Origin of the sequence: Nocardioides sp., from assembly GCF_030019515.1 — a bacterium.
Lineage (GTDB): Bacteria > Actinomycetota > Actinomycetes > Propionibacteriales > Nocardioidaceae > Nocardioides.
The window spans coordinates 1-56,438 of sequence record NZ_JASEEQ010000001.1 but is presented as its reverse complement, the minus strand read 5'-3'; the positions used below and the strand labels follow the sequence as shown (position 1 = coordinate 56,438).

At 69.8% G+C, this 56,438-nt stretch carries 52 protein-coding genes and 3 pseudogenes (1 of these 55 running past the window's edge); 22 read left to right on the top strand and 33 right to left on the bottom strand.

What is annotated here, in order from left to right:
* From uvrC to uvrA, 3 genes are all read right to left on the bottom strand, one after another.
* A protein-coding gene (gene uvrC, locus QMC84_RS00270; protein ID WP_300370293.1) for an excinuclease ABC subunit UvrC crosses the window boundary here: on the bottom strand, window positions 1-995 show its beginning. The gene continues 1,006 nt to the left of window position 1, outside the view; the window shows 995 of its 2,001 coding nt (coding positions 1-995); its start codon is at window positions 993-995; its stop codon lies beyond the left edge, outside the window.
* A gap of 44 nt (window positions 996-1,039) precedes the next feature.
* Window positions 1,040-1,456, bottom strand: coding sequence for a Rieske (2Fe-2S) protein (locus QMC84_RS00265; protein WP_300370290.1), 417 nt, complete (start codon window positions 1,454-1,456; stop codon window positions 1,040-1,042).
* 94 nt (window positions 1,457-1,550) lie between these two features.
* Window positions 1,551-4,610, bottom strand: a complete 3,060-nt coding sequence (uvrA, locus tag QMC84_RS00260; protein ID WP_300370287.1) for an excinuclease ABC subunit UvrA — start codon at window positions 4,608-4,610, stop codon at window positions 1,551-1,553.
* Window positions 4,611-4,752: 142 nt separating this feature from the next.
* On the opposite strand from uvrA, the gene QMC84_RS00255 reads away from it, so the two are divergent.
* Window positions 4,753-5,481 carry a maleylpyruvate isomerase family mycothiol-dependent enzyme gene (locus QMC84_RS00255; RefSeq protein WP_300370284.1) on the top strand — a complete coding sequence of 243 codons (729 nt, stop codon included), beginning with the start codon at window positions 4,753-4,755 and terminating at the stop codon, window positions 5,479-5,481.
* Window positions 5,481-6,167: an MBL fold metallo-hydrolase gene (locus tag QMC84_RS00250; protein ID WP_300370282.1), complete on the top strand. Its 687-nt coding sequence runs from the start codon at window positions 5,481-5,483 to the stop codon at window positions 6,165-6,167. The genes QMC84_RS00255 and QMC84_RS00250 overlap by 1 nt, the downstream gene beginning before the upstream one ends.
* Window positions 6,168-6,197: 30 nt before the next feature.
* On the opposite strand, the gene QMC84_RS00245 is transcribed toward QMC84_RS00250, so the two are convergent.
* The 4 genes from QMC84_RS00245 to QMC84_RS00230 form a co-directional block, all read right to left on the bottom strand.
* Window positions 6,198-6,803 (bottom strand): hypothetical protein, encoded by a 606-nt coding sequence (locus QMC84_RS00245; RefSeq protein ID WP_300370279.1) that lies wholly within the window; start codon window positions 6,801-6,803, stop codon window positions 6,198-6,200.
* Window positions 6,804-6,969: 166 nt separating this feature from the next.
* Window positions 6,970-8,073 (bottom strand): 2Fe-2S iron-sulfur cluster-binding protein, encoded by a 1,104-nt coding sequence (locus QMC84_RS00240; RefSeq protein ID WP_300370276.1) that lies wholly within the window; start codon window positions 8,071-8,073, stop codon window positions 6,970-6,972.
* A gap of 4 nt (window positions 8,074-8,077) precedes the next feature.
* Window positions 8,078-8,380, bottom strand: a complete 303-nt coding sequence (locus QMC84_RS00235; protein ID WP_300370273.1) for a hypothetical protein — start codon at window positions 8,378-8,380, stop codon at window positions 8,078-8,080.
* Window positions 8,380-9,561, bottom strand: coding sequence for a Rieske 2Fe-2S domain-containing protein (locus tag QMC84_RS00230; protein WP_300370270.1), 1,182 nt, complete (start codon window positions 9,559-9,561; stop codon window positions 8,380-8,382). The genes QMC84_RS00235 and QMC84_RS00230 overlap by 1 nt, the downstream gene beginning before the upstream one ends.
* 112 nt (window positions 9,562-9,673) lie before the next feature.
* Between QMC84_RS00230 and QMC84_RS00225 the strand changes: the two genes are divergently transcribed.
* A complete protein-coding gene (locus tag QMC84_RS00225; RefSeq protein WP_300370267.1) occupies window positions 9,674-10,861 on the top strand; it encodes an acyl-CoA dehydrogenase family protein in 1,188 nt (395 codons plus the stop codon).
* Between the two features lie 3 nt (window positions 10,862-10,864).
* Window positions 10,865-11,977 carry an acyl-CoA dehydrogenase family protein gene (locus tag QMC84_RS00220; protein ID WP_300370264.1) on the top strand — a complete coding sequence of 371 codons (1,113 nt, stop codon included), beginning with the start codon at window positions 10,865-10,867 and terminating at the stop codon, window positions 11,975-11,977.
* 138 nt (window positions 11,978-12,115) lie between these two features.
* Here the strand turns inward: QMC84_RS00220 and QMC84_RS00215 are convergent, their stop codons facing one another.
* Window positions 12,116-12,904 (bottom strand): fused MFS/spermidine synthase, encoded by a 789-nt coding sequence (locus QMC84_RS00215; RefSeq protein ID WP_300370261.1) that lies wholly within the window; start codon window positions 12,902-12,904, stop codon window positions 12,116-12,118.
* A gap of 22 nt (window positions 12,905-12,926) precedes the next feature.
* On the opposite strand from QMC84_RS00215, the gene QMC84_RS00210 reads away from it, so the two are divergent.
* From QMC84_RS00210 to QMC84_RS00200, 3 genes are read left to right on the top strand one after another with little or no spacing between them, the layout of a single operon-like run.
* Window positions 12,927-13,487, top strand: coding sequence for an AAA family ATPase (locus tag QMC84_RS00210; protein WP_300370258.1), 561 nt, complete (start codon window positions 12,927-12,929; stop codon window positions 13,485-13,487).
* Between the two features lie 5 nt (window positions 13,488-13,492).
* Window positions 13,493-14,512, top strand: a complete 1,020-nt coding sequence (gene cobT / locus QMC84_RS00205; protein WP_300370255.1) for a nicotinate-nucleotide--dimethylbenzimidazole phosphoribosyltransferase — start codon at window positions 13,493-13,495, stop codon at window positions 14,510-14,512.
* Window positions 14,505-15,194: an adenosylcobinamide-GDP ribazoletransferase gene (locus tag QMC84_RS00200; RefSeq protein WP_300370252.1), complete on the top strand. Its 690-nt coding sequence runs from the start codon at window positions 14,505-14,507 to the stop codon at window positions 15,192-15,194. Before cobT ends, QMC84_RS00200 begins: the two co-directional genes overlap by 8 nt.
* 2 nt (window positions 15,195-15,196) lie before the next feature.
* Here the strand turns inward: QMC84_RS00200 and QMC84_RS00195 are convergent, their stop codons facing one another.
* The 5 genes from QMC84_RS00195 to QMC84_RS00175 form a co-directional block, all read right to left on the bottom strand.
* The gene (locus tag QMC84_RS00195; protein WP_300370249.1) at window positions 15,197-15,718 is read right to left on the bottom strand and encodes a bifunctional adenosylcobinamide kinase/adenosylcobinamide-phosphate guanylyltransferase; all 522 of its coding nucleotides are present in this window, start codon (window positions 15,716-15,718) and stop codon (window positions 15,197-15,199) included.
* Complete coding sequence (locus QMC84_RS00190; RefSeq protein WP_300370246.1) at window positions 15,715-17,202, bottom strand: cobyric acid synthase; 1,488 nt, start codon at window positions 17,200-17,202, stop codon at window positions 15,715-15,717. Before QMC84_RS00190 ends, QMC84_RS00195 begins: the two co-directional genes overlap by 4 nt.
* Window positions 17,203-17,268: 66 nt before the next feature.
* Complete coding sequence (locus tag QMC84_RS00185) at window positions 17,269-18,021, bottom strand: glucose 1-dehydrogenase (protein ID WP_300370243.1); 753 nt, start codon at window positions 18,019-18,021, stop codon at window positions 17,269-17,271.
* Between the two features lie 187 nt (window positions 18,022-18,208).
* On the bottom strand, window positions 18,209-18,928 hold the full coding sequence (locus QMC84_RS00180; protein ID WP_300370240.1) for a sulfite exporter TauE/SafE family protein: 720 nt from the start codon (window positions 18,926-18,928) through the stop codon (window positions 18,209-18,211).
* A gap of 70 nt (window positions 18,929-18,998) precedes the next feature.
* Window positions 18,999-19,397 carry a hypothetical protein gene (locus tag QMC84_RS00175; RefSeq protein ID WP_300370237.1) on the bottom strand — a complete coding sequence of 133 codons (399 nt, stop codon included), beginning with the start codon at window positions 19,395-19,397 and terminating at the stop codon, window positions 18,999-19,001.
* A 126-nt stretch (window positions 19,398-19,523) separates the two neighbouring features.
* Between QMC84_RS00175 and QMC84_RS00170 the strand changes: the two genes are divergently transcribed.
* The 3 genes from QMC84_RS00170 to istB all read left to right on the top strand — a co-directional run bounded on the left by QMC84_RS00170 (window position 19,524) and on the right by istB (window position 23,232).
* Window positions 19,524-20,255, top strand: coding sequence for an AIM24 family protein (locus tag QMC84_RS00170; protein WP_300370234.1), 732 nt, complete (start codon window positions 19,524-19,526; stop codon window positions 20,253-20,255).
* Between the two features lie 953 nt (window positions 20,256-21,208).
* A complete protein-coding gene (istA, locus tag QMC84_RS00165) occupies window positions 21,209-22,426 on the top strand; it encodes an IS21 family transposase (RefSeq protein WP_300370231.1) in 1,218 nt (405 codons plus the stop codon).
* Window positions 22,423-23,232, top strand: a complete 810-nt coding sequence (gene istB, locus QMC84_RS00160; protein ID WP_300370228.1) for an IS21-like element helper ATPase IstB — start codon at window positions 22,423-22,425, stop codon at window positions 23,230-23,232. Before istA ends, istB begins: the two co-directional genes overlap by 4 nt.
* A gap of 612 nt (window positions 23,233-23,844) precedes the next feature.
* Here the strand turns inward: istB and QMC84_RS00155 are convergent.
* The 16 genes from QMC84_RS00155 to QMC84_RS00080 form a co-directional block, all read right to left on the bottom strand.
* Window positions 23,845-24,606, bottom strand: a complete 762-nt coding sequence (locus QMC84_RS00155) for an IclR family transcriptional regulator (protein ID WP_300370225.1) — start codon at window positions 24,604-24,606, stop codon at window positions 23,845-23,847.
* Window positions 24,607-24,651: 45 nt separating this feature from the next.
* A complete protein-coding gene (locus tag QMC84_RS00150; RefSeq protein WP_300371402.1) occupies window positions 24,652-25,626 on the bottom strand; it encodes an ABC transporter ATP-binding protein in 975 nt (324 codons plus the stop codon).
* On the bottom strand, window positions 25,595-26,569 hold the full coding sequence (locus tag QMC84_RS00145) for an ABC transporter ATP-binding protein (protein WP_300370222.1): 975 nt from the start codon (window positions 26,567-26,569) through the stop codon (window positions 25,595-25,597). The genes QMC84_RS00150 and QMC84_RS00145 overlap by 32 nt, the downstream gene beginning before the upstream one ends.
* On the bottom strand, window positions 26,566-27,372 hold the full coding sequence (locus QMC84_RS00140) for an ABC transporter permease (RefSeq protein ID WP_300370219.1): 807 nt from the start codon (window positions 27,370-27,372) through the stop codon (window positions 26,566-26,568). Before QMC84_RS00140 ends, QMC84_RS00145 begins: the two co-directional genes overlap by 4 nt.
* A gap of 56 nt (window positions 27,373-27,428) precedes the next feature.
* A complete protein-coding gene (locus QMC84_RS00135) occupies window positions 27,429-28,454 on the bottom strand; it encodes an ABC transporter permease (RefSeq protein WP_300370216.1) in 1,026 nt (341 codons plus the stop codon).
* 83 nt (window positions 28,455-28,537) lie between these two features.
* On the bottom strand, window positions 28,538-30,130 hold the full coding sequence (locus QMC84_RS00130; protein ID WP_300370213.1) for an ABC transporter substrate-binding protein: 1,593 nt from the start codon (window positions 30,128-30,130) through the stop codon (window positions 28,538-28,540).
* Between the two features lie 132 nt (window positions 30,131-30,262).
* Complete coding sequence (locus QMC84_RS00125; RefSeq protein ID WP_300370211.1) at window positions 30,263-31,060, bottom strand: SDR family oxidoreductase; 798 nt, start codon at window positions 31,058-31,060, stop codon at window positions 30,263-30,265.
* Between the two features lie 68 nt (window positions 31,061-31,128).
* The gene (locus QMC84_RS00120) at window positions 31,129-31,764 is read right to left on the bottom strand and encodes a bifunctional 4-hydroxy-2-oxoglutarate aldolase/2-dehydro-3-deoxy-phosphogluconate aldolase (protein ID WP_300370208.1); all 636 of its coding nucleotides are present in this window, start codon (window positions 31,762-31,764) and stop codon (window positions 31,129-31,131) included.
* Window positions 31,761-32,921 carry an aminotransferase class I/II-fold pyridoxal phosphate-dependent enzyme gene (locus QMC84_RS00115; protein ID WP_300370205.1) on the bottom strand — a complete coding sequence of 387 codons (1,161 nt, stop codon included), beginning with the start codon at window positions 32,919-32,921 and terminating at the stop codon, window positions 31,761-31,763. Before QMC84_RS00115 ends, QMC84_RS00120 begins: the two co-directional genes overlap by 4 nt.
* Window positions 32,905-33,969: an LLM class flavin-dependent oxidoreductase gene (locus QMC84_RS00110; protein WP_300370202.1), complete on the bottom strand. Its 1,065-nt coding sequence runs from the start codon at window positions 33,967-33,969 to the stop codon at window positions 32,905-32,907. Before QMC84_RS00110 ends, QMC84_RS00115 begins: the two co-directional genes overlap by 17 nt.
* Entirely contained in the window at window positions 33,966-34,340 is a 375-nt protein-coding gene (locus QMC84_RS00105) for a nuclear transport factor 2 family protein (protein WP_366145728.1), read from the bottom strand. Before QMC84_RS00105 ends, QMC84_RS00110 begins: the two co-directional genes overlap by 4 nt.
* Before the next feature lie 40 nt (window positions 34,341-34,380).
* Window positions 34,381-35,355: a sugar kinase gene (locus QMC84_RS00100; RefSeq protein ID WP_300370196.1), complete on the bottom strand. Its 975-nt coding sequence runs from the start codon at window positions 35,353-35,355 to the stop codon at window positions 34,381-34,383.
* Entirely contained in the window at window positions 35,348-36,934 is a 1,587-nt protein-coding gene (locus tag QMC84_RS00095) for a hydantoinase/oxoprolinase family protein (protein ID WP_300370193.1), read from the bottom strand. The genes QMC84_RS00100 and QMC84_RS00095 overlap by 8 nt, the downstream gene beginning before the upstream one ends.
* Window positions 36,931-38,043, bottom strand: coding sequence for a DUF917 domain-containing protein (locus QMC84_RS00090; protein WP_300370190.1), 1,113 nt, complete (start codon window positions 38,041-38,043; stop codon window positions 36,931-36,933). Before QMC84_RS00090 ends, QMC84_RS00095 begins: the two co-directional genes overlap by 4 nt.
* On the bottom strand, window positions 38,040-40,322 hold the full coding sequence (locus QMC84_RS00085) for a xanthine dehydrogenase family protein molybdopterin-binding subunit (RefSeq protein WP_300370187.1): 2,283 nt from the start codon (window positions 40,320-40,322) through the stop codon (window positions 38,040-38,042). The genes QMC84_RS00090 and QMC84_RS00085 overlap by 4 nt, the downstream gene beginning before the upstream one ends.
* Window positions 40,315-40,800 carry a 2Fe-2S iron-sulfur cluster-binding protein gene (locus tag QMC84_RS00080; RefSeq protein ID WP_300370184.1) on the bottom strand — a complete coding sequence of 162 codons (486 nt, stop codon included), beginning with the start codon at window positions 40,798-40,800 and terminating at the stop codon, window positions 40,315-40,317. The genes QMC84_RS00085 and QMC84_RS00080 overlap by 8 nt, the downstream gene beginning before the upstream one ends.
* Before the next feature lie 206 nt (window positions 40,801-41,006).
* Between QMC84_RS00080 and QMC84_RS00075 the strand changes: the two genes are divergently transcribed.
* The 7 genes from QMC84_RS00075 to eno all read left to right on the top strand — a co-directional run bounded on the left by QMC84_RS00075 (window position 41,007) and on the right by eno (window position 47,224).
* Window positions 41,007-41,399, top strand: coding sequence for a nuclear transport factor 2 family protein (locus QMC84_RS00075; protein WP_300370181.1), 393 nt, complete (start codon window positions 41,007-41,009; stop codon window positions 41,397-41,399).
* The gene (locus QMC84_RS00070; protein WP_300370178.1) at window positions 41,396-42,163 is read left to right on the top strand and encodes an SDR family oxidoreductase; all 768 of its coding nucleotides are present in this window, start codon (window positions 41,396-41,398) and stop codon (window positions 42,161-42,163) included. Before QMC84_RS00075 ends, QMC84_RS00070 begins: the two co-directional genes overlap by 4 nt.
* Before the next feature lie 51 nt (window positions 42,164-42,214).
* Window positions 42,215-43,102: an FAD binding domain-containing protein gene (locus tag QMC84_RS00065; protein ID WP_300370175.1), complete on the top strand. Its 888-nt coding sequence runs from the start codon at window positions 42,215-42,217 to the stop codon at window positions 43,100-43,102.
* A 247-nt stretch (window positions 43,103-43,349) separates the two neighbouring features.
* Window positions 43,350-44,144: a fumarylacetoacetate hydrolase family protein gene (locus tag QMC84_RS00060; protein ID WP_300370172.1), complete on the top strand. Its 795-nt coding sequence runs from the start codon at window positions 43,350-43,352 to the stop codon at window positions 44,142-44,144.
* On the top strand, window positions 44,141-44,896 hold the full coding sequence (locus tag QMC84_RS00055) for an SDR family NAD(P)-dependent oxidoreductase (protein ID WP_300370170.1): 756 nt from the start codon (window positions 44,141-44,143) through the stop codon (window positions 44,894-44,896). The genes QMC84_RS00060 and QMC84_RS00055 overlap by 4 nt, the downstream gene beginning before the upstream one ends.
* Before the next feature lie 10 nt (window positions 44,897-44,906).
* Window positions 44,907-45,914 carry a phosphotransferase gene (locus QMC84_RS00050; RefSeq protein WP_300370167.1) on the top strand — a complete coding sequence of 336 codons (1,008 nt, stop codon included), beginning with the start codon at window positions 44,907-44,909 and terminating at the stop codon, window positions 45,912-45,914.
* The gene (gene eno, locus QMC84_RS00045; protein WP_300370164.1) at window positions 45,911-47,224 is read left to right on the top strand and encodes a phosphopyruvate hydratase; all 1,314 of its coding nucleotides are present in this window, start codon (window positions 45,911-45,913) and stop codon (window positions 47,222-47,224) included. The genes QMC84_RS00050 and eno overlap by 4 nt, the downstream gene beginning before the upstream one ends.
* On the opposite strand, the gene QMC84_RS00040 is transcribed toward eno, so the two are convergent.
* Entirely contained in the window at window positions 47,221-47,550 is a 330-nt protein-coding gene (locus QMC84_RS00040; protein ID WP_300371401.1) for a 2-oxo acid dehydrogenase subunit E2, read from the bottom strand. The two genes, eno and QMC84_RS00040, sit on opposite strands and share 4 nt — an antisense overlap.
* Window positions 47,545-47,688: pseudogene (locus tag QMC84_RS00035) on the bottom strand (alpha-ketoacid dehydrogenase subunit beta); the annotation flags it as partial. The gene QMC84_RS00040 and the pseudogene QMC84_RS00035, both read right to left, overlap by 6 nt.
* A gap of 270 nt (window positions 47,689-47,958) precedes the next feature.
* On the opposite strand from QMC84_RS00035, the gene QMC84_RS00030 reads away from it, so the two are divergent.
* The 5 genes and pseudogenes from QMC84_RS00030 to QMC84_RS00010 all read left to right on the top strand — a co-directional run.
* Window positions 47,959-48,468, top strand: a complete 510-nt coding sequence (locus QMC84_RS00030) for a MarR family transcriptional regulator (RefSeq protein ID WP_300370161.1) — start codon at window positions 47,959-47,961, stop codon at window positions 48,466-48,468.
* A gap of 74 nt (window positions 48,469-48,542) precedes the next feature.
* The gene (gene icmF, locus QMC84_RS00025) at window positions 48,543-51,767 is read left to right on the top strand and encodes a fused isobutyryl-CoA mutase/GTPase IcmF (protein WP_300370158.1); all 3,225 of its coding nucleotides are present in this window, start codon (window positions 48,543-48,545) and stop codon (window positions 51,765-51,767) included.
* Complete coding sequence (locus tag QMC84_RS00020) at window positions 51,764-52,528, top strand: helical backbone metal receptor (protein WP_300370155.1); 765 nt, start codon at window positions 51,764-51,766, stop codon at window positions 52,526-52,528. Before icmF ends, QMC84_RS00020 begins: the two co-directional genes overlap by 4 nt.
* Complete coding sequence (locus QMC84_RS00015; protein ID WP_300370152.1) at window positions 52,525-53,373, top strand: 3-hydroxybutyryl-CoA dehydrogenase; 849 nt, start codon at window positions 52,525-52,527, stop codon at window positions 53,371-53,373. Before QMC84_RS00020 ends, QMC84_RS00015 begins: the two co-directional genes overlap by 4 nt.
* A gap of 10 nt (window positions 53,374-53,383) precedes the next feature.
* A pseudogene (locus QMC84_RS00010) lies at window positions 53,384-54,010 on the top strand (acyl-CoA dehydrogenase family protein); the annotation flags it as partial.
* Between the two features lie 99 nt (window positions 54,011-54,109).
* On the opposite strand, the pseudogene QMC84_RS22400 reads toward QMC84_RS00010, so the two are convergent.
* A pseudogene (locus QMC84_RS22400) lies at window positions 54,110-54,415 on the bottom strand (hypothetical protein); the annotation flags it as partial.
* A 499-nt stretch (window positions 54,416-54,914) separates the two neighbouring features.
* A complete protein-coding gene (locus tag QMC84_RS00005) occupies window positions 54,915-56,315 on the bottom strand; it encodes an IS1380 family transposase (RefSeq protein ID WP_300370149.1) in 1,401 nt (466 codons plus the stop codon).
* Window positions 56,316-56,438 lie beyond the last annotated feature (123 nt).

Sequence of the window (56,438 nt, the reverse complement as noted above, 5' to 3'; positions counted from 1 at the left end):
ACCAGGATCTCGCGCGGGATCTCGTCGCGGCCGGCGCCGGCGTACAGCTGGAGCAGGAAGTCGTCGACCAGCTCGGCGGTGCCGCCCTCGTCCACTCGATCGGCCACCCAGCCGCGCTGGCCGCGGATCCGCCCGCCCCGCACGTAGAAGATCTGCACGGCGACCTCGAGCGGGTCCTCCGCGAGCGCGATGACGTCCGCGTCGGTGCCCTCGCCGAGGACCACGGCCTGCTTCTCCAGCGCCTTGTTGAGGGCCCCGAGGTCATCGCGCAGCCGCGCCGCCTTCTCGAAGTCGAGCGCGTCCGAGGCGGCGTACATCTCCCGCTCGACCCGCTTCACGAATGCCGTCGTGTGGCCCGCCATGAAGTCACAGAAGTCGTCGACGATCGCCCGGTGCTCCTCGGCGGTCACGTTGCCGACGCACGGCGCGGCGCACTTGTCGATGTAGCCCAGCAGGCACGGCCGGCCGATCTGGGCCGACCGCTTGAAGACGCCGTTGCTGCACGAGCGCATCGGGAACACCCGCAGCAGCAGGTCGACGGTCTCCCGGATCGCCCACGCGTGGCTGTACGGCCCGAAGTATCGGGTGCCCTTGCGCTTGGCGCCGCGGCCGACCATGACGCGCGGGAACTCCTCGCCCACGGTGACCGCGAGCCATGGATACGACTTGTCGTCGCGGTACTTCACGTTGAACCGCGGGTCGAACTCCTTGATCCAGGAGTACTCCAGCTGGAGGGCCTCGACCTCCGTCTTCACGACCGTCCACTCGACGCTGGCCGCGGTCGTCACCATCGTGGCGGTGCGCGGGTGCAGGTGGGCGACGTCCTGGAAGTACGACGAGAGCCGCGCGCGCAGGTTCTTCGCCTTGCCGACGTAGACCACCCGGCCGCCGGCGTCGCGGAACCGGTAGACCCCCGGCTGGGTCGGGATCGAGCCGGGCTCGGGCCGGTAGGACAGCGGGCCTCGGCTGGAGCGGGACGGTCGAGCAGGAGGCACACCGCAACCCTACGGGTCGGCACGGACGGCTCGGCCCGGATCGGTCAGGCCGTGGTGACCTGCCCGTGCTCCACCGTCACCGGCACGCTCGGCAACGGCTTGGTCGCCGGTCCATTGGACACCGAGCCGTCCTCGATCGAGAACCTGCTGCCGTGGCAGGTGCAGTTGATCGTGCCGGCGCGGACCGAGGTCACCGGGCAGCCCTGGTGGGTGCAGATCGAGGAGAACCCGCGGAACTCCCCCGCCGAGGGCTGGGTCACAACGACCTTCTGGTCGGCGTAGATCCTCCCGCCGCCGACCGGCACGTCCGAGGCGGGGCCGAGCTCCTCCCCGGAGCCCACGGTGGGACCGCCGCTCGGGCTCGCGCCCGTGCCCCCGCCGCAGGCGGCGAGCAGGGGTACGCCGACCCCCACCGCGGCTGCCCCGGTCAGTGTCTGACGTCGGCTGATGCCCCTGCTCACGTGGTCGTCCTCTCGACGGGCGGTAGTTGAATCCTCACGGTACAAACGCGGACCAACGCCGACCGGTTCACCGGCCGGCCCCCGTGTCCCGACCTCAGCCGGCCTTGCGGACCCCCGCACCCTTCGCGGTGGCCTTCTTGGCGCTCGCCTTCTTCGCGGTGGCCTTCTTCGCGCTCGCCTTCTTGGCTGTGGCCCTCTTCGCGGTGCTGCTCGCTGCCGCGGCCGGCTTCCGGGTGCCCTCGACCGGTGCCGGGCGACGCACCGGCTGCCGGGCGTGGCGACCTTCGAGCAGCGGCGCGAGGAACTGCCCGGTGAAGCTGGCCGGGTCGGCGGCGACCGCCTCGGGCGTGCCCTCCGCCACGACCATGCCGCCGCGGGAGCCTCCCTCGGGTCCCATGTCGACGATCCAGTCGGCGGTCTTGATCACGTCGAGGTTGTGCTCGATCACCAGCACGGTGTTGCCCTGGTCGGCCAGCCGGCCCAGCACCAGCAGGAGCTTGCGGATGTCCTCGAAGTGCAGGCCGGTCGTGGGCTCGTCGAGCACGTAGACGGTGCGCCCCGTGGAGCGCTTCTGCAGCTCCGAGGAGAGCTTGACCCGCTGCGCCTCGCCGCCCGACAGCGTGGTCGCCGGCTGACCGAGCCGCACATAACCGAGGCCCACCTCGACCAGGGTCTTCATGTGCCGCGCGATCGCAGGGACCGCGGCGAAGAACTCCGCAGCCTCCTCGATCGGCATGTCGAGGACCTCGGCGATCGTCTTGCCCTTGTAGTGGACCTCGAGCGTCTCGCGGTTGTAGCGGGCGCCGTGGCAGACCTCACAGGGGACGTAGACGTCGGGCAGGAAGTTCATCTCGATCTTGATGGTGCCGTCTCCGGCGCACGCCTCACAGCGCCCGCCCTTGACGTTGAACGAGAACCGACCCTGGAGGTAGCCGCGCATCTTCGCCTCGGGTGTCGAGGCGAACAGCTTGCGGATGTGATCGAAGACCCCGGTGTACGTCGCCGGGTTGGACCGCGGGGTGCGGCCGATCGGCGACTGGTCGACGTGGATCACCTTGTCGACGTGCTCGAGGCCCGAGATCCGCTGGTGTCGGCCCGGCACCGTCCGGGCGTTGTAGATCTGCTTGGCCAGCGAGGTGTAGAGGATGTCGTTGACCAGCGTGGACTTCCCGGAGCCGGAGACCCCGGTCACCGCCACGAACAGCCCGAGCGGGAACGAGACGTCGATGTCGCGCAGGTTGTGCTCGCGGGCCCCGTGCACCGTCAGCTCGCGGCCCTGGGTGCGCGGCCGGCGCACCTCCGGCACCGGGATCTCGCGCCGGCCGGAGAGGTACTGGCCGGTCATCGAGTCGGGGTGGCTCAGCAGCCCCTCGACGGAGCCGCTGTGGACGACCTGACCGCCGTGCTCACCGGCCCCCGGGCCGATGTCCACGACCCAGTCGGCGACCCGGATCGTGTCCTCGTCGTGTTCGACGACGATCAGTGTGTTGCCGAGCTCCTTGAGCCGCACCAGGGTCTCGATCAGCCGGTGGTTGTCGCGTTGGTGCAGCCCGATCGACGGCTCGTCGAGCACGTAGAGCACTCCGACCAGGCCCGCACCGATCTGGGTGGCGAGCCGGATCCGCTGGGCCTCGCCGCCCGACAGCGAGCCGGACGGCCGATCCAGGGAGAGGTAGTCGAGCCCGACGTCGAGCAGGAAGTTGAGCCGCTCCTGGATCTCCTTCAGCACCTGCTCGCCGATCTGGCGCTCGCGGGCGGAAAGGTCGAGGTGCCGCAAGTAGTCGGCGGCCTCGTTGATCGGCAGCGCGCACACCTCGGCGATGTTCTTGGCGCCGCTCTCGCGGCTGCCGCCCAGGGTCACCGCCATCGACACCGGCTTGAGGCGGCTGCCGAGGCAGGCCGGGCACGGCACCTCGCGCATGAAGCCCTCGAACCGCTCGCGGCTGGTGTCCGACTCGGCCTCGCGGTGGCGGCGCTCGATGTAGCTGCGCACGCCCTCGAACTCGGCGTAGTACGCGCGCTGCCGGCCGTAGCGGTTGCGGGTGACGACGTGGACCTTGGTGGCGTGCCCGTCCAGGATCGACCGCTGCGCCTTCGTCGAGAGGTCCTCCCAGGGCGTGTTCAGGTCGAACCCGAGCTCCTCGCCGAGGGCACCCATCAGGCGCAGGAAGTAGTCCGCCACGTGGGCCTGGCTCCAGGGCTGGATCGCGCCCTCGCCCAGCGTCGCCCGCGAGTCGGGGACCACCAGCTCCGGGTCGACCTCCATCCGGGTCCCGAGCCCGTGGCACTGCGGGCAGGCGCCGAACGGGGAGTTGAAGGAGAACGAGCGCGGCTCGAGCTCATCGGTGTCGATCGGGTGCTCGTTGGGGCACGACATCTTCTCGCTGAACCGCAGCTCGCGGTGCGGGTCCTTCGCGCCCCCCTCCAACAGCGGAGTGTCCACGAAGTCGAGGACCACCAGCCCGCCGGCCAGCTGCAGCGCGGTCTCGACCGAGTCCGTCAGCCGCCGCTTGGCGGACTCCTTCACGGCGAGCCGGTCGACGACCACCTCGATGGTGTGCTTCTTCTGCTTGTCCAGCTGGGGCGGGTCGTCGAGCGGGTGGTTCTCGCCGTTGACCCGGACCCGCGAGAAGCCCTGGGTCTGGAGCTGCTTGAAGAGCTCGACGTACTCGCCCTTGCGCCCACGGATCACCGGCGCGAGGACCTGGAAGCGTCGGCCCTCCTCGAGCGTCAGCACCCGGTCGACGATCTGCTGCGGGGTCTGCCGCTCGATCGCCGCACCGCAGGTCGGGCAGTGCGGCCGGCCGGCCCGCGCGTAGAGCAGGCGGAGGTAGTCGTAGACCTCGGTGATCGTGCCGACGGTGGAGCGGGGGTTCTTCGAGGTGGACTTCTGGTCGATCGAGACCGCCGGCGAGAGGCCCTCGATGAAGTCGACGTCGGGCTTGTCCATCTGGCCGAGGAACTGGCGGGCGTACGCCGAGAGCGACTCGACGTAGCGGCGCTGGCCCTCCGCGAAGATCGTGTCGAACGCCAGCGAGGACTTGCCGGACCCGGAGAGTCCCGTGAAGACGATGAGCGAGTCTCGGGGCAGGTCGATCGAGACGTCCTTGAGGTTGTGCTCCCGGGCTCCCCGGATGATGAGCTGGTCCGCCACTGCGTTGTCCCCTGGTCCCCTCGTCTTCGAACAGGTGTTCGTCATCGTAGTCCTGCCGGCCAGTCATAACGAACCCCGGCGCGCGGCTGTTCCCCACGATCTCACGGCCCACCGACAGCCGGGCCTCGGGCAGGATGGGCGCATGGCCGACGCCCGCACCAGCCCGGAACCAGCCACCTTCGCCGAGGTGCTGCTCCCCGAGGCGACCCGCAGCCTGATCCGCACCACCGACGGGCTCGAGGAGTCCGAGTACGCCGCCGCCAGCTCGCTGCCCGGCTGGACCCGCGCCCACGTGCTGGCCCACCTCGCGCTCAACGCCGAGGGCCTGGCCGGCGCGCTCGCGGGCATCGTGAAGGGCCGCCGGGTGCCGATGTACGCGTCGCCGGAGGCGCGCGACGCCGACATCGAGGAGCTCGCCGGCAAGGCGCCCGCGGCGATCCGGACCCGGCTGCTCGGCGCCTGCACCGACCTGGCCGACGCCATCACGGCCGTCCCGGACGACGCGTGGGACACCAGGATCGAGCGGACCCCCGGCGGGCCGAGCTTCCCCGCCTCGGCCGTGCCCGGGATGCGGCTGCGCGAGGTGGAGATCCACCACGTCGACCTGGCCGCGGGCTACGACCGGTCCGGCTGGTCCCCGGAGCTCACGATCCACGTCCTCGACACCGCCGAGACGCGCGGCCGGGGCGGCGCCGCCTTCGCCGTCCACGCCACCGACCTGGGCCGCTCGTGGGCCTTCGGCGACCCGGCGGGCGGCGGGCCGACGGCGTCCGGCGCCGCCGCGGACCTGGCCTGGTGGCTCACCGGCCGAGGGTCGGGCGAGGGCCTGGCGTGCGACGGCGGCGAGCTGCCGCGGATCGAGGAGTGGTGATGGCCGAGAACTCGCCGCAGTACACCGGGGCGGTGCGGCCCGGCGGCCCGGCGGCCGTGCGCGAGCTGACCCACCTGACGATCACGAAGGTCTCGGTCGACGAGCAGATGTCGAACAACTGCTACCTGCTGCGGTGCCGGGAGACCGGGGCGCAGCTGCTCGTCGACGCGGCCGCCGAGCCCGGCACCCTGCTCCCCCTCGTCGGGGACGCCGGGCTGACAGCCGTCGTGACGACCCACCAGCACTGGGACCACCATCGCGCGCTGGCCGACGTCGTCGCGGCCACCCACGCGGCGGTCATCGTCGGGGCGCCCGACGCCGCCGCCGTCACCGAGCAGACCGGTGTCCCGGTGACCCGGACCGTCGCCCAGGGCGACACCGTCGCCGTCGGCGCGTGCACCCTCGAGGTGATCGCCCTGGCGGGGCACACCCCCGGCTCCGTCGCGCTGCTGTACGACGACCCCGACGGCCACCCGCACCTGTTCACCGGCGACTCCCTGTTCCCGGGCGGGGTCGGCAACACCTTCGGTGACGAGGCGGCCTTCGCGCAGCTCGTCGACGACGTCGAGTCGAAGATCTTCCATCGGCTCCCCGACGAGACCTGGTTCTATCCCGGCCACGGCGACGACTCCACCATCGGCGCCGAGCGACCGCACCTCGGCGAGTGGCGCTCGCGCGGCTGGTGAGTCCGGGCGCCCGTCCTGAGCGCCGGCTGCTCAGAACGCGACGTGCGGCCAGTCCCCGAAGCCGCTCAGGTCGTCCGGCACCGTGCCGGTCCACTGTTCGCCCGGTCGGTCGGTCTGTCGGTCGACCGTCCGGTCCGTGGCCCAGTCGGCGAGCCCGGTCGGGAACGTGAGCTCGTCGAACGTGGGGATCGAGTCGAGGTCGACGAGCTCCGCGAGCGGCATGCCGGCCGGCAGGTCGTCGGTGCTGAGGCCCGCGAAGATCCGCAGCGACTCCCACCGCGGGAGCGTCCCGGCGTCGAGGTGGTCGAGCATCGTGTCCTCGGCGAGACCGGCGTCCATGACGAGCACGAGCCGGTCCGCGCCGTGGACGGTCGCCCAGCGCCACATCGTGCGGGCGCACACGTGCCGGGCCCGGGCCCGGCGCAGCACCCGCTCCACGGTGCGTGGGGCCTGACCGCCCTCGACCAGCAGGCGCTCGACGTCGAGCAGGTTCACGCGCCCGGGATGGCGACGCAGCTGGCGGCGCCGCCGGGCCAGGTCGCGCCGGCGGTCCCGGGGCGCCGCCGGGCGGGCGGTGGCGGCGGCGAGGAGCAACCCGAGGCAGGTCAGGCAGAACAGGCTCGGTCCGAGCGACATGGCGCATCCCTCATTTCCGGACTCCGGGCGGCGGAGATCGTGGTTGTGAGGGCAACTCACGGCCCCGGGCCGGCGTTACGGTGCGGCGCCACATGCGCACCCGCGGGCTAGACCACACCCGTCGGGCGCAGCCTCCGTCACGCTCGGACCACGCAGCCGGGGCAGGTCAGTGGTAGGTGACCTTGACGACGTCGGTCACCGGCACCGCCTGGCACCCGAGCCGGATGCCGTCGGCGATGTCGTCGGCGTCGAGGACGTCGTTGTGGAGCATCTTCACCTCGCCCTCGACGAGGCGTACGGCGCACGCCGAGCACTCCCCCTCGCGGCACGAGTACGGCGCCTTGATGCCCTTCGACTCCAGGTGCTCGAGCAGCTTGGTACCGGGCGCCCAGTCGTCGAACGCGTACTGCTCGCCGTCGAGCTCGACCTCGAGCCGCACCGGGCCCTGCGGCTGCCCCGTGTCGGCGCCGGCGGCACCGCCGAGGTCGTCGGGGTCGGTCTCGGCGTCCTCGATCTCCTGCTGCGCGGTCTCCTGGTCGAGCAGGTCGCCGAACGGGTTGCCGCCCAGCGAGATGAACTTCTCCTGGTGCCGGCGCTCGCGCGGGAACTCCAGCTCCTTGAGCGCGCCGACGACGAGCTTCATGAACGGGGCGGGACCGCACACGAAGGCGTCGTAGGAGAGGTATCCCCCGGCGAAGGCCTTCACCTGCTCCTGGCCGGGCAGGCCCTGCACGGACTCCAGCCAGTGCAGCACGACCAGCCGGTCGGGGTGCTCTGCGGAGAGCCGCGTGAGCTCCTCGGCGAAGATCACCGACCGCTCGTCGCGGTTGGCGTACAGGAGCACGATCCGTCCGGTCCCCTGCCCCAGCGCGGCTCGGGTGATCGACATGATCGGGGTGATCCCGCTGCCGGCGGCGAACAGCAGCAGGTCTGCGCTCAACGAGGCCGGCGTGAAGATGCCGCTGGGCGGCAGCGCCCGGACGGTGTCGCCCTCGCGCACGTTGTCGCAGATCCAGTTCGATGCGAAGCCGTCGGCGGTGCGCTTGACGGTGATCGTCAGCGGCCCGCCGCCGACCGGGCTGCTGGACAGCGAGTAGCACCGGGCCGCGACGCCGGTCTGATCGCTCGGGACGGCGAGGGTGAGGAACTGCCCGGGCTTGTACGCGAACCGCTCCTCGGCGCCGGCGGGCACCTCGAAGGAGATGGAGTGCGCGTCCGCGGTCTCCTCGACCACGTCCACGACCTTCAGCTCGAACGACTCTTCGGTCATCGGCTCAGTAACCGTCCTCGGCTCCGATGGGGATCCGGCCCTCGCGCGCGGCCGCATCGATGCTGGCCGCGAGCCGCGGGCAACCGGCGTGCACCGGCCGCCCGCCGGGCTGGGTCGCCATTCTCGCGAACTCCTGGCAGTGCCCGAGAGCCTGGTCCGACCACTGGATGGAGGTGTGGTGCTCGCTGTTCTTCTTCACCCCGACGGTCGCGAGGCAGTCCAGGCAGGCCACCTCGACCAGCCGGGCCCGGGTGTAGAGCCGCTGGTCCTCCAGCGTGGCCGGGCTGGAGGGGACGAAGGACGCCATCAGGTGCCCGTCATGATCGGCGGGGTGGCGTCGGCGTCCTGCGCCTCCGCGTCCTCGGCGCTCTTCCGGGCGAGGTTCTCCTCCACCTCGGCGCGCCAGTGCTCGTTGGCCTTGGTGGTGTCGACCTCGAACTCGAACCGCTCGGTCATCTCCGAGGTGACGTCCTCCCGGTCGACGTAGAACTGCTCGTACCACCGGCGCAGCTGGTAGACCGGACCGTCCTCCTCGCACAGCAGCGGGTTCTGCACCGGCGCCTTGCTGAGCCAGATCGCGACGTCCTGCTCGAAGCCCTCCTTGAACGTCTCGGAGTAGCGCTTGCCGATGTACTCGGCGGTGGCGTCGTCCACGCCCTCGGGCTTCTTGACGCACAGGCCGTACTGCAGCTTGAAGGAGTTCTGCGAGGTCGGCACGTGGCAGTTAATCAGGATGACCTCGGTCTCGAAGCCCTTGTAGTCGACGTTGATCCAGTTGATCATGTACGACGGCCCGTAGTACGAGGCCTCCGACTTCAGCATCAGCCCCTCGTCGCCGTACCCGGCACCGCCCACGTCCGGACGGCCGGTCGACTCCATGAACTGGGTCGCGACGTGTCCCTCGAACACGTTGCGGAAGCTGGTCGGGAACGCGAAGTGGATGTAGAAGAAGTGCGCCATGTCCACGACGTTGTCGATGATCTCGCGGCAGTGCGCGTTGGGGACGTCGAGGACCTCCCAGGTCCAGTCGGTGTACTCGTCGGTGCCGACGCCGGGCAGCTCCGGCGGGAGCACGTCCAGGTCGGGTTCGGAGCCCTCCACGTCGTGCCAGACCAGCACCTGGCCGTTGCGGACCACGACCGGGTAGCGCTCGGTGCGCGCCCGCAGCGGCACCCGGCGGGCGTACGGGATCGCCTTGCACTTGCCGTCCCCACCCCAGCGCCAGTCGTGGAAGGGGCACGCGACCTCGTCGCCCTTGATCGTGCCCTGGGTGAGGTCACCGCCCATGTGCCGGCAATAGCCGTCCAGGGCGTTGATCTCGCCCCGGGTGTCCTGCCACACCACCAGCTTGCCGCCGAACGCCTCCACGCCGTGCGGCTTGCCGTCGGCGAAGGCCGACGCGAGGCCCAGGCAGTGCCAGCCGCGAGCGAACCGCTCCGGCGGGGTGCCGCGGTCGAGAGCTCGGGCGCTGGACGGGGTGGGGCTCATGGCGTGCCTCCAGACAGGTGGACCAAAACGAGAACAGGTTATAGTTTTTAGGTCGCGGTTGCCAGCAGCACCCACCTTCCCACCGCCAGCTGTCCCTACGGGAGTCCCCGCCATGCACATCGCCCTCACACCCGAGCAGGAGCGGCTCCGCGAGGAGCTTCGCGAGTACTTCGCCGCCCTCGTCACCCCCGAGGTCAAGGCCGGCCTCGCGTCGGCGACCGGCGAGTTCGGGGAGGCGGGCGTCTACAAGGACGTCATCCGCACCCTCGGCGCCGACGGCTGGCTCGGCATCGGCTGGCCGACGGAGTACGGCGGGCAGGCGCGCTCGATGATCGAGCAGCTGATCTTCACCGACGCCGCCGCCGTCGCCGGGGTGCCGATCCCGTACCTGACGCTCAACACGGTCGGGCCGACGATCATGCGCTACGGCACCGCCGAGCAGAAGGAGTACTTCCTGCCCCGGATCCTGGCCGGCGACCTGCACTTCTCGATCGGCTACTCCGAGCCCGGCTCCGGCACCGACCTCGCCTCGCTCAAGACCAAGGCGGTCCGCGAGGGCGACGAGTGGGTGATCAACGGGCAGAAGATGTGGACCTCGCTGATCCAGTACGCCGACTGGATCTGGCTGGCCTGCCGCACCGACCCGGACCTGCCCCGGCACAAGGGCCTCTCGATGATCATGGTGCCCGCGGACGCGCCGGGGTTCTCCTACACCCCGGTCCACACCGTCGCGGGCGTGAGCACGAGCGCGACGTACTACGAGGACGTCCGCGTCCCCTACGCCAACCTGGTCGGCGAGCTGAACGGCGGCTGGTCGCTGATGACGAACCAGCTCAACCACGAGCGCGTCGCGCTCACCTCGTCCGCACCGCTCACCCAGTCGATCGACCTGGTCCGCAGGTGGGCGCAGGAGACGAAGAACCCCGACGGCCAGCGAGTCATCGACGTCGAGTGGGTGCAGATCGCTCTCGGCCGCGCGCACGCGCGCACCGAGGCCCTCTCCCTGATCAACTGGAAGCTCGCGGCCGACGCCGACGCGGGCATCGACCTCTCCCCCGCCGAGGCCTCGGCGACCAAGATCTACGGTTCGGAGCTGGCCACCGAGGTCTACCGGTCGTTGATGGAGATCGTCGGCCCGAACGCCGGGGTCACCGGCGACTCCGACGGCGCCGTGCTGGCGGGTCGGCTCGAGCGCTACTACCGCTCGGCGCTGGTGATGACCTTCGGCGGCGGCACCAACGAGATCCAGCGCGACATCATCGGCTACGTCGGGCTCGGACTGCCCGCAGCGAAGAGGTAGACCATGGACTTCACCTTCACCCCCGAGCAGGACGAGGCCGCGGAGCTCGCGGCCAGCATCCTGCGGGACCGCACGAACAATGACCGGCTCAAGGCCGTCGAGGCCGGCGGCGACCGTTTCGACCGCGACCTGTGGGCCGAGCTGGGTGCGGCCGGGCTGCTCGGCCTCGCGCTGCCCGAGCGGTACGACGGCGCGGGGCTCGGGCTGGTCGAGCTGTGCCGGGTGCTCGTCGAGGTCGGCCGCACCGTGGCGCCGCTGCCGCTCGCGGCCCACGGCCCGGCGGCGCGGCTGCTCGCCGAGGCCGGGCCGGCGGCCCTGCAGGAGCGCTGGCTGCCCGGCGCCGCCACCGGCGCGCACGTCCTGACCGCCGCGGTCGCCGAGGAGCGTGCCTTCGCCCCGAGCCGCCCCACGACCCGGGCCACGCCCGACGGGGACGGCCACCGGCTCACCGGCAGCAAGGCGATCGTGCCGGCGGGACCGTACGCCGACGCCTTCCTCGTGCCGGCGGAGACCCCGACCGGCACCGGCGTCTACCTGGTCGAGCCCGGCGATCCGGGCGTCACCGTCGTCGCCCAGCGGTTCTCCGACGGCGACGGCGTGGCGCGCCTCGACCTGGACGGCGTCGCCGTCGGGCCGGACCGCGCGGTCGGCGCGGCCGACGGGTCGACCGACCGCCGGCTGCGTCAGCTGCTGCTGCTCGCCGCGAGCGCCGAGCAGCTGGGCATCACCGAGGGCGCGCTTCGGCTCACCTCGACGTACGCGAAGACGCGCGAGCAGTTCGGGCGGCCGATCGGCACCTTCCAGGCGGTCTCCCAGCGCCTGGCCGACGGCTACATCGACGTGCTCGGCCAGCGGCTCACCCTGTGGCAGGCCGCCTGGCGTCTCGAGGAGGGGCTCCCGGCGGAGACCGAGGTCGCGATCGCGAAGCTCTGGGCGGCCGACGCCGGGCACCGGCTCGCGCACACCACCGTGCACTTGCACGGCGGCGTCGGCATCGACCTCGACGGCGAGGCGCACCGCTACTTCACCAGCGCCAAGCGCTTCGAGTTCCTCCACGGCGGCTCGACCGAGCAGGCGCTCACCGTCGGACGGGCCCTGGCCGCCGACCCCGCCTGACCGTCGAGTCGGCGCAAACTGCCCGCTCAGCAACGTCGAGTCGGCGCATCTTGTACGCGAAGCCGGGCAAGATGCGCCGACTCGACCCGCACAGCCGGGCAAGACGCGCCGACTCACCGGGAACGGCTCCCGCGATGCTCAGCCGTCCGGGGCCGGGGACGGCGCGGAGTCGGCATCGGTGAAGGCGGTGCCGCCGCCGAAGCCGTCGCTGACCTGCCGGCCGTCCAGCACCCGGTACGGCGCGGCCGCGCTCGCCGCCCGGGCCGCCAGCGCGTCGGCCGGGACGCTGCCGCGCGAGGCGACCACCACGAGGTTGCCGAGCCGGCGGGCCCGCAGGGTCGCGGGCTCGACTCCCAGGGCCACCGACCCGAACACCTGCCGCAGGCCGGCGACCACCCGCCGGGTCCACCCGAACGGCGCCCGGTCGGTCAGGTTGAGCACCAGGAGCCCGCCCCCGTCGAGCGCCCGCGCGACGTCCTCGAAGAACTCCACCGTGACGAGCTCGGCCGGCACCCGGCCGTCGGAGAACGCGTCGAGCAGGACCAGCTCCGCGTACCCGTCGCGGAGCTCGGCGACGCCGCGCCGACCGTCCACGCCCCGGACCTTGATCCCGCTGCGGCGCGGCAGCGGGAGCTCCCGGCGGACCAGCTCGGTGACCTCGGTCGCCGGCTCCAGGACGACCTGGGCCGAGCCCGGCCGGGTGGCGGCGACGTACCGCGGCAGCGTCATCGCCGCGCCGCCGACGTGCACCACCCGCACCGGCGCCCCGGGCGGGGCTGCGGCGTCGACGACATCGGCGATCCGGCGTACGTAGTCGAAGGCCAGCCGGGTCGGGTCGTCGAGGTCCACGTGCGACTGGCTCCTGCCGGACAGGCGCAGCACGAACGTCGCCGGCCGGTCCCCCGGCACGATCTCGCAGGCCTCCACGCCCGCACCGTACGATGCCGCGGTGCTCAGCGCGTCCGACCCGCTCCCCTACCGGCCCGCGCGGATCGCGGTCGCCGGTGTGTCGGGCTCCGGCAAGAGCACGCTGGCGCGCCAGGTCGCCGCCGTGCTGGGCCTGCCGTACACCGAGATCGACGGCCTGTACCACGGCGCCGGCTGGACGCCGCGGCCTGCGTTCGAGTCCGACGTGGCGGCGTTCCTCGCCGCGGGCCGCTGGGTGACCGAGTGGCAGTACGACGGGGCGCGACCCCTGCTGGCCGAGCAGGCCGACCTGATGGTCTGGGTGGACCTGCCGTTCCGGGTGACGCTGAGCCGGGTGGTGCGCCGCACGGTCCGACGCCGCGTGCGCCGCGAGCAGCTGTGGAACGGCAACCAGGAGGGCCCGCTGCTCGGCTTCGTCACCGACCGCGAGCACATCGTGCGGTGGTCGATCAGCACCCGGCACCTGTACGACGGGCGGGTCCGGGCGGTGGCCGCGGCCCGGCCCGACCTGCCCGTCGTACGGCTGCGCACCCGGGGCGAGGTCGACCGCTGGGTCCGGGACGTGATCGCGCCGTTAGCCTGACGGCCATGCGCGCACCGTCCCCAGAGGCCGCGGCCCTGGCCGCCGCCCGCCTCTCCGACCTGGCCACACCGCCCGGAGCACTCGGTCGGCTCGGCGACCTCGGGGTCTGGCTGTCGGCCTGCCAGGGCGAGGTGCCACCACGGGAGCTGGACCGGGTGCGGCTGGTGATCTTCGCCGGTGACCACGGCGTCGCGCGCCACGGCGTCTCGGCGTACCCGCCCGCGATCACCGCCGCCATGGTGCGGACGTTCGTCGCGGGCCGGGCGGGGGTCAACGCGCTCGCCGCCGCCCACGGGGTCGCGGTCCGGGTCCTCGACCTGGGCGTCGACGACGACCTGGCCGGCGTCCCCGACGACGTACGACGGTTCAAGGTCCGGCGCTCCTCGGGCGCGATCCACCTCGAGGACGCGCTGACCGCCGAGCAGACCCTGGCCGCGCTCGACGCCGGCGCCGCCGTGGCCCGCGAGGAGATCGCCGCCGGCGCCCAGCTGCTGCTGAGCGGCGACATGGGGATCGGCAACACCACGCCGGCCGCGGCGCTGGTGGCGGCCGGGCTGGGCCTGCCTGCCAGCGAGGTCACCGGGCGGGGCACCGGCGTCGACGTGCCCACCCTCGAGCACAAGCAGACGCTGATCGACCAGGCCCTCCACCGCGCCGGAGCCCGCGTGGACGACCCCGTCGAGGCGCTCACCGCGCTCGGCAGCGCGGACCTCGCCGCCAGCACCGGGTACCTCCTCGAGGCGGCGCGCCAGGGGGTGCCGGCGCTCCTCGACGGGCTGATGGCGGTGGCCTGCGCGCTCACTGCGGACCGGCTCGAGCCGGGGGCCGCCGCCTGGTACGCCGCGGGCCACCGCTCCACCGAGCCGGCCCAGTCGCTCGCGCTGGCCAAGTTCGGCCTGGAGCCGGCGCTCGACCTCGGGCTGCGGCTCGGCGAGGGCAGTGGCGCGGTCGCGGCCGTGCCGGTACTGCGCAGCGCGGTCGCCCTGCTGCGCGAGGTGGCGCTGCTCAGCGAGCTCGATGCGTGACGCCTGGCGGCTCGCCGTCGGCACCCTGACCGCCCTGCCGGTGCGCCCGCCCGAGCGGGTCGACCGGACCACCGCGCGCCGCGCGATGCTCCTGGCGCCGGTGGCGGCCGTCCCCCTCGGGCTGCTCGTGGCCCTGGTCCTGGTGGCCGGGCGGACGCTCGAGGTGCCGCCGCTCGCGGTCGGCCTCCTGACGGTGGGGGCGCTGGCCGCCGGCTCCCGCGCGCTGCACTGGGACGGGCTCTCCGACACGGTGGACGGCCTCACGGCGTCGTACGACCCGGTCCGCTCGCTCGCGGTGATGCGGTCGGGCACCAGCGGCCCGGCGGGCGTGCTGGCGACCGTCGTGGTGGCCGGTGTGCAGGCGACGGCGCTCACGGCGTACCTGGATCGGCCGCTCCTCGCCGGCGCGCTGGTGTGCCTGTCCCGCTGCGCGCTGTGGATCGTGTGCTGCACGCGGGTGCCGGCGGCGCGGGCGGACGGTCTGGGTGCCGACGTCGCCCGCACCGTCCCGGTCCCCGTCGCCGTCCTCGGCGGGCTCCTGCTCTCGGTGCTCGGTGGCCTGGTCGTCCTCGTGCTCGTCCACCGTGCCGGACGCCGGTTCGGCGGCGTGACCGGCGACGTGATGGGGGCCGCCGTCGAGCTGGCGCTCGCGACGACGCTGCTCGTCTGGGCGGCCGGTTAGGGCTAGAGGACGAGGACGCGCCCGGCGACGACGAGGTGGACCTCGTCGCAGGCGCGGCCGAAGCGCTGGTTCACGACCCCGAGGAGGTCGCGGAACACGCGCCCGGAGCGGTGCTCGGGGACGATGCCGAGGCCAACCTCGTTGGTGACGAGCACCACCGTGCCGTCCCGGGGCTCGACCAGGGCGGCGAGCGCGTCGGTCACCCGGGCGTCGACGTACGCCGACACCACGTCGGACTCGGCCTCCCAGAGCCCGGCCTCGTCCACCTGCCGGGTCAGCCAGGTGCCGAGGCAGTCCACCAGCACCGGGCCGGGGGTGCGCAGCGCGGCGGCGAGGTCGCCCGTCTCGAGCGTGGTCCACGCCGCGGGACGGCGGGCGCGGTGGGCGGCGACCCGCGCGGCCCAGTCGGCGTCGTCGCGCACCGGCCCCGGGGCGACGTACGTGACGGCGGGCTCGCCGCGGAGCAGCGCCTCGGCGTGGGTGGACTTGCCGGAGCGGACCCCGCCGGTGACCAGGACCCTCACCGGTCGGCGCCCGGCGGCAGCACCGGCAGGCCGTGCGGCGCGCCGTCCGTGGCCAGCGAGGCGATCGCGGTGACGTCGAGGTGCTCCTCGACGAGGTCGGCGAGCAGCTCCAACCGCGTCTCCCGGGCCGCTGCGAAGCTCACGCCGGAAGGCTCCCACAGGTGACCGGTCAGCCGCGCCACCTCGGTGAGGAACGCGGTCCGGAACGCGTCGCCCTCGAGGCTGCCGTGCCACATCGTGCCCAGCACGTGGCCGCTGCGTGCCCCGCCGAGGAACTCCTCCGCGTCGGCGCCTCGGCTGACGACCCCGTGGTGGATCTCGTAGCCGGACGTCGACGAGTCGAGCGCGAGGCCGCGCGAGAGCCGGAGCACCTTCTGCGACGCGAAGTCCGTGCGTACGTCGAGCAGCCCCAGGCCCTCGACCTGGGCGCCCGGCTCACCCTCCACGCCGCCCGGGTCCGACACCGACCGGCCGAGCATCTGGAGGCCTCCGCAGATCCCGAGCACCGGCCGGCCCGCCGCGGCGTGCGCGTGGATCGCCCGGTCCAGCCCCCGCTCGCGCAGCCAGGCGAGGTCCGCGATGGTCGCCCGGGTGCCGGGCAGCACGACCAGGTCGGCGTCCGCGAGTGACCGCGGGTCGGTGGCGAGGACGACGTCGAGGCCGGGCTCGATCCCCAGCGCGTCGACGTCGGTCACGTTGCTGATCCGCGGCAGCCGGACGACCGCGACCTTGAGCGCGGCCCGGCCGTCGCGGGCCCGCCGGCCGGCGAGGTCGAGGGTGCCCTCGGAGTCCAGCCACAGGTCGGGGTGCCACGGCAGCACGCCGTACACCTGCCGGCCGGTGAGCCGCTCCAGCTCCTCGAGGCCCGGCCGCAGCAGGTCGAGGTCGCCGCGGAACTTGTTGACGACGAATCCCGCGAGCAGCCGCTGGTCGGCCGGCTCGAGCAGCGCGACGGTGCCGAACATCGCGGCGAGCAGACCGCCGCGGTCGATGTCCCCGACCACCACGGTGGGCAGGCCGGCATGCCGCGCGAGCCCCATGTTCACGAAGTCGCCGGCCCGCAGGTTGACCTCCGCCGGGCTGCCGGCGCCCTCGGCGACCACGACGTCGTACCGCGACGCCAGGTCGTCGAAGGCGGCGTACGCCGTGTGCGCCAGCGGCTCCCGGCCGTCGGCGAAGTCGTCCGCGCCCAGCGTGCCGGCGGGACGGCCCATCACGACGACGTGGCTGCGCAGGTCGCTCCCGGGCTTCAGGAGCACCGGGTTCATCGCGGCCTCTGGCTCGGTGCTCGCGGCGACGGCCTGCACCCACTGCGCCCGCCCGATCTCCGCGCCGTCGGCGCAGACCATCGAGTTGTTCGACAGGTTCTGCGCCTTGAACGGCGCGACCTTGACTCCCGCCCGCGCCAGCGAGCGGCACAGTCCGGTGGTGACGACGCTCTTGCCGGCGTCCGAGCTCGTGCCCGCGACCAGGATCCCGCTCATGGGCAGACCAGCATAGGTGTCTGCGAGCAGGCCCCTGGCCGCGGGTGCCGGACCGGCGGGCCAGCGTCAGCGGGCCATGTACCCGCCGTCGATGTAGAGCTCGAGCCCGGTGACGAACGCGGCGTCGTCGCTGGCCAGGTACGCCACGCCGGCCGCGATGTCCTCGGGGCGGCCGAGCCGGGCCATCGGGGTCAGCTGCACCATGCCGTCCCAGATCGGGGTGTCGCGGGACTCCTCGAGGATCGGGGTGGCGATGAAGCCGGGGTGGATCGAGTTCACCCGGACGCCCTCGGTCGCCCAGTGCAGCGCGACGTTCTTCGTCAGCGTCCGCACCGCGCCCTTGGCCGCGTGGTAGGCCGGCGAGACGCCGAACCCGCCGCTGGTGCCGAAGATCGAGCTGATGTTGATGACCGAGGCGTGCTCGGACCGCTTGAGGTACGGCGCGGCGATCTTCATGCCCAAGAAGACGCCGGTCTGGTCGATGGCGACCGTCCGGTCCCACTCGGCCAGGGTGGTCTCCTCGATCGGCTTGATGTCGCCCATGCCCGCGTTGTTGACGAGGATGTCGACGCCACCGAGGTCCTCGGACGCCTTGGCCATCGCGGCCTCCCAGTCGGCCTCGCTGGTGACGTCGTGGCGGATGAACGCGGCGCGCCCCCCGGCCTCCTCGATCTCCTTGACCGTGGCCTCGCCGGCCTCGACCTGGATGTCGGTGATCAGCACGGCCGCACCCTCCTCGGCCAGGCGCTTCGCGGTCTCCTTGCCGATCCCGCTCGCTGCGCCGGTGACGATCGCGACGCGACCCTCCAGTCTCCTCATGATCTGCACCCTTCTGTGAGTTCGGTACGTCGGTGTCGATCGGTGTCGATCGGTGTCGTGAGCGGGCGGTCCCTCCCGCCTCGGCCGCCGTCCGCCCGGTCCACGGGTGGGTGGTGGTCGTCGCTCCGCGATGTTGTTGATATGTCAACTATATCGAACCACGCCCTATTCCGCATCCCGCCGTCGACTAGGTGACCGCAGCCAGGAGCACCGAGGCCGCGGTGAGCACCAACCCGCCCACGATCACGGGCCGCAGCCGGGCGGCCGGGATCCGGTGGAACACCGCGTCGCCCAGCCGCCAGCCGGCCGGGAGTCCCACGACGCCCGAGGCGATCAGGAGCGCGACCTCGCGGTCGACGTACCCGAGCACGAGGAACGCCGCGACCGCCACCACGTCCTGGACGGCGAACACACCCTGCAGCGTGGCTCGGTAGCCGCGGCGCTCGCGGTCCATCAGCGCCATCACCAGGGGCGGCCCGTTCATGCCGGTCGAGGTGAGCAGCGCGCCACTGAGCAGTCCGGCCACCGGCAGTCCGCGGGCCCCGATCCGGACCCCGGCCGCCACGAGCAGCACCATCACCAGCATCGACCCCGCGATCCACGCCTGGAGCCGCGACTCGTCGGCCAGGGCCAGGAGGACCAGCCCGAGCGGCATCCCCAGGACGCCGGTCAGCGTCAGGGTGCGTGCGGAGGCGAGGTCGACGTACGACCGCTCCCGCCAGGCCGCACCGCTGGTCAGCACCAGGCTGACGGCCGTCGCGGCGACCACCGCCGCGATCGGGTGCACCACCAGCGTCAGGAGCGGTACGGCGACCAGCGCCGATCCGAAGCCGGTGATCGCCTGCGCCATCGCCGCCAGCACGAACACGGCCGCCGCGACGCCGGCGACCAGCAGCAGGTCGGTCACCGGCGAAGGCTACGACCGCGCGACCAACGCGGGTCGGCGACCTCGCGCCGCCACTGCGCCCCGGTCAGCGTCAACTGTCCTCGGCCTTGTTCAGCCACGACGGCGGCGGAGGAGGCGGTACCACGGGCGTGCCGGACTGCGTCTCGGCCGGGCCCGACGGCGCAGCCGGCGTCACCCCACTCGGGGGCGGCGTCGTGGCGGCCGCGGGCGGCGGCGTGGTCTGCAGCACCAGCGCCGGCAGGGTCCCGGCCCGTTCGTGCTCGCCCAGCGCGGCCACCAGCCGGTCCCGCTCACCCTCCGGCGCCGGTCGGCCTGCGGCCTCGAGATAGGCGACGACCCCCAGATCACGGAGCAGCCTCTCCGGCGAGACCGCCGCGCCGGGGCCGCCGAGGCCCGAGTTCGCCAGCGCCGTGTCGGCCTTCGCGGCGAGCTCGTTGGCCGCCGCCTTCGCCTTGTCCAGGAATCCCATCTCGGTGCCCTCCCTGAGCCCTTCGTCGGGGTGCTCCCCCGTTCGGCAGCGTACGCCGGACGGCGCTCGTAGAGTGCGAAACAGGACGTCGCCGGCGCGAAGCCGACGGCCTCAGAAGGAGTCGAGATGCCGCTGCACGGAACCCTGCTGGAGGAGTTCGAGGAGAAGTCGTCGACCGACCCGTTCTCCCTGCAGAACAAGAAGCTTCTGAAGATCGACATGGGCTACGGCCCGGTGTGGGCCAAGACCGGCTCCATGGTCGCCTACCAGGGCGACGTCCGGTTCGAGAACAAGGGGTCCGGCGGTCTGGGCAAGATGTTGAAGCAGGCGGTGACCGGCGAGGGCGTCGACATGATGCAGTGCACCGGCACCGGTGAGCTGTTCGTCGCCGACTTCGCCTCCGACGTCCAGATCCTCTACCTCGAGAACGACCTGGTGTCGGTCAACGGGGCCAGCGTGCTCGCCTTCTCCTCCTCCATCGAGTGGGAGATCCACCGGGTGCAGGCCCGGGGCGCCGCGATGACCGGCGGGCTCTACAACGTGTCGCTGCGCGGAACCGGCTACGTCGCGGTCACCACGAGCGGCGAGCCGGTGGCCCTCGACGTCGCGAGCGCGCCCACCTTCGCCGACGCGCAGGCGGTCGTGCTGTGGACCTCCGGGGTGTCCATGGACATCCGGGTCGACACCGGCGGCATGAAGTCGCTGGTCCGCGGGGGCACCGGCGAGACCTTCCAGATGGCGTTCGGCGGACAGGGGTACGTCGTCGTCCAGCCGAGCGAGTCCGTGGTCACCGGCGGCCACCAGGCGGCCGCCGGCAAGAGCAGCGGCGGCGGGCTGGGCGGCCTGCTCGGCGGCTGACGCGTCCCGCGGACGCCCACCGGCACGCCGGTACCGACCCCGCTCTCCGCAGAGCGGAGCCGGCGGCGTCCGGCTCCGCGGCGACGTCGAACGGATCGCGCAGCCGTGCCAACGCGTCCAGGAGCACCTCTGCCGGTACGCGGCCCGCCCGGTGGCAGGTCTGGTGCGAGGCCACGCCCGACGATCCGGGGATCGGCCTGCCGCGGCGAGCCGAGCGAGAAGTGCGGTGCTGGGGATGAGCCAGGTCGCTCCCAGGCACCGCACTTCCCGCCGGGCGCGGGCGACTGGCCCGTGAGCCGACCGGAACCGACCCCGAGCACCCAACGGACCCACCAACAGACCCTCGAAATGAACGACACCCGGACCTGCATTCGCAGGTCCGGGTGTCGCCGATGTCCTGAGACATCACACGGTCGGGCTGACAGGATTTGAACCTGCGACCCCTTGTCCATGCCCAGAGGCAACGACAGACCTGCCGTCGTTTGCAGAAACATGCGCTGACCTGCGCAAACACCTGGTCGAAGCGATCCGGATCTTGCTCGAACTTGACCTCGAGAGCGAACTTCTGACCGAATAAATGGGGAATATGTGCGGCACGCATCTGCGCCCCACAGCACACCAAACGACGACCCATTTCGACGAGATCTACGACGATCGCAGAACGGACAGCGTGGATGTTCGGACGCGACTCTGGTCGCACTCCCCGACTCTTCCACCATCTGACAACCTAACAGCGCCTGGTGCGAGCGGGATCGACCCGGCCGAACGCCCGGCGGTCCGTGATCGACAGCGTCACTTCGGCCCAGACATACGCACCGGGTCGTCACGAGCTCGAGTTGCCACTCGAGTTGCCAACCGACCACGCTCGTTGAATCTTCGTGTTCGTGTCGATGACGGTTGAAAACTGAGCAGATGTGACGCTCGAAAAGTGAGCACCAACCCACGATGGGAAAGTGATCACTTTGGAAGACTGGGCATTGATCCGCAGGCTGCATGTGAGTGAGAAGTTGCCGAAGGCGCAGATCGCCAGGGAGCTCGGGATCTCGAGGAACACGGTCGCCAAGGCGATCGCGTCGGTGGATCCGCCGGAGTACTCGCGGGCACCGGTGACGACGAGCTTTGAACCGTTCGAGGTCCAGGTCCGACAGTTGCTCAAGGCGACGCCCTCGATGCCGGCGACGGTGTTGGCCGAGCGGGTCGGCTGGGCAGGGTCAGCGACGTGGTTCCGTCAGAACGTCGCATTGATCCGGCCTGACTATGCGCCGACCGATCCAGCCGATCGGATCGTCTATCACCCCGGCGACCAGGTCCAGTGCGACCTGTGGTTTCCCGAACCACGGATCCCGGTCGAGGGCAGCCTGGTGATGTTGCCGGTGCTGGTGATGGTCACGTCGTTCTCCAAGTTCATCACCGCGGTGATGATCCCGTCCCGGACGACCGCGGACCTGCTTGCCGGGATGTGGGCTTTGCTGTCCCAGCAGCTGGGTGCGGTCCCGCGCCGGTTGATCTGGGACAACGAGACCGGCATCGGTCGCCGCAACCGGCTCGCGGCCGGGGTCGGTGGGTTCGCTGGGGCGTTGGCGACCAAGATCCACCAGCTCAAGGCGTATGACCCGGAGTCCAAGGGCGGGGTCGAACGGATGAACGGCTACTTTGAGACCTCGTTCCTGCCCGGCCGGGACTTCGAGTCGCCGGGCGACTTCAACACCCAGATGGGTATCTGGTTGCCCAGAGCCAACTCCCGCACCGTCCGGGCGCTCAAGGCCCGCCCGGTGGACCTGCTGGGTATCGACAAGGCTGCAATGCTCGCGCTGCCTCCGGTCGCGCCGGCCCATGGGTTCGCTGCTCGGGTCCGGTTGCCCCGGGATTACTACGTCCGGGTCTTCGGCAACGACTACTCCGTCCATCCCACCGCGATCGGGCGGATGGTCGACGTGGTCGCCGACTTGGATCTGGTCATCGTCCGGCTCGAAGGTCGTGTCATCGCCGACCATCCACGCGCATGGGGCACCGCCTTGACGATCACCGACCCCGACCATGTCAGCGCAGCAGCCAGGCTGCGGGACGCCTTCCAAACACCTCGAGGGATGCCGACTGAGGCGGCTGTGGTGCTGCGAGACCTCGCCGACTATGACTCCGCGTTCGGCGTCAACATCGAGGTTGCGTCATGACACCCACCGCGAAGGCGACCAAGGACGCCGAGAGGATCACCAAGCAGATCGACTTCCTCGCCCGGGCGTTGAAGGCACCCCGGATCCGGGAGGCAGCAACCCGGCTCGGTGACCAGGCCCGCGACGCAGGCTGGTCTCATGAGGAGTACCTGGCCGCGGTGTTGGACCGCGAGGTATCCGCCCGTGACGCCTCCGGTGCACAGTTGCGGACCAGTGCGGCAGGGTTCGGGACGGCCAAGACGATCGAGGACTTCGTCTTCGACCACCAGCCAGGGCTCAAGCGCGACCTCATCGCGCATCTGGCCACCGGCACGTTCCTGACCAAGGCCGAGAACGTGGTCCTGCTCGGACCACCCGGGACGGGCAAGACCCACCTCGCGATCGGGCTCGGCATCAAAGCCGCCCAAGCAGGACACCGGGTCCTGTTCGCCACCGCCACTGAGTGGGTCACCCGGTTGCAAACCGCCCACCACGACGGCCGCCTGGCCGAGGAGCTCACCCGGCTCAGCCGCTACGGACTCCTCATCGTCGACGAGGTCGGCTACATCCCCTTCGAGCAAGACGCCGCGAACCTGTTCTTCCAGCTCGTCTCGTCCCGCTACGAACACGCCTCGCTGATCCTGACCAGCAACCTGCCCTTCGCCCGCTGGGGCGACGTGTTCGGAGACCAGGTCGTCGCCGCAGCCATGATCGACCGCATCGTCCACCACGCCGAGGTCATCACCCTCAAGGGCTCATCCCACCGGCTCCGAAACACCGGGATCGACACCCTGCCCTCAGCACGAGCCGAGAACACGGCACACTGAAGACCTGCTCACTTTTCGAGCGTCGAAAGTGCTCACTTTCCGAGCGTCAGCGACACTCCCTTCATTGTGACCCCGTGCCCCGAGAGTCGTCCGGAGGCGCGGCTTCTCGGCGAGGTGCTGCGCCCGCTCATATCAAGCATTCTGACGTTCGCAGGAGGAACCTCGATTGACGACGGTCCAGGTCAGGGACTTCGTCCCTCCAACAGGTCCCACAAGGCCGTCCGATGATTCTCCCCCGCGCAGGTATATCCCGTACTGATCCGAGACGCAGAAGCACTCCCCCAGTCTCAGTTCACACGGCGGAGTCGGATCGATACGCGCCGGGGATTTGAACCGGAACCCTCTGGACGCCCTCGAGGGTCGCGAATGCTATTGGCAAGACACGGAAACTGCCGAATACCTCGATGTGACAAGGGAATCGCCCTTGCTTCCAGACCTCAGGAGACCCGTCGGCTGCCGAATGGGTTCTGAGTGTTTGTGGACCGTAAATGGACGCGGATCCAATCCCGCAGCCGAGCCCCCGTCTCACTCGCCTGCGCCGCGCGCCTGGGAGCCTCTCACCACAGGGGTCCGTCCACGTCCCACTGGGACCGAACGCTCTACGCCGGAGCGTCAAACGCTGACTGGAGCGGCGCCGCCCAAACTCGCGCTGATCCGGCCGGTGACGTCGAGCAGGAGGCTGACGTGGGACCGGAGCTGCTTGGCGCTGAGCCTGCTGGTCGGGACCGACACACTGACCGCCGCCATGATCTCGTGGTCAGGCCCGAACACGGGCGCGGCGATGCACCGCACACCATCTTCGTGCTCCTCCTCGTCCCAGCCCCAGCCCCGACCCCGGATGTCCGCACCCGCATCGACCAAGTCTTCACGGTCGACAATGGTCCGGTCGGTGAATCGCCGCAGCTCAAGAGCGGGCCAGTCCTCGACGGGTGTGTACGCCAGCAGCACCTTTCCCACTCCGGTGCAATGCAGCGGCGCCCGCGCCCCGATGCGCGAGTACATCCGCACCGGGTGCACGCTCTCGACCTTGTCGAGATACACCATCTCGGTACCGTCCATCACCCCGAGGTGCACCGTCTCCTTGGTTCCGGAGCCGAGCCGGTCCAGCTGGGGACGGGCCACCTTCCGGATATCGAGGTCGTCCAGGATCGAGTTCGAGAGCCCGACGAGCCGCAGGCCGAGGGAGAACACCGGGAGGTCCCCCTCGCGGCGCACCCAACCGTACCTTTCGAGCAACTGCAGCGTGCGGAGGACAGTCGACTTGTGCGTGCCAAGCACTTCAGCCAGCTCCCCCAGGCGCTGCGGCCGCTTCGAGAGCTCCTCGATGAGGAGCACTGCGCGCTCCAAGCTCTGACTCAAATGACAACCTCCCATCGACGTCGCACAAGTGTACTGGCCAGGCGGAGCACCGAGCCGCTGTTAGGGACGTCCGTCGGAACCGACGACTCCCAAGTGCTCAGGGCGCGACGCCACCGCGAAGCATTCGGCAGCGTGGTCGGGAGCCAGTGGCTCCAGCTGAGGCTGCGTCGTGCGGCACCGGTCGTGCACGAGCGGGCACCGGCTCTGGAACGAGCACCCGGTGGGCAAGTCCGACGCGCTGGGAGTCTCGCCCCGCAGGGGTACGACACGCTTGCGCCGCCGCGGGTCCGGGACCGGCGCCGCAGCAAGCAGCGCCCTCGTGTAGGGGTGCTGCGGGTTCTCGAACAGCTCTTCGGTGGGCGCGACCTCGACGATCCTCCCGAGGTACATCACCGCCACCCGGTGAGCGATCCGCCGCACCGTGGTGAGGTCGTGGCTGATGAAGAGGTAGCCCACCTGCCGTTCCTGTTGCACTCGTTCCAGCAGCGCCACCACGCGCGACCGCACCGACTGGTCGAGGCTGGCCGTCGGCTCGTCCAGGACGACGAGCTCGGGGTCGCAGATCAGGGCACGTGCGATGGCGACCCGCTGCTGCTGGCCGCCCGAGAGCTCACGCGGGCGTCGCGCGCGGTACTCCGGCCCGAGCCCGACGGTCCTCAGCGCCTCGACCACACGGTCCTCGATGTCGCGCCCGCCAACGAGGAGGCGCGCGGGCTCGGCGACCGTCCTGGCAACGGTGAAGTGCGGGTTGAGCGACTGGTCCGGGTGCTGGAACACCATCTGGGCCCGTCGGCGGACCTCACGGTCGTGCACCCGGGCGTGCAGGTCCTCGCCGGCCAGGCTGACGGACCCGCTGGTCGGCTGAGCAAGCCCCACCACGATGCGGGCGGTCGACGACTTGCCGCATCCCGACTCTCCGACCAGGGCCAGGGTCTCGCCTGCCGCCACGTCAAGACTGACCCCTCGGACCGCCGGGAGGGCGCGGGCTCCGGATCCGTAGGTCTTATGCAAGTTGCGAACGCTGAGCAGCGACATCGTCTTCCTCCTCACCGAGGAAACATGAGTAGAGGTGCTGGGGTCCTGCCTGGAAGAGTTGCGGGAAGTCGGAACAGCGCTCGAAGGCGTGCGCGCACCGGTGCGCGAACCGGCAACCCGGGAGCGAGAAGTCAACGCCCGCCTCCTCCGTGCTGGTCAGCCGGCTGCTCTCCTGCGGGCTGAGAGACTCCAGGAGGAACCGGGTGTAGGGATGACGCGGTTGCTCGAAGGTCTCGATCGTGGTCCCGGTCTCCATGAGCTGCCCGGCGTACAGCACCGAGACGCGGTCACACATCTCCGCCACCGCGCCGAGATCGTGCGTGATGAACAAGACCCCGCAATTCGTCTCCTCGACCAGTTCCCGCAGCAGGTCGAAGATCTGGGCCTGCACGGTGACGTCGAGCCCGGTGGTCGGCTCGTCGGCGATGAGCACGCGCGGCCGGTACGCGAGCGCCATGGCGATCACAACTCGCTGGCACATGCCACCGGAGAGCTGGTGAGGATAGGAACCTGCGACTCGCTCGGCGCCGGGGATGCCGACCCTGCGCAGCAGGGCAACCGTCTCCGTCGTCGCCTCGCCCTTCGACTTGCCGCGGACCTTGGTCAGCACTCGGCGAACCTGATGGCCGACCTTCATCGTCGGGTTCAGCGCGCCCCGGGGGTTCTGGAAGACCATCGTGAGGTCACCGACCTGTCGCGTCACTCCGCGACGGCTGGCGTCCAACACCGTCCGGCCCCCGATCGCGGCCGTCCCGCCGCGCAGCTCGACCGACGGCGGGAGCAGCCCGAGCAGCGCCAGCGAGGCCATGGTCTTGCCGGAGCCGGACTCCCCGACCACGCCCTGGATCTCGCCAGGTTGCAGGGACAGCGTCACGTCGCGAAGCAGCAGTTCCTCCTTGCCGGCGATGCCGACGCTCAGACCACGGACGTCGAGGAGACTCATCGCTTCTCTCCCTGCAGGTCGTCGCCGATCAGCTGGAAGGCCAGCGCCAGCGCCACGATGAGGGCGCCGGGGAAGAGCGCGGTCCACCAGGCTCCGGTCATGACGTCGTTGGCGCCCTCGGCGACCATGACTCCCCACTCCGCGGTCGGGGGTTGGATCCCGATTCCCAGGAAAGCCAGGCCGGCCACGTCGAGGACGGCCCACCCAGCCACCAGCGCGGCCTGCGTGTACGCCGGTGTCAGGCTGTTGGGCAGCACGTGGCGGAAGGCAATCTGCCATCGGCCGTTGCCGGCGAGCGTCGCCGCGTCGACGTACTCGCGCTCCCGCTCGGCGAGAGCCCGCGCTCGGACCAGTCGGATGAAGTACGGCGTGTACGCGATCGCCACAGCGATCACGACGTTCGGGATGCTGTCGCCGAGTGCGGCGACCAGGATCAGCGCCAGGACGAAGCCGGGGAAGGCGAGAACGACGTCGGTGACTCGCATGACCACCTCGTCGAAGGCCCCGCCGAAGTAGCCCGCGACCACCCCGATGAGGGATCCGGCGATGGCCGCGATGAGGGCGATCACGATGCCTACGACGACGTCGAGCCGGGCGGCGATCACTGCCCTGGTGAACACGTCCCGCCCGAAACGGTCGGTGCCGAAGTAGTGCTCGGAGCTGGGCGGGGCGAGCGCGTCACTCGGGGACGTGCTCAGCGGGTCACCCACGAACAGCGGGCCGAAGATCGCCGTCAGCGCGTAGACCGACATGATCACGACCCCGATGCTGGCCATCGGGTAGCGCCGGAGGAGCGAGAGCACCTGCGCGTTTCTTCCCCGTGGCCGGGAGACGCTGGCCGCGGCGACAACTGGAGAACTCATGACTTGGCTCTCGCTCCAATACGTATCCGTGGGTCGACGAGCCCGTACAGCACGTCGATCAGTACGTTCAGCAGCACATAGAGGACCCCGACGAGGATCACGAACCCCTGCAGTGCCTCGAGGTCGTTGTTCTGGATCGACTGGTAGGCATAGCGCCCGATCCCCGGCCAGGCGAACAACGTCTCAACGATGATGTTGCCTCCGAGCATGTAGCCGAAGACGATCCCGATCGCGGTGATCACCGGCAGCATCGCGTTGCGGAAGCCGTCGCGGACCAGGACGTCGCGCTCCTTTATGCCCATGGCCCGGGCGGTCCTCACGTAGTCCGAGCGCAACGTCTCGATCATCGACTGGCGCACCATCTTCATCACCGGCGCCACCAGGACGACGGTGAGAGTCAGGACCGGCAGCATAAGGGAACGGGCCGCGGTCCACGCCAGGTCGGGCTGCCCGGTCAGCAGAGCGTCGACGGTGAACAGCCCAGTGAGGTGCGGCGGCGGCTCCGCAGCGACCGGCAGCCGGTCGATGGGGGCCGGGAACCAGCCCAGCCGCGAGTAGAAGAAGTAGATCAGCAGCAGCCCCAGCCAGAACAGCGCCATGGAGGAGCCCATGATCACCCCGGCGCGCGTGAACCGGTCGATCCACCCGCCTTGGCGCGACGCAGCGACGATCCCCATCGGGATGCCGATCAGGCACGCCAGGAAGACGGCGTAGAGACCCAGCTCGAGCGAAGCAGGGAGCCGCTGAAGGAGTTCCGCAGTCACCGATCCGTTTGAGACGGTCGACGTGCCGAGGTCGCCCTGGATCACGCCGGACAGGTACGTCCAGAACTGCTCGAGCAGTGAGTCATTGAGGCCGTACTGCTCGCGAACCTCGGCCAGGCGCGCCGCGTCGGCGTACGGTCCGGCCCTGAGCACGGCTGCGTCCCCGGGAAGGATCCGCACGACGAAGAAGACCACAACGACGATGCCGAACAACGTCAGCGCCGTCGTTGCCGCCCGGCGAGTCAGGTATCGAGTCATGGCTTCCTCCAGTGTTGCCGTCTAACGGGTGACCGAGGGCTCCGGGCTGCGCGCCGAATTCGACGGGCAGCCCGGAGCGGCGGTCACTCGGACTTGCTGAGGTGTTCGAAGCGCAAGGTCTGGTCGAACGGCCTGGTCACGCCGGTGACGCCCTGCCGCGCGGCCACGATGTAGTCGGCCGAGTAGAGGAACGCCCACGGGGCCTCCTCGATCGCAATCTCCTGCGCCTGCCGTGAGATCTCCGCACGCTTCTCGGGGTCGAGTTCGAAGGTGCCCTCCTCGAGGAGCGCGTCGAACTCGGGGTTGCTGTAGTCGGCGTAGTTGGTGAACGCACCGCTCTTCAGCAGGAAGCTCATCTGGAAGAAGGGATCCTCACCCCACGAGAACCAGTCGTGCAGGAACATCGGCAGGGAGTGCTCGTTGAGCCTCTGGAAGTAGACCGCGTCGGGAACGCGCTCGATCGTCACGTCGATGCCGATCTCGCGCAGGGCGTCCTGGATGAAGACCGCCGCTTCGGCATCCTGAGGGATGGCCTGGCGGACGACGAACTCGGTGCTGAGGTTCGTCGCGCCGGCCTCCGCGAGGAGCTCCTTGGCCTTCTCGACGTTGGTCTCGTAGGGCCACAGCTCCTCGCCGGCCGAGGAGCTCATCGCCGGCGGCACCGGGCCCTTGGCCAACGACGCGTAGCCGTACTGCACCTTGTCGATGATGTCCTGGTAGGGGATGGCGTAGGAGATCGCCTGGCGGACGCGCTCGTCGTCGAACGGCGCGATCTTGTTGTTCATGCCGAGGTAGGTAATACGGCTTGAGGGCAACCGGAACACGTTGAGCGCGGGGTCCTCCTCCAGCTGCGGGACTAGCCGCGGCGGGATGCTGTCCACGAGGTCGACGTCGCCACTGCGCAGGAGCAGGACCCGCTGGTCCGGGTCAGGCACGACGCGCAGCCGCACGCCGCCGTTCTTCACCTCGTCGGCCCCCCAGTAGTTCGGGTTGGGCTCGAGCACGGTCTCGCGACCGCGAGCCACCTCGGCGACCTGGTAGGCGTCGGAGGGGGTGACGTTGTCCTTCATCCACTCGGTGGCCCACGGGTCGTCCTCGGTGGCGTGCTTTTCGGCCTCGGCGGAGTTGATCGCGCCGAAGACCTGGAAAGTCATGAACCGCTCGAACAGGGGGCTCTTGAACGAGGGACGCAGGACCACGGTGTGGTCGTCCGGAGTCTCAATCTGCTCCGGCTTGTCGATCCCCACGAACGGCAGGAGCGCCGTGATGTAGCCGGGGCCGAGCATCGCGCGCTCGAAGGTGTACTTGACGTCCGCGGAAGTCACAGGAGTGCCGTCCGCGAACTCGGCGTCGGTGCGGAGGTTGAACACCGCCTCCCGTCCGTCCTCGCTGATCTCCCAGGTCTCGGCGAGGCCACCTTCGTACTCGTCGGTGCCCTGGAGCGCGCCGTCAACCTCCTCGAACTGCTGGCGCAGCAGCGGGGCGTAGACGTTCGCGGTGACCACGTAGGCCGCATCGGTCCGGAACATGTGCGGGTCGAGAAGGTCGATGTCCGATCCGAGCGCGACGTTCACCACCGCGTCCGGGTCGGCCTGTCCGTCGCCCGTGCCGGGCGACGAATTCGGGTCCGTGGCGGAACAGCCGGCCACCAGGGCGCCGGTCAACACCAGGGACATGAGTCCGAGTCCCCGGACTCTCCTTGCTTTCTTCTTCATGCGGTCCTCCGATCCCTCGTTGCGCAATTGGCAACGGCGTTGTGAAAGCATCATGCTGGTGTTCGGCCGTGTCAAGGGCCTGTCCGTGGTTCTCTAGAGCGTCTTGGACGCTCCTCCATCGACGAGGTACTCCGAGCCGGTCATCATGGCGCCGCGGTCGGAGGCCAGGAGAAGGGCGAGCCCGCACAGCTCCTCGGGCTCGGCGAACCGACCGACCGTGATTCCGAGCATTTCCGGTGCGGCCTTCTCGATCGCGTCGGAGGCGTCCCGCGAGCCGGTCAGTTCGGCGACACGGTCGCCGAACCCTCCGGGCGCGGTCCACATCGGGGTGCGCACGAAGCCCGGCGCGATGGCGTTGACTCGGACACCACGCGGCGCGAACTCCTCCGAGAGTGCCTTGGTGAAGTTGGTGAGTGCCGCCTTGGTGACCCCGTAGTCGACGACCATGGGATGAGGCTGCCGGGAGTTCAGCGAGGTGATGTTGACGATGGACCCGCCGCCGGCATCCACCATGAGTGGGACCGCGGAACGACAGGCTCGAACCGCACTGAGGAAGTTGATCTCCCAGGCAGCATTCCAGTCGTCGTCCGAGAGGCTCAGGAACCCGGCTCCGGGCGCACTCGACCCGACGTTGTTGATGAGGATGTCGATCCCTCCGAACTCGTCCACGACGCGCTGCACGGCCCGGGCCGCACCCCCCTCGGAGCCGAGGTCGACCTCTTGGTGGACGACGCCGAGCCCATCCACGAGGTCAGCGAGCTCCCTGGTCCGGGACCGGCTCGCGGCCACGACGTGCACGCCGTGCTCCGCGAGCGCTCGCGTCAGCGACAGTCCGATGCCCTTGCTCGCTCCCGTTACCAGGGCGCGCTTGCCGTCAAGCTCGAGATCCACTGCTGCTCCTCCGATGTCGTGAGTGCTTGCTAAGACCGGCCGCGGGGCCGGGCTGCGCGCGTTGGCTCCTAGTGGGCATCCCCGGACCGACATGCCGCTTGCACGGCCCCTCGGGCACGCAGTCGCAGACCGTCGAGATCGCCGGTCGACTTCACCAGCGACGACCCCAACGCCACCGCGACCGCCCCAGCCTCGAGGAAGCCCGGGACATCTGCGAGGCCGACGCCGCCGGTAGGGACGAACCCAACGTCGGGCAACGGCCCCAGCAGGGCACGAAGGTAGGTGACACCCGCGGGTTGGGCGGGAAAGAGTTTCACCAGGCGCGCGCCGCTGTCGACTGCCGTCAGGATCTCTGTCGGCGTGTAGGCGCCCGGCAGTGCCAACAACCCGAGCTCCTCGGCCCGTCTGATCACCGGCGGTGAGACATTCGGTGAGACAACGAACTGAGCGCCGGCATCCGCTGCGGCGCGGACGTCATCCTCAGCAAGCACCGTTCCGGCACCGACGGTCGCCCGGTCCTTCGCCGTCGCGACTGCAGCCGCGACTGCCGCGAGGGCCCCACGGCTGGTCAGCGTGAACTCCAGTGCGCGCACTCCGCTGTCAACCAGAACCTCAGTCAGCGCAATGGCGTCGTCCGGCGTGAGCCGCGGGACTCGGATGATCGCGACGAGCCGACCGGCACGCACGTGCTCCTCGGCGCTCATGAGGCCCGCCACTGCGCGACCGCGTCCACGAGCCGTTGGGCGCCCTCGCACAGCTCGGGTGTCGCCGTGGCCAGGGACAGTCTGACCTTGCCCGCGCCGGACGGGCCAAAGGTCTCCCCCGGTGCGACGGCGACTGCTCTGTCCTGGATCAGGCGACGTGCGAAGGCGTAGGAGTCGCTCCCGACCGCGGAGACGTCGGCCATGATGTAGAACGCGCCGCGAGGCACGGAGATGAGCAGCTTGCCCTGACGGAGGATGTCCACGACCAGGTCGCGGCGCGCCTGGTAGGCCCCGACCATCTCGGTGACGCATGCCTGGTCCCCGTCGAGCGCCGCCTGCCCGGCCTTCTGCGCGATCGCCGTCGCGCAGCTGATCATCGGCTCCTGCACCTTGGCGACGAGATCGATCGTCTCGCGCGGACCGGTGACGTAACCCATGCGCCAGCCCGTCATGGCATAGCTCTTGGAGAGACTGAACACGCTGAGCACGTGCTGCGCGCCCTGGATCGATGCGGGGCTGACGTGCTCGTCGTCGAAGACGATCTGCTCGTAGCACTCGTCAGACACGAGGTACATGCCGTGCCGCTCCGTGATCTCCACGAGGCGTTCGACAACCCACCGGGGGAAGACCGCACCCGTGGGATTGCCGGGGCTGTTGACCAGGAGCACCTTGGCCCCCGACGTCCTCGCCAGCTCCTCGAGACGGACCAGGTCGGGAACGAACTGCTGCTCGGGCACCAGCGGGTAGTGCACGGTGCGCGCCGACAAGACGTCGGCCATCATCTGGTAGTTCGGCCAGCCCGGGTCTGGAATCAAGATCGCGTCCCCGGGCGAGACGAGCGTCGCCAGGCACTCCACGAGCGCGTTGACCGCCCCCGCGGTGATGACGACGTCCTCGGGTTCCGCAGCGATGCCGTTCACCCGATCGAGCTTCGCGACGATGCTCTCGCGTACCTCCACGAGTCCCTTGTTGGCGGTGTAGGTGGTGAATCCGGAGCGCGCCGCACGGCAGCCCGCTTCCACGATGTGGTGGGGGGTGGCGAAATCGGGCTGACCGACCTCGAGATGGAGGACGTCGTCACGACCGGAGGCGAGATCCATGATCTCGCGGATGCCGGACCGCTTCATGAGGCGAATGCGTTCAGCGGGAAGGGGCATGCCGGGGCTCCTCAGTCCTGTCTTCGGCGTTGATGAAGTGCGGGAGCACGTGGGCGGCCAGGGCATTCACCGTGGCAGCAGCGTTCTCCGCCGGGGTGGGGAACAGCGCGACGCGGTCAGCACCGGCGTCGAACAGCGCCCGGATCTTGCTGACGCACTCGTCCGGGTCACCGGCCACGGCGAGGTCCTCGACCCAGGAGTCGGGCATCTCCTGCAAGACCCTCTCGAAGCCGCCGTCGGCGATCAGCGTCCGAAGCTCCTCGCTGATGCCGTAGGCCTCGGTGATCGCGTTCGGACCACCCGCTGCGAGGTAGAAAGCGACGGCCTTGCGGGCGTTGGCCTTCGCGACCGCTCGATCCTCGTCCACGGCGCAGAGTGCGAACGCCGTGACCCGGTGGGGTTCGGGAGCGGATGCGGCGCGCGCCCCACCTGCGTCGATCTGCTCGCGCGCCCAACGCACGTAGTCCGTCCCAGCCAGGACCGAGAGCAGCGTGCCTTGCGCGATCTCGCCGGACAGCTGGAGCATCTTGGGGCCAGCCACGCCGGTCTGCAGCGGGATCCTGCGCTCGGGCGGGTGGACCAGGCGGATGTTCTCCGCCTGGAAGGTCGTGGTCGAGGTCGCCTGCTCCCCCGACAACAGCTCGTCGAGCATCGTGACGCAGTCACGCACCGCGCCGAGCGCCGAGGCCGGCTTGAGGCCCATCTGGGACAGCCATGCCGGCACACCCAGCCCGATGGCGGGCATGAGCCGGCCCGGGAACGCGCGGTCGAGGGTCGCGATCTCCATCGCGAGCAGGGCGGGGTGTCTGGTGACTGCGGAGACCACGCCGAGGCCGACGGGAATGCGCTCCGTCGCGCCGAGGGCGATGGCCGCACCCGAGACGCCACCACTGAAGAAGCAGTCCTCGGAGAGCCAGATCTCCCCGAATCCTGCCTGCTCCGCTGCCACGACCATGGGCCGCAGTTGCTCCGGAGCGATCTCGCTGCCCAGAACCAGTCCCACCGAATGCGCAACCAACACGTGATCTCCTGTCGCGATCGCGGTCATCGACCGCTGTTGTCAAAGCCGGGCTCGTAGGGCGGGAAGTGCTCATGGACCTTCCGCACGTCATTGTTCTCGTGCAGAGCGACCACCTGGCCTCTCCGGACGTGGATGACGTCCACACCGTGGTTCTCCCAGAGGCGTCCGCCCGTGGTGGTCGCGGTCTCGTGCCAGATGCCAGCGGCGGTGTCTCCGTGCACCACGATCTCCTCCAGCGTGAAGTCGACGTCACGGAGCAGTCCACCAGCGAAGTCGAAGAAGCGGGACGCCTCCTCCTTGCCACGCAGCTGGACCTGCCCGAGGAACCGAACCTCCACGTCCTCGGACATGAGGGCGAGCATGCCGTCCTTGTCACCGGCCAGGAATGCCCGGTACATCGACTCAGCCACTTCTCGGGTTCCTGCCATCACTGCCACCTCACTGGACGTTCACCGACCTGTACTCCTCGAGGAGGTGCCGGGCGTCCTCGCCGGCGCCGATGCCCTCCCAGTCACCCGACACGGTCACGGCTCTCGCCCCGAGCACAGCGCCGAGTCGGGCGCCGTCCTGGACCGACCACCCGTGCAGGAGCCCACTGATGACTCCGGCAGCAAAGGCGTCGCCCGCTCCCACCGAGTCAACGACCCGCTCAATCAGGAACGGGCTGATGGTGGTGACCTCTCCGGCTTGGTGGACGACGGCACCACGGGCACCGTCCTTCAGCACCACCGCATCGACTCCGGAGCAAGACAGGTGCTGAGCGGCATCGTCGGTCTCGAGGTCAGGCATCAGCGTGGCGAGCTCGTCCCGACCCGCTAGCAACACGTCGATGAGCGGCAGTATGTCGCCGAACTCTGCGGCGGCTCGCGGACCGTCCCACAGAGACGGCCTGAGATTGGGGTCGAAGACCACCACGCAGTCCCGGGAGGCGGCCGCCCACGACATCGCCGTACGCGCCACGTCCGACAAGCCCCCTCCGTCGCCGAGTCCCAGCGTGACACCCGAGACCGCCAGCACCCTGGGGAGCCCGAGACGCTCCAGGTCGACGTCCGCCGGTGTCAGCCGAGCGGCCGCCGACCGGCCGCGGTAGTAGTAGACACGTCGCTGCCCGTCGCCGAGGCGCTCCTTGAAGAAGACGCCGGTCGGCGCCGCCGGGTCGACGACAACGTGATCGGTGTTGACGCCCTGCTCGCTCAGCGTCCGGGTCACGAGACGACCGAACGGGTCCACGCCCACCGCGGAGACGAAGGCGGTCCGGTGGCCGAGATGGGCCAGATTGATGAGGACGTTGCCTTCCGCACCCGCAATGCGCAACCGGTAGCCGGGGACGTCCTCCAGGGGCCCGTCAGCGTCGGGATCCAGCAGACCCATCATCTCGCCGATGGCAACGACATCCGGGCGCACGTCAGCCATGAGCCGACGCCCTCTCGATGCCGCCGGGGAGGAGTTCGTGGCCCGACAGAGGGCCGGCCGCCCTCGCCCGGATCCGCACGGCGTCGCCGGGCAGGTACGCGAGCTGGATCTCCTCGAGCTCGAGGTCTCGCACCTCGTCGGCGTCGGCGCCGGCGTCGACGGCCCGCTGCCGGGCTTCCTGTCGGGCCTCCTCGATGAGGGTGCTTCTCGGCTTGCCATCGAGGTGGTAGATGCGGTCGATCTCGCCGCTCACCTCGGCAACAGCGGCCCCGACGGCGTTCGCGACCTCGTGGTGCGACGGCCGCAGCACCTCGACCGCACCCGCGAGGTCGTCCGGTACCAGGAAGGATCCTCCGCCGACAGCAACCACGGTGACCGGCTCGGCGCTGGTCCGCATGCGGTCCAGGGCCGCGTCGAGGACCCGCAGCGCGACGGCGTTGACCTCGCGGGCATCGGCGGCGTTGAGCGCGTGCCGGACGGCGCCCGGGTCACCGAGACCCAGCCCACCGAGCACGGCCACGTCCGTGAGCGTCAGCGTGTCGCCACCGAAGCACAGTGCCCGACGGGTGATGTCGTGCCCGACGCTATCGGGCCCGATCTCCACTCCGGCACTCGTACGACGCACGATCGTGCCCCCGCCCAGGGCGACCGACACGAGGTCGGGCATCCGGAAGTTGGTGAGCACGCCACCGATCTCGACCGCGATGCCGGACTCTCGGGGGAAACCATCGCGAAGAGCGCCGAGGTCGGCCGTCGTCCCACCGACGTCGATGACGACGGCGTCCATGCGTCCCGAGAGCAGTGCGCCGCCGCGCAGGCTGTTGGTCGGGCCCGACGCGACCGTCAGCACGGGGTACTCCGCTGCGTGACCCAGGGTCATCAGCGTGCCGTCATTCTGGCTCAGGTACGGAGTCGCGCTGACGCCGACCGCTCGCAGGGCCTGGATGAACCCACCGGTCGCGCGTTCTGCCACCCCGGTGAGGGCTGCGTTCATGACGGTGGCGTTTTCCCGCTCGAGCAGGCCGAGGGAACCGATTTCGCAGCTGATCGAGACCGGAACGTTCAGTTTATCGCGTACCAGGTCGCGGGCCATCTCCTCGTGCATGAAGCTCGCCGGCGAGAAGACCCCGGTGATCGCGACCGCATCGACCTCGCCCTGCCAGTCCGAGGCGGCCTGCCGCACGGCGGCGACGTCGAGCGGCGCGATCTCCCGGCCGTCGAAGTGGTGCCCGCCCCCCACGATGCGGGCTTCGGCGAGCACGACGTCCCGCAGGTCGGCAGGCCAATCAGCGAGCGGAGGGATGGCGGTGGTCGCGGGCGCGCCGAGACGCAGCACGCCGACGCGGCGCAGACCCCGTCGTTCCACGATGGCGTTCGTGCACTGCGTGGTGCCCAGCATCGCCAGCTTGACGGCACCCGGATCCTGTCCCTCGAGCACCGCCTCGAGGGCGGCTCGCACACCAGACTCGATGTCAGGCGTGGTCGGCCGCTTGACCGAGGCAAGGATGGTCCGGTCCTCGGCGAGCAGCACCGCGTCGGTGTTCGTACCACCGACGTCGATCCCGATACGGGCGCTCATCGTGGGTCCTCCATCCGGATGGGGTCGATGTCGTAGCCGAACGCGCGCGGGTCGACGAGAGGCAACGCCTCGGGGCGCCACCACAGGGGGGAGGCAGGGATGCCGATGACGTGCACCCGCAGGCCGAACCGCATGCCCTCGGTCGTGAGTGGCTGGCCGCTCTCCGCCTCGACGAGGCTGATCAGATCGGGCACCGCCGCGAGGACTCCTTCCTCGGACCGCACAATGAGGTTCTCGTTCTGGAAGTCGACCTCCGCGCGACCGCCGGCATCGACGTCGAGCCCCTTGAGGGTCAACCGGCCGCGCACGAAACCGGCCACCGTGGACCGCTGGACATCCACGACCTGGCCGCTGAAGAGCCTCCGGGCACCGCACACCGGCGCAATGGCCGCGATCGGGTCGTCCCCGTGGGCACGGGCCTCACGGAGCGCCCGGCCGATCGCGACCGCCAGTGACACGCTGTGCGGCACCGCCCACTCGCGGAGCAACTGGGCGTCCACCGCGTAGTGGGCGACGACCGCGGATCCTCCCATCGCCACCACCGCGGCCCGCGCGAGCCGCTCTGCGGAGGCGTTGTCCCGGGCGCCGGAGATGGAGACGACGTTCGCGGACTCGTCGGCGAGGACCAGAGGCCAGGCCTTGGCCCCGCCGGCGCCGAGGGTGACCATCTGGACCTCGGGGAACGCGCGCCCCATCCCGTCGGCGTCGACCAGCGGCAGGCCCCGGCGGGCCGCGAGCACCAGCGGGATCGTCGAGTTGATCCCCCCTGCCTCGATGGGCATGGTGGCGATGACCGGCCGGCCCTGCAGGCGCTCGAAGCCCTGCATGGCAAGGTCCAGCTCGTGTCCCCCGGGGATCCGTTCGAGAATCACCGTCGGGGCGCCGATCATCGCCACCGGAACCACCACGCCGTCGTCGCCGACAGCCTGCGGGTCGACGACCCGGACCGGGCCGAACTCCCGGATGGCAGCCTGCGCCATCAGCGCACCGACGCGGGGATCACCACCCCCGCCCGTGCCGAGCAGCGTGGCGCCGAGGGCCAGGTCCGAGACCGTCGCCTCGTCGATCTCCTCCACCAGCGGGAGATGGGGCATGGCGGTCACGCTCATCGGGATGCCTCCTGGGCGGAGCCATGCGCGGCGAGGTGCCTCAGGACACGCTCGGGCGTCATCGGCAGGCGCCCCAAGGGGCTCCCGGTTGCGGCGGTCACTGCGTTGTGCAGTGCGGCGGCTGGGACGATGATCGGCGGCTCGCCGACTCCGCGTGCGCCCTCGGGGCCGTCGGCCGACGGCGTCTCCACCAGCAGGCACTCCACCACGGGGGCCTCCATGACCGTGGGCAGCTTGTAGGTGTCGAGGCCGGTGTTGCTGATCACGCCGTCGCGCAACAGCTCCTCCTCGAACAAGGCCATGCCGATGCCCTGCAGCACGCCGCCCTGGATCTGTCCTTCGATCGCCGGCGGCACGAGCGCCTTGCCGACGTCCTGGGCGACGACGTACCGGTGCACGACCACCCGGCCCGTTTCCCGGTCGACCTCGACCTCGACGGCGTGGCAGTGGAAGCTCGGCGAGTTGAACGTCGGGTAGAAGTGCTGCGCCCCCACACAGGAGAGGTCGTACGGCGTGGGGGGCGCCACGTAGCGCGACGATGCGTGGATCTGCCCACTTCTCGCCGTTGCGGATCCCGAGACCTCCCGGAGGGTCACGGCCGCGCCCTCGACGCCTCGCACCCGGACCGAACCGTTGTCCAGCTCGAGGTCTTCCGGCGCCGCCTCCAACAGGTGCGCCGCCTCCTCGAAGATCTGGCCGCGCATGTCGTCGCAGGCCCCCAGCACGGCGTTGCCCACATTGAAGGTCGTGCGGCTCCCCTGGGCGCCGAAGTCGTAGGCGCCCGTGGCGGTGTCGGCGGTGGAGACGAATCGCACGTGCTCCTCGTCTACCCCGAGCGCGCGCGCGGTCAGGCTGACCACTCCCGCGGCGAGCGCGCCGGACCCGATCTCGGTGGCGCCGGTGATGACAGCGACGGTGCCGTCGCCCTCGAGCCTCGTGGTGGCGGCGGCCGCGCCCGCGGTGGTCGTCCACCAGGCACAGGCCAGTCCCACCGCCCGGCCTTCCGGCCGCGGCGCGTCGTAGTCGATCGCCGCCAGCACCTTGTCCATGCACTCCTCGGCGCTGGGCCGCTCGATGACCTGCCCGTTGAAGGCGACGTCGCCGTGGCGGAAGAAGTGTCGCCTTCGCAGGTCGATCGACGACTCCCCCAGCCTGCGGGCGACTTCCTCCATGTGCGCCTCGACGGCCAGCACCATCTGCGGCCCCGACGGCCCGCGGTAGGCGCCGGTGGGCTGGGTGTTGGTGTAGACCGACAGCGCGGTCGAGCGGACGTTCTCGATCCGGTAGGGGCCGGTCGCCTGGAGCGACGCGACGGCCCCGATGAAGGGCGTGTCGTGCGCGTAGGCGCCGGCGTCGAGGAGGCATTCCACCTCGCGGCCGATGATGATGCCGCTCTCGTCGATCGCGCTCCGGATCCGGACGACGGAGTTCTCCCGGGGGTTGGCCGTGGCCAGCTCCTCGGCACGAGAGCACACCATCTTGACGGGCCTGCCGGACTTGCGCGCCAGGAGGCAGGCGAAGTGCTCGAGGGTCACGTCCAGCTTGCCACCGAATCCGCCACCGACAGTCGACGTGGAGACCCGCACCCGGGACTCGGGCAGGTCGAGCACGGCACACAGGGTCCCGCGCACGCCGAACGGGTTCTGGGTGCTGGTCGTGACACTGAACCCTCCCCCGTCATCCTCGACCGCCAGGCAGGCCCGCGGTTCGATGTAGCCCTGATGCACCCGGGGAGTGGAGTACTCGCCCTCGACCACCAGGTGGGCCTCGGCGAACGCGCCCTCCACGTCGCCGGACGTGACGAGGGTCCGGCCGCAGATGTTGCCCTCCCGCTCAGTCTCGAAGCTCAGCTCGTAGTCGGCCAGACCTGGATGCACCGGCTGCGCCCCCGGTTCGAGCGCTTCGACAAGGTCGAAGACGCCCGGCTCACGGTCGATCTCGATACGCACCGCCGCGACCGCGCGCGCGAGAGTTTCCGCGTCTGGCGCCGCGACCGCCGCCAACGGCTCTCCGGAGAACCGCACGACATCGCTGGCCAGCGGCGGTTGGTCCTTGATGACCATGCCGTAGCGCGGCGTCGGCAGGTCGTCGGCGGTGATCACCGTGACACCCGGGATCGCCGCGGCCTGCGACACGTCGAGCCGCCGGATGCGCCCACAGGGCACATCCGACCTGACGACGCGGCCGACCAGCATCCTCGGCGCCTCGAGGTCAACCCCGTAGACGGCCAGACCGCGAACCTTGGCCTGGGCGTCGGACCGGTAGAACGGCTCACCCATCGTTGTCCTCCGAACCGTCGGTGGCGAGCGTGGCCACGGCCTCCAAGATCTTCTGGTAGCCCGTGCATCGGCACAGGTTGTTCACGAGCGCCTCGAGGGTCTGCTCGCTGGTGGCGTGGGGGTGCTCGTCGAGCAGTGCCCGTGTCGCCAGGATCATCCCCGGCGAACAAACGCCGCACTGGACCGCACCGGCGCGGGCGAACGCCGTCTGGACCTCGGCGATCCCCTCGGCTTCCGGAGCCCCTTGGGAGGCAGCGACCAGTGTGGTCACTTTGCCGTCCAGTGCGCGGCCCAGCGGGACCAGGCAGCTCAGCACGGGCTCGCCGTCCAACAGGACGGTGCACGATCCACAGCGGCCCTCATGACATCCGGGCTTGGGACTCTTGTCGCCCAGTTCCTCGCGAAGCACGTCAAGGAGCGGAACGGTGGGCATCGAACCCACCTCCACGTTCCGGCCGTTCCAACTCAGCGTTGCCATACTGCTGATCCCCTCTGCGAACCTGTTTGCCCTGGCCCGGAATCACCTCAGAGCGGTGGGAGCGACCCGCGAGGACGAGCCCCGCATCGGTCGTTGCGCTCTGTGCAATAACGTTGCGAAACACTAGCCGCGGGTGGTCCGAGTGTGCAAGCCTTTGCGGCAACTCGGCGGCCGATCTTCGCCCCCGACTGCTGAAGAGGAGTTCCATGGACGACGCACACGCCGAGGCGCGCCGCTGCCTGCAACGCTTCGTGTCCGGCTGGCTCGCCGGCAGCCGCCCCGCGGTGGCCGACGTCTGTCGTCCGGCCGTGCGCTGGTGGACACCGCTCGCCTCGGAGCACCTCGAGGGAGCAGATGAGCTGAGTATTCATCTCGACGCACTGCTGCAGGACGTCGTACCGCCGGTCGAGATCACCGCGTTGATCGTGAATGACCAGGGCACCCGCGGCGTGGTCGAGATGCTCTCGGCTGCCGCCGACGACGGCACGCCGTCGATACCCCTGACCACGGTGGTCGAGCTCTCGGGCGGCAAGGTGGTGGAGGGGCGCACGTACGTCGACGTCACGGCCCACCCGAGCCTGTGCCGTACGCGCTCATGAGCAGCACGCTGCCGCTGGAAGGCCGCCGCGCCCTCGTGACCGGCTCGTCGCGCAACCTGGGTGCGCAGATCGCCCGCTCGCTCGCCCGACGGGGAGCAATCTTGGTGGTCACCTATCACGCCTCGCCGGGGCTCGCCGAGGCACTCATCGAGGAGCTGCGCGAGGAGACGGGGCGCGACCACCACGCCGTGGGCGCGGACCTGTCCTCCCCCGACGGCGTGGACGCGATGGTCGATGCCGCCCACGAGGCGGTGAGGGGGCCCTTGGAGCTTCTGGTGAACAATCACGGTCCGTTCTCGATGACGCCCTTGCACCTCATTCCCGCCGCCGAGCTGGGAACGGTGATGGACGGAAACTTCACCGTTGCCCTCCGTGCGGTGCAGCGCGTCGTGCCCGGGATGCGCGAGGCGGGCTGGGGTCGCATCGTCAACCTGTCGGCCGGATCGGCCTACCTGCGCAACCACTCGGTCTACGGCCTGGCAAAGACGGCCCTGGGCACGCTCACGGAGTCACTCGCCCTTGAGCTGGGGCCCGAGATCAACGTCAACGCCGTCGCACCGGGGCAAATCGCGGAGAGCGCCGAAGACATCGAGGACATCGACCCGACCTTCGTGGAACGTGCCGTGGCCCGCACCCCTTCCGGCCGCCTGGTGACCCGTGCGGAGGTCGCCGAGATCGTGGCATCGCTGTGCACGCCACCGTTCGACATGCTCAACGGCGCGGTGATCCCGGTCGACGGCGGTTGGCGCCTCAACCGTTTCTGATCCCCTTTCCTCTCGTCAGCCGAAGTCACCTCAAGCGCCTCAGGAGTCAGTTTGTTCACGATCCAGACACACGCCGGCCGAGTCGGGCAGTCGTTCCACGCCCCGACCTCATGGAGCGCGGCGAGCGCCCTCATGTCCGAGCACTCCTCGGATGCCACCGTGGCTGGTGGCGCCACCTACCTGATGTGGAGAGCGGCGCTCGGAGAACCGATGCCGGAGCACCTCATCAGCCTGCACCGCATCACGGATCACGACGAGGTCCGTGACGGCTCCGTGGGCGCACTGGCGACCTTGCGACGCGTGGAGCGTGGCCCGATGCTGGGCGCGCAGCGAGCGCTGACCATGGCTGCGTCGGTCACCGCCGGGCCGAGTGTGCGTTCACTCGCCACGGTCGGTGGCAACCTTGCCTCCGGCTTCCCGCAGGCCGACCTCGTCCCGGCACTGCTCGCGCTCGACGCCACGGTGCACTTCAGTGACGGCCGGACACTCCCCATCGGTCAGGTCGTGGAGTCGGGCTTCAAGACCGAGGACCTGATTGCGCGGGTCACCCACGACTTGCCGTCCGGCCAGGGCTGGACCGGCGCGACCCTCAAGCTCAGTCGCCGAGGCATGGACTTCTCCATCGCCACGGTCTCAACGGTCCTGCGCCTCGAAAAGGGGGAGATCCAGGAGGCTCGCGTCGCGGTCGGCTCGCTCTTCGAGCGCCCAACGCGACTGCCCGCGATCGAATCGGCCCTGCTGGGGGCCGACCCGTCGGAAGAGACGATTCGAGAGGTTCTGGAGTACGTCAAGATCACCGGCAAGTCGTTCCTGGAGGATGACGAGGCCACTGCCTCGTACCGTCAGCTGATCGCGCCCGTGGCGGTGCGCAGGACGCTGCTCGCCGCTGCCCGTCTTGGTCCTGATGGCGTACCGCGACCCGGCGAAGCCCGTATGTGACCAACCCCTACTCATCGCCCGCACCACGGTCCACCTCGAGCCTTCACCGTCCACTCCAACCCGGATGCCTGGCATCTTCGCGGACCTCAGCTTCTTCCAGGGGCCCGACCAGCCTCTCCTCGCCGCCTACGTCCGGGCGGTCAGCAGCTCATGAGAAAGGGAACACAAGCAGATGAGACTTGCCCGTGTAGGCGCTCGGGGACAGGAGCGCCCAGCGCTGCTGCATCCCGACGGGAGGCTGCTGGACGTGAGCGACATCGTCGCCGAGATCGGACCCGGCACCATCACCGACGGACTCGACTCCCTCCGCTCCGTCGTGAACGGGGACGGCGGCGCGCCCCCGAACCTGGACGGCGCTGCCATCCGGTTCGGGCCGCCGATCGCCGGCCCCGGGAAGATCATCTGCGTGGGCCTGAACTACCGGCTGCATGCCGCAGAAGCCGGGTTGCCCATCCCGGAGGAGCCGATCCTGTTCATGAAGGCGCCGTACACGCTCGAAGGACCGGACGACGCCGTCCCGATCCCGCCGGGCAGCCTCAAGACCGACTACGAGGTCGAGCTCGCCGTCGTCATCGGCAAGGTGGCTCGCTACCTCGACCCCGACGACGACGCGCTCAGCTATGTCGCGGGCTACACCATCAGCGATGACGTCTCGGAGCGCGCCTTCCAGCTCGAGCGCGGCGGGCAGTGGGACAAGGGCAAGAACTGCGAAGGATTCAACCCTCTCGGTCCTTGGTTCGTGACCTCCGACGAGGTTGCCGATCCGCAGGCGCTGGACCTCGCACTGTCGGTCAACGGTGAGGTCCGCCAGCAGTCGAACACGAGCGACATGATCTTCCCGGTCCGCCATCTGGTCTGGTACATCAGCCAGTTCATGACGTTGCTCCCCGGCGACATCATCAACACGGGGACCCCTGCCGGTGTCGGCGCAGGGTTCGACCCTCCACGGTTTCTCCGGGACGGCGACGTGGTGGAGCTCTCGATCGCCGGTCTCGGACAGCAGCGTCACCGGTTCGAGCCAGCACACAGGGGGGACCGATGAACGGCGACCCGTGCTCAATAGTCGGACACACCGTGATCGTGGTCGGAGCGGCGTCGGGCATCGGACAGGCCGCCGCCAAGTACTTCGCCGCGCTGGGCGCTCACGTCGTCTGCGCGGACGTCGACGCGGACGCTGCGCAGCTGACCGCCACGCACGCGGCCGAGACCATGTCCGCGGTCCAGACCGACGTCACGAACGAGGAGTCGACAACCGCTCTCGTCGAGCACGCGCTCAACCGATGGGGCCGGATCCACGCCCTCGTGAACTGCGCCGGGATCTCCGGCCCGCTGGGCAAGCGCAGCCATGAGGTCGCTCCAGAGGAGTTGGACAAGACCTACGCGGTCAACCTTCGGGGTGCGTTCCTGCTGTCCCGCGCCGTGCTTCCGCACATGCTCGAGCACCAGTACGGCCGCATCGCCATGGTGTCGTCGATCGCGGGCAAGGAGGGCAATCCGAACATGGTGGGGTACTCGAGCACCAAGGCGGGCCTGATCGGGATGGTCAAGGGTCAGGCGAAGGAGTACGCCCAGGATGGCATCACCGTCAACGCGCTGGCGCCCGCAGTGATCCGGACACCGTTCCTCGACACCCAGCCGCAGCAGGTGGTCGACTACATGACGTCGCGGATCCCGATGGGACGGACGGGGACGCTGGAAGAGGTGGCGACCATGCTGGCATGGATGATCTCACCCGCGTGCAGCTTCACCACTGGTTTCACCTTCGACCTCTCCGGTGGACGTGCGACGTACTGACGGGCCTCGGATGATCGCCGAGCCCGTCCTCCTGGAAATCGACACCGTCGTGCCCTACCTGCGTGAACGCAACCGCGTCTACAGCCCCGACGCCACAGCCCGGCAGCTCGGCGGCGGGGTCAGCAACGTCGTCCTCGCCATCGATGGGCCCTCCCCGCTGGTCGTGAAGCAGTCGCTTCCTCGACTCCGTGTTGAGGCCTCCTGGTCGGCGCCGCAGGACCGGATCCTCACCGAGGCGGAGGCCCTCACGCTGTGCGCCAGCATGACGCCAGCGAGGGCGCCGCGAGTCCTGGACGTCGACCCCGACCGATTTGTCCTGTGCATCGAGCGAGCGCCGGACGACTGGACGGACTGGAAGACCGCGCTGATGAGCGGCTCGGTCGAGGCTGGCGTGGGACTCGAGCTGGGTCGCACCCTTGGCGCCTGGCACGCGGGGACGACAAGCGGTGAGGGCATCACCTCCCGCATGTCAGACCCGACCGCGTTCGAGGCGTTGCGCATCGACCCGTACTTTCGGACCCTCGCTTCGGTGATGCCCAGCATCGGTCCCGAGGTCGAGCGGGTGATCTCGCGGTTGAGCTCACGGCGACGTTGCTTGGTCCACGGGGACTTCTCACCCAAGAACGTGCTCGTCAGTCCCGATGCCACCAGCATCCTGGTGATCGACTTCGAGGTCGCGCACCTCGGTGATCCCGAGTTCGACCTCGCCTTCCTCCTCTCCCACCTGACCCTGAAGGCCATCCACCTCGCGGCCGAAGCCGAACGGATCGACGCCCTCAGCGGTGCCTTCCTGGACGCCTACGTGGGCGCCGTTCCTGACGACCTGCACCCCGACTGTGCGTGGTTGCTGCGTCATGTCGGTGCCCTGTTGCTCGCGCGTGTGCACGGCAAGTCGCCCGCGGAGTACCTCAGTGACGCCGAGCGCGGACACGCCGAGTCGCTTGGCACCGCGCTCCTCCGGGGACAGGGAGATTCCCTGAGCTCGCTGTCCGCTCTGCGAAGGAAGACCCGCCCATGACCTGCGAGATCCGCTCTGTCCGGGCCTTCGAGGCACTCGACTCACGAGGACGCCCCACCGTCGGTTGCGTCGTCCGGCTCGCGAGCGGCCAGCACGGGAGGGCGATCGTTCCCTCCGGCGCGTCGACGGGACAGTACGAAGCGCACGAGCTGCGCGACCATGATGACCGCTACGACGGCTACGGGACCCGCCGCGCGGTCCGGTCGGTGAACGAGACCCTGGCACATGCGGTGGTCGGGATGGACGCCGAAGACCAGCACGAGGTCGACCGGGCCATGGAAGCAGCCGATGGCACCCCGGAGCTGTCCAACCTCGGCGCGAACGCCGTGCTCGCCGTATCGCTGGCCGTTGCCGTCGCTGGCGGCGCACACGGGGATGGCCAGCTCTGGCGGCACCTTGCCGGCGACGCGGAAGCCCTGCTGCCGACGCCGATGGTCAACATCTTCTCCGGAGGCGCGCACGCCGGACGCACCATCGACATCCAGGACGTCCTGGTCGTGCCGTTGGGCGCCGAGAGCTTCGCCGAGGCGATCGAATGGGCCGACCGGGTACGGCGTGCCACCGCCCAACTCATGGACCGTCGTGGCCATGGCGTCACGCTCGTGGCGGACGAGGGCGGGTTGGCCGCGAACCTGACGACCAACCGGGAAGGCCTAGAGATCGTCACTGATGGGATAGCCGCCGCCGGGCTGACTCCGGGCGTCGACGCGGCCCTGGCTGTCGACGTGGCCGCCAACCAGCTCTGGGACGGCGACGGGTACCGACTCGCCGTCGAGGACCGCACCCTCGACCCCTCGCAGTGGCTGGACACCCTCGAGGAGTGGTGCAACGCCTTTCCCATCATCTCGGTCGAGGACCCGTTCACGGACGACGACTGGACGAGCTGGGGCGAGGCCACGGCGCGCATCGGCCGCGACCGACAACTCCTCGGTGACGACCTGTTCGCCACCAACGCGCAACGCCTCGCACGCGGCGTCGCGGCCGGCGTCGCCAACGCCGTCCTGGTGAAGGTCAACCAGGCAGGGACCGTGTCTCGGGCCCGGGACGTGTTGCGGCTCGCCCAGAGCCACGGGTACGCCACCGTGGTCAGCGCACGCTCCGGCGACACCGAGGACACCTGGCTGGCCGATCTGGCCGTCGGTTGGGGCGCCGGGCAGATCAAGGTTGGCTCGACCATGAGGTCCGAGCGAACCGCCAAGTGGAACAGGTTGCTCGAGATCGAGGCGCTCAGCTCGCGGCGGCTCCGTTTCGCCGGGGCCGACGCACTCCTCCGGCCCCAACTCGCGCCCGGTCGAACCATGCTCTCCTAGCGCAGGAAGGCGTCTGCCGGATCGTTCAGCAGACGTCCGACCTCGGCCAGGACCCGTGATCCGAGCTCGCCGTCCACAAGTCGGTGGTCGAATGACATCGCGAGGTGCGCCACCTTCCGAGGCACCACGTCGCCGTTGGCGACCCACGGCAGGTCCCTCACGGCTCCGAAGGCCAGGATCGCCGATTCGCCGGGGGTCAGGATTTGGGGTGCCCGCGTCGACCCCCCAGGCCCCGATGTCGGTGATCGTGATCGTCCCCCGAAACCACGTTCTCGGGCTGGGTCTTGCCCGCACGAGCAATCTCGACGAGGCGCTTCATCTCGCATCTTGGCGAGCTGGCTAACGACCTGGTCGAAGGCCGGATAGACGAATCCATCGAACTGAATCCCGCAGACGGGACGGTAACCGCGCAGCGCCAGCCCGATTGCGGTGCCGACGATCCCGGACTCGGCCAGCGGCGTGTCCATGACCCGGCCCCGATCGCGACCCGGCGGGCGTTGTAGGCGTCGGCCCACCTGGCCGATACAGCCCATCACGACTTTTCTATGTTTGCCGCCGCGACGCCGGACCGCTCCAGCGCGGCGCGCGCGGCGATCGCGCATGGCCCGGCAGGTCCTTGAAGACTCCCCCGAAGCTGCCCACCGGGGTCCGCGCCCCGTCCACGAACAACGATCCGCTCATCACTGATGGCCTCGATACTAGGATGTCCAAGTAAGTTTCACTACGCTGTCCCCATGAGCGATCGAGAGCGCGACCCGATCCGTGAGGCCCGGAGTCAATGGGCCAAACACGGCTGGAGTGACGCCGCCGACGGGATGGCGATGGTGACCTCGATCTTCCGCGTCCAGCAGCTGCTCATGGAGCGGATCAACGCTGTCCTGCGGCCACTGGACCTGTCCTTCGCTAGGTACGAGGTCCTCATGCTCCTGTCGTTCTCGTCGGCTGGGGCCATGCCGATGACTCGCCTGGGCTCGCTGCTCCAGGTGCATCCCACCAGCGTGACCAGCGCGGTCGCGCGGCTGGAGCGCCAGGGCTTCGTCCAACGCTCCCGACCCGAGACGGACCGGCGGGTCGTGCTCGCCTCGATCACCAGCCGCGGTCACGACGTCGCGCAGCTCGCCACCGAGGGCTTGAACAGGGACGTGTTCGACAGCCCCGGACTCGCGCAGGCCGAGACGGTCGAGCTCACCGGCCTGCTGGCGCGGCTGCGGGTGGCGGCCGGCGACGTGGTTACCGAAGCGTAGGACTTTCCTCATTTAGTTGGACGTCCTAGTATCTAGAATGCTAGGACGTCCAACCATCTCGATCTGAGGGTTCCATGCCTGACCTCCACACCCCCGTCCACCCGGTCCGCCTCGTCACCGCCTCGAGCCTGTTCGACGGCCACGACGCCTCGATCAACATCATGCGGCGGATCTTCCAGTCCCAGGGCTGCGAGGTCGTCCACCTGGGGCACAACCGGTCGGTCCAGGAGGTCGTGGACGCGGCGCTCGAGGAGGACGCGCAGGGCGTCGCGGTCTCCTCCTACCAGGGCGGTCACATCGAGTACTTCGAGTACCTCGTGGAGTCGCTGCGCGCCGCGGGCGCGGACCACGTGAAGGTGGTCGGCGGCGGTGGTGGTGTGATCGTGCGCGACGAGATCGACCGACTCCGAGCCTCGGGGGTCACCATCTTCTCGCCCGAGGACGGGCAGCGGATGGGTCTGGTCGGGATGATCAACTCTGTCGTGAAGGACTGCGACTTCGACCTCTGGTCCACCCGACAGGTCGCCGCCGACCAGGTGATCAGCGGCGACCGGTTCGCGATCACCCGCGCGATCACCGCCGCCGAACAGGGTCAGCTCCCGGCCGAGGTGCTCGACTCGCTACGCGCCGCGAACGTCGGCCGGGCCACCCCGGTGCTGGGGATCACCGGCACCGGCGGGTCCGGCAAGTCGAGCCTCACCGACGAGCTGGTCCGCCGGTTCCGGGTCGACCAGCAGGACAAGCTCCGGATCGCGGTCATCGCGGTCGACCCGACCCGCCGCAAGGGCGGCGGAGCGCTATTGGGTGACCGGATCCGGATGAACTCCCTCGACAGGGACCGCGTCTTCTTCCGCAGCCTCGCCACCCGCGGGGCCCACGAGCTGCCCGAGCACCTCGCCGACGTGATCGACGTCGTGAAGGCCGCCGGGTTCGACCTCGTGATCGTCGAGACTCCCGGCATCGGCCAGGGAGACGCAGCGATCGTGCCCTTCGTCGACACCTCGATGTACGTGATGACACCCGAGTTCGGCGCGGCCTCGCAGCTGGAGAAGATCGACATGCTCGACTTCGCCGACATCGTCGCGATCAACAAGTTCGAGCGCCGCGGCGCCAAGGACGCGCTGCGCGACGTCGGCCGTCAGCTGGTCCGCAACCGCCAGGCGTTCGGCAAGCAGCCGATCGACATGCCGGTCTTCGGCACCTCGGCGGCCACCTTCAACGACGACGGCGTCACCGCGCTCTACCAGCACCTGCGCGAGCTGCTGGCCGGAGCCGGCCTCGAGACGACCGAGGGCACGCTGCCCGTGGTCGACGTCCGCCACTCCTCCGGCATCCGCCAGGTCGTGCCCAGCGACCGGGTGCGCTACCTCGCGGAGATCACCGAGACCGTCCGCGGCTACCACGCCCGCACCGAGGAGCTGGCCGAGGCGGCCCGCCGGGTGCAGCGCCTCAGCGCCGTCAGCGAGGAGCTCGCGGACGGCGATCACGGCGACGTACCCGCGCTGCTGGATAGGGCGAGCAAGGAGTTGCCCCGCGAGGTCGCCGACCAGCTCCGGGCGTGGCCGGCAGTCGTGGAGTCCTACTCCGGCGACGAGCTGGTGGTGAAGGTCCGCGACAGGGAGCTGCGCACCGAGCTGACCCGCGAGTCCCTGTCGGGCAACAAGATCCCCCGCGTCTCGCTCCCCCGCTTCACCGATCACGGTGAGCTGGTGCGCTTCTGGCGCCGCGAGAACCTCCCGGGCTTCTTCCCCTTCACCGCCGGGGTGTTCCCGTTCAAGCGCGACGGGGAGGACCCCGCCCGGATGTTCGCCGGCGAGGGCGACCCGTTCCGCACCAACCGCCGGTTCAAGCTGCTCTCGGCCGACGGCGACGCCAAGCGTCTCTCCACCGCGTTCGACTCCGTGACCCTCTACGGCCGCGACCCCGACCCCCGCCCCGACGTCTACGGCAAGGTCGGCACCTCCGGCGTCTCGGTGGCGACGCTTGACGACATGAAGGCGCTCTACGACGGCTTCGACCTGGTCTCCCCGACCACCAGCGTGTCGATGACCATCAACGGCCCGGCCCCGACCGTGCTGGCGTTCTTCCTCAACACCGTCATCGACCAGCAGGTGGAGAGGTTCCGTGCCGAGCACGACCGGGACCCCAACGCGAGCGAGCACGCCGGGCTCGCGGCGTACGCCCTGGCCAACGTCCGCGGCACGGTGCAGGCCGACATCCTCAAGGAGGACCAGGGCCAGAACACCTGCCTGTTCTCCACCGAGTTCTCGCTGCGGATGATGGCCGACATCCAGGAGTGGTTCATCGCCCAGAAGGTCCGCAACTTCTACTCGGTGTCCATCTCGGGCTACCACATCGCCGAGGCCGGGGCGAACCCCATCAGCCAGCTCGCGTTCACCCTCGCCAACGGGTTCACCTACGTCGAGGCCTACCTCGCCCGCGGCATGGACATCGACGACTTCGCCCCCAACTTGTCCTTCTTCTTCTCCAACGGCATGGACCCCGAGTACTCCGTGATCGGCCGGGTCGCGCGCCGGATCTGGGCGGTGGCAATGAAGGAGAAGTACGGCGCCGGCGAGCGCTCCCAGAAGCTGAAGTACCACGTCCAGACCAGCGGACGGTCCCTGCACGCGCAGGAGATGGACTTCAACGACATCCGTACCACCCTGCAGGCGCTGATCGCGATCTACGACAACGCCAACTCGCTGCACACCAACGCCTACGACGAGGCCGTCACCACCCCCGGCGAGGAGTCGGTGCGCCGGGCGCTCGCGATCCAGATGATCATCAACCGCGAGTGGGGCCTGGCCATGAACGAGAACCCGCTCCAGGGCTCGTTCATCATCGACGAGCTCACCGACCTCGTCGAGACAGCCGTGCTCGCCGAGTTCGACGCCATCAACGAACGCGGTGGCGTCCTCGGCGCCATGGAGACCGGCTACCAGCGTGGCCGGATCCAGGATGAGTCGATGCTCTACGAGCACCGCAAGCACGACGGCTCGCTGCCCATCATCGGCGTCAACACGTTCCGCAAGCCCGACACCGATGGTGGCGCCCCCGTACATATCGAGCTCGCCCGGGCCACCGACGCGGAGAAGGAGTCCCAGCTCGACCGGGTCCGCGGGTTCCAGGCCGAGCACACCGACGAAAGCGCCGCCGCGATCGCCCGGCTCAAGCAGGCCGCGACCGCCGGCGACAACGTGTTCGCGGTGCTCATGGACGCCGCCCGGGTCTGCTCGCTCGGCGAGGTGACCGAGGCCTTCTTCGAGGTCGGCGGCCAGTACAGACGCAACGTATGACCCGCGACGACCTCGGTCATCCCCACCAGGGCGACGGACCCGCCCAACGGGTGGTCTCACTCGTGCCCTCGATCACCGAAGCCCTGGCCTCGGTCCGCCCCGCGGCGGTCGTCGGTGCAACGGAGTGGTGCACCCACCCACCAGCTCTCGAGGTGGCCCGGGTCCGAGGCACCAAGAACCCCGACCGCGACGCCATCGTGCGTCTCGTGCCGGACCTCGTCGTCGCCAACAAGGAGGAGAACCGCGAACTCGACGTACGCCGTCTCCGCGCCTCCGGCGTGCCCGTGTGGGTCACCGACATCGAGACCGTGCCCCAGGCCATCGGATCGCTGGAGCGGCTCTTCGACGAGGCACTGACCTGGCCGCGGCCCGACTGGCTCGCCCAAGCCCGCGACCTGTGGTGCGGTCCCTTGCCCGACCCCATACACACCGTCGCCATCCCGATCTGGCGCGACCCCTGGATGGTCGTCGGGAGCCGCACCTTCACCGGCGACCTCGTACGGCGTCTCGGCCTGCGCAACGTCTACGACGAACACCCCGACCGCTACCCACACGTCGACGTGGCCGACATCGACAAGTCCGGGGCCGACCTCGTGCTGCTGCCCGACGAGCCTTACGAGTTCACCCGCGGCAACGGACCTGAGGCGTTCAGCCGAACCCCGACCCGGCTCGTCAGCGGCCGGTTGCTCACCTGGTACGGCCCATCACTGATCAAGGCCCACGAGATGTGCGCCGATCAAGACACGAGGAGAAACCCATGACTGTCACGAAGGTAGGAGTCGTCGGCTGCGGCCTGATGGGCGCGGGCATTGCGGAGGTGTGCGCGCGCGAGGGGCTGGACGTCGTGGTCGCTGAGTCCACCGAGGCAGCGGCCACCGCCGGGCGGGATCGGCTCCGCAAGTCTCTGGAGCGCGCCGCGGCGAAGGGGAGGATCGACTCCGCTGAGGCGGCGCTCGCCCGGATCCGGGTCGTGGCTGATCTCGAGGAGCTGTCAGACCGTCAGCTGGTCGTGGAGGCGATCGTCGAGGACGAGTCCGCGAAAGCTTCTCTCTTCGCCGAGCTCGATCGCATCGTGGCCGACCCGGAGGCGATCTTGGCGTCGAACACGTCGTCGTTCCCGATCATGAAGCTCGGGGTCGTGACATCCCGGCCGGAGAAGGTCATCGGCATCCACTTCTTCAACCCGGTGCCGGTACTTCAGCTGGTGGAGCTGGTTCCCTCCCTGCTCACCTCTCCCGATACGACCGACAGGGCACGAACGTTTGTCGAAGGGTCCCTGTCCAAGCAGGCGATCGATTGTCAGGACCGTGCCGGATTCGTGGTGAACGCTCTGCTCATCCCCTTCGTGCTCTCCGCGATCCGGATGCTCGAGTCCGGCTTTGCGACCGCCGAGGACATCGACCGGGGCCTGGTCCTCGGCGCGGCCCATCCCCAGGGCCCCCTCGCGTTGGCGGACCTGATCGGGCTGGACACCACGAAGGCAGTGGCCGAGTCCCTGTACGGCGAGTTCAAGGAACCGCTCTACGCTGCTCCACCCCTGCTGGCCCGGATGGTCGACGCCGGCCTGCTCGGTCGCAAGTCCGGCCGCGGCTTCTACACCTACTAGAAGGACACAGATGAGCTCCGACTTCCCGATGTACGCCCTCTCGGAGGAACACCAGGCGATCCGCGAGGCGGTGCGGGCGGTGTGTGACGCCAAGGTCGCGCCGTACGCCGCCGACGTCGACGAGAACGCCCGCTACCCCCAGGAGGCGGCCGACTTCCACGCCCCGCACGTGCCGGAGGAGTACGGCGGCGCCGGTGCCGACGCCCTCGCGACCGTGCTGGTGATCGAGGAGGTCGCCCGCGCGTGCGTGTCGTCCTCGCTGATCCCGGCGGTCAACAAGCTGGGCTCGCTCCCGGTGCAGATCGCCGGTGACGAGGACCTGAAGAAGAAGTACCTCGGCAAGCTCGCCGCCGGTGAGGGCGGCTTCTCCTACTGCCTCTCCGAGCCGGACGCCGGCTGGGACGCGGTGAGCATGAAGACCAAGTCCGTCCGCGACGGTGATCACTGGGTCCTCAACGGCGTCAAGCGGTGGATCACCAACGCCGAGGTCTCCGAGTACTACACCGTCATGGCGGTCACCGACCCCGACAAGCGGTCCAAGGGCATCTCGGCGTTCGTGGTCGAGAAGTCCGACGAGGGCGTCTCCTTCGGCGCCAAGGAGAAGAAGCTCGGCATCCAGGGCTCCCCGACCCGGGAGGTTCCTCCAGGAGGAGACCTCCTGATTGAGGTCTCGGGCCATGCGAGCCGCAACGCGTGCCTGGTCAAACGCGTCGGAGACTTCGGTCAGGTCTCCAACATTGGAACCGATGCCGAGAGCACAGAGACGCGCGAAGGCGGGGTCGGAACGTGCAATCTCAGCGTGAATCCCTGTGGCGATGGCCATCACTTCTGATTCGCCGGGCGGAACTCGGTGCCCGATCACCAGTACGGACTCGTTCGCCTTCGCCGAGTAGGCGTAGGACTCGCGTGTTCGGCCTCGCATCGCATCCGACAAGGCTCTTCGGACCAGGCTGGTCGTCGAGTCCACGTGACGACGTGGCTGCTCATGCTCGACGTGCAGCACGACGGTACTGAACTCGGCTGCGTGAGCGAAGAACCCCATGTCGCGAAGGTCCGAGGCTGCTCGACGCCGGTCGTCGACCCCCGACGCTAGTAATGCAAGCACCAGCGGTTCGACTTCGACATCGGTGCTAACTTCGGATTGAGCATCCGAGATGAGCAACTGTTCGATTCGCTGCGCGGTCTCTACGGCAAGCCGCATCTCACCGCTCGAGACGTTGCCGTCATCCATCAGCCACATGAATCCCAGCAGTTCGTACTTGGATCTCAATGGAAAACACATACGATCGCGGTCTAGTCCCACATCCGAATTTGCCGGCAACATCGTGGGCTTCCGCCAGGACTGCACACCGCAGCCGAGTACGTAGTCTCGGGCGGCTCCACTCACCCGTCGTCCCACTAAGCCTCGATCCACCGATGATCAGGGGCTGACTGCTCGCGGTCGCTGACGAGGAGTTCTTGGGTGTGGGGGCGTGGCCGTTCGTCTGGCCTCGCTGCCAGGTCGTTCCAGGTTGGTCGTCGTGCCGGTGTCGGCGGGGTGGTCAGGTCGTCGGTGCCGGTGGTGGTCCGCAGGCCCGGTTGAACAGGTCGCTCCAGGCGCTCTCCCAGGGCCAGTGCGCCGGGAGATGCAGGGTCACTCGTCGCGCCGAGGACGCAACCCGGGCAGGCACGGCGATCAGCTTGCGGCGGATGGTTGCGGTGGTGGCCTTGGCGAGTCCTGGGCCGGTGACGGTGGCGGCGGCTCGGGTCAGGTTGAACGCCATCACCGCGAGCACGAGCCAGGCGGCGTTGGCGGTGAACTTGCCCGAGGGCAGGTGCGCGAGCGCTGCGTGCTTGAGGTCGGCGTGGACCTGCTCGATGATCGCGTGACCCCGATGGGTCTTGTCCGCAGCGACGGTGTCGGCCAGAACGGGGTCGGTGGTGGTGAAGAACGCGTGGAAGCGCCAGGTGTCGAACAGCGTCTCCTGGCCATGGTTGCTCTTGGGGTTGAGGTCGGGGATCCGGCGCACCACGAGCCGCCCGGGGACCTGCTCGGTCTTCTTCTTCGAGGTGAACGCTGTGAACGCGATCTCGGCGACCTCGGCGCGCGAGACCCAGGTCTGGGTCTGCTCGTCGAAGACCGCGTCGGTGTACTCGATGGGAGTCCACGCATCGTCACCGATGGTGGCGATCGCGGCCTTGACCTTGGGATCCATCCGGACGGTGATCGACACATCGGCGCCACCGCGGATCGCAGCGCGGACGGCTGCCTGGCCGTAGAACGCGGAGTCGGCACGCACCAACGGCGTAGCTGAGGACAGCGACTTGACGGTATTCAATGCGTCGGCGATCAGCCGGGCCGCGCCCCGCGGAGAGCCACACGATCCCTTCCGGAGCCGTTGGGCCACGACCACCGGCGCCGACTGGCTGGTGGACACCGTGGCGAGGAGAGCGTTGAGTCCACGCACGCCGGAGTAGCCGTAGCCCGAGCCCTGCTTGGCATAGCCGTGGACCTCGATGATGGTGTCGTCGATGTCGAGCATCACCCGCTCAGCGGAGCCAGGAGTAGAGACGACCAGCGGGGCCTGAGCAGCCAGGCCGGTCAGGAACCGGGCGGCGACCGCGTCGAGCTGGCGGACGTGGCCGAAGGTGAACGCCCGCAGGAACGAACCCAGCGTCGAGGGCGCGTAGGCGCCTGCGAAGACCTTGCCCATCCCGCCGTGTCGAAGCAGCGCCATGTCATCGATGCTGTCCGCGCCCGCGGTCATCCCGGCCACCAAAGAGGTGACCTTCAGCCCGGCGTTCGCGCCCTTGTCGCTCGGCACACTCAGGTGCCTCTGGGCCAGTTCGTGCAGACCTGCCGTGCGGGCCAGCGCGAGCACCGGGACCAACCCGGCAGACGACACGAGATTCGGATCGTCGAAGACCGCTGAGGTCGCTCGAGACGTGTGGCAAAGTTGCATCTACGAGATGCCCTTCGTGATGGTGGAAATCGGTCCCTAGAGAAGACAGATTTTCCCAGCACGTAAGGGCATTCTCACTTCACGACGCGCTCATCCGACCAACCTCATCGGTGGATCGAGGCT

Coding starts and splice junctions, on each gene's coding strand:
- eno (WP_300370164.1), top strand. CDS start 45,911: ATGACCTGCGAGATCCGCTCTGTCCGGGCCTTCGAGGCACTCGACTCA.
- istB (WP_300370228.1), top strand. CDS start 22,423: ATGACACCCACCGCGAAGGCGACCAAGGACGCCGAGAGGATCACCAAG.
- QMC84_RS00085 (WP_300370187.1), bottom strand. CDS start 40,322: ATGGGTGAGCCGTTCTACCGGTCCGACGCCCAGGCCAAGGTTCGCGGT.
- QMC84_RS00110 (WP_300370202.1), bottom strand. CDS start 33,969: ATGACCGCGATCGCGACAGGAGATCACGTGTTGGTTGCGCATTCGGTG.
- QMC84_RS00070 (WP_300370178.1), top strand. CDS start 41,396: ATGAGCAGCACGCTGCCGCTGGAAGGCCGCCGCGCCCTCGTGACCGGC.
- QMC84_RS00190 (WP_300370246.1), bottom strand. CDS start 17,202: ATGAGCGGGATCCTGGTCGCGGGCACGAGCTCGGACGCCGGCAAGAGC.
- QMC84_RS00005 (WP_300370149.1), bottom strand. CDS start 56,315: ATGCAACTTTGCCACACGTCTCGAGCGACCTCAGCGGTCTTCGACGAT.
- QMC84_RS00040 (WP_300371401.1), bottom strand. CDS start 47,550: ATGCGAGATGAAGCGCCTCGTCGAGATTGCTCGTGCGGGCAAGACCCA.
- QMC84_RS00255 (WP_300370284.1), top strand. CDS start 4,753: ATGGCCGACGCCCGCACCAGCCCGGAACCAGCCACCTTCGCCGAGGTG.
- QMC84_RS00120 (WP_300370208.1), bottom strand. CDS start 31,764: ATGAGCGCCGAGGAGCACGTGCGTGCCGGTCGGCTCGTCGCGATCATC.
- QMC84_RS00155 (WP_300370225.1), bottom strand. CDS start 24,606: ATGGGAGGTTGTCATTTGAGTCAGAGCTTGGAGCGCGCAGTGCTCCTC.
- QMC84_RS00235 (WP_300370273.1), bottom strand. CDS start 8,380: ATGGCGTCCTTCGTCCCCTCCAGCCCGGCCACGCTGGAGGACCAGCGG.
- QMC84_RS00100 (WP_300370196.1), bottom strand. CDS start 35,355: ATGGCTGACGTGCGCCCGGATGTCGTTGCCATCGGCGAGATGATGGGT.
- QMC84_RS00115 (WP_300370205.1), bottom strand. CDS start 32,921: ATGCCCCTTCCCGCTGAACGCATTCGCCTCATGAAGCGGTCCGGCATC.
- QMC84_RS00050 (WP_300370167.1), top strand. CDS start 44,907: ATGATCGCCGAGCCCGTCCTCCTGGAAATCGACACCGTCGTGCCCTAC.
- QMC84_RS00015 (WP_300370152.1), top strand. CDS start 52,525: ATGACTGTCACGAAGGTAGGAGTCGTCGGCTGCGGCCTGATGGGCGCG.
- cobT (WP_300370255.1), top strand. CDS start 13,493: ATGCGCGCACCGTCCCCAGAGGCCGCGGCCCTGGCCGCCGCCCGCCTC.
- QMC84_RS00220 (WP_300370264.1), top strand. CDS start 10,865: ATGGACTTCACCTTCACCCCCGAGCAGGACGAGGCCGCGGAGCTCGCG.
- QMC84_RS00055 (WP_300370170.1), top strand. CDS start 44,141: ATGAACGGCGACCCGTGCTCAATAGTCGGACACACCGTGATCGTGGTC.
- QMC84_RS00095 (WP_300370193.1), bottom strand. CDS start 36,934: ATGAGCGCCCGTATCGGGATCGACGTCGGTGGTACGAACACCGACGCG.
- QMC84_RS00090 (WP_300370190.1), bottom strand. CDS start 38,043: ATGAGCGTGACCGCCATGCCCCATCTCCCGCTGGTGGAGGAGATCGAC.
- QMC84_RS00175 (WP_300370237.1), bottom strand. CDS start 19,397: ATGGGATTCCTGGACAAGGCGAAGGCGGCGGCCAACGAGCTCGCCGCG.
- QMC84_RS00020 (WP_300370155.1), top strand. CDS start 51,764: ATGACCCGCGACGACCTCGGTCATCCCCACCAGGGCGACGGACCCGCC.
- QMC84_RS00170 (WP_300370234.1), top strand. CDS start 19,524: ATGCCGCTGCACGGAACCCTGCTGGAGGAGTTCGAGGAGAAGTCGTCG.
- QMC84_RS00230 (WP_300370270.1), bottom strand. CDS start 9,561: ATGAGCCCCACCCCGTCCAGCGCCCGAGCTCTCGACCGCGGCACCCCG.
- QMC84_RS00185 (WP_300370243.1), bottom strand. CDS start 18,021: ATGAGGAGACTGGAGGGTCGCGTCGCGATCGTCACCGGCGCAGCGAGC.
- icmF (WP_300370158.1), top strand. CDS start 48,543: ATGCCTGACCTCCACACCCCCGTCCACCCGGTCCGCCTCGTCACCGCC.
- QMC84_RS00225 (WP_300370267.1), top strand. CDS start 9,674: ATGCACATCGCCCTCACACCCGAGCAGGAGCGGCTCCGCGAGGAGCTT.
- QMC84_RS00130 (WP_300370213.1), bottom strand. CDS start 30,130: ATGTCCCTGGTGTTGACCGGCGCCCTGGTGGCCGGCTGTTCCGCCACG.
- QMC84_RS00145 (WP_300370222.1), bottom strand. CDS start 26,569: ATGAGTCTCCTCGACGTCCGTGGTCTGAGCGTCGGCATCGCCGGCAAG.
- QMC84_RS00240 (WP_300370276.1), bottom strand. CDS start 8,073: ATGACCGAAGAGTCGTTCGAGCTGAAGGTCGTGGACGTGGTCGAGGAG.
- QMC84_RS00135 (WP_300370216.1), bottom strand. CDS start 28,454: ATGACTCGATACCTGACTCGCCGGGCGGCAACGACGGCGCTGACGTTG.
- QMC84_RS00105 (WP_366145728.1), bottom strand. CDS start 34,340: ATGTACCGGGCATTCCTGGCCGGTGACAAGGACGGCATGCTCGCCCTC.
- QMC84_RS00080 (WP_300370184.1), bottom strand. CDS start 40,800: ATGGCAACGCTGAGTTGGAACGGCCGGAACGTGGAGGTGGGTTCGATG.
- QMC84_RS00150 (WP_300371402.1), bottom strand. CDS start 25,626: ATGTCGCTGCTCAGCGTTCGCAACTTGCATAAGACCTACGGATCCGGA.
- QMC84_RS00030 (WP_300370161.1), top strand. CDS start 47,959: ATGAGCGATCGAGAGCGCGACCCGATCCGTGAGGCCCGGAGTCAATGG.
- QMC84_RS00245 (WP_300370279.1), bottom strand. CDS start 6,803: ATGTCGCTCGGACCGAGCCTGTTCTGCCTGACCTGCCTCGGGTTGCTC.
- QMC84_RS00250 (WP_300370282.1), top strand. CDS start 5,481: ATGGCCGAGAACTCGCCGCAGTACACCGGGGCGGTGCGGCCCGGCGGC.
- QMC84_RS00200 (WP_300370252.1), top strand. CDS start 14,505: ATGCGTGACGCCTGGCGGCTCGCCGTCGGCACCCTGACCGCCCTGCCG.
- QMC84_RS00075 (WP_300370181.1), top strand. CDS start 41,007: ATGGACGACGCACACGCCGAGGCGCGCCGCTGCCTGCAACGCTTCGTG.